Raw genomic sequence first — 40,436 nt, 5'->3', positions numbered from 1 at the left:
ACTGCTGAAGTTTGGGCTGATACTGCTGAAGTTAGTGTTGATACTGCTGAAGTTCGAGCCGTGACTGCTGAAGTTTGCACTGGGACTGCTGAAGTTCGCACTGAGACTGCTGAAGTTTGCACTGAGACTGCTGAAGATAGCACAGTGACTACTGGATTTTTGCTTTAACTGTTGAATCCCGCTCCAACCATTCCACCTTTCGAAGCTTCCCCTTGGATAAAAATTGTGACCCACCCAATTAGTATACTGCCAAAGTGGGTGGGTCCATTAAAACAATCTTAAAAATTCGTCAAACAGATTGGTTTCTCTTTCGTATGGAAAAGATCAGTCAGCTTTTCGACATAGGACGGATCATCTAACGAAATTTTTCCATATAAGTGGAGTTTATCAAAATCAACAACGCCCATAACTAGACTGGAGAAATCCGCGATGTCGATTGTCACATTCACATCGGGTTTGGCACCTTGGATAACAGTAGGTTTTCCTGCATTAAATTTCACAGTGACCTCGCTTTCGTTCGTTTCATAAAAAGAATCCCGAATATCAAAGTTCACCGTCAAGTTCGATTGTCCAAATCGGTGCTCGCTTAAATTCATGAAAAATCGTTTTACATTAATGACACGGTACATCAATCCGACGCCTGAAATATTTGTCTGATGGTATACGAAAGGAATTTTGTTATCAGAGCCGTCTCGCGGATCCGTCAGTAAGTGGTGAAATGCTTCATCTTGCGTTTGGAAAAATATCCGGTGTACTTGGTCTTTTTGCGAATGCAAAAAGGTACATAATTGTCGTAAATCATCATCATCCGTGTAAACAAATTCGTGAACCATGATGTTATTAGATAACGTATTATTTGCGTCTTCACGCTTCATGAAAGAGAAGACGACATAGCCAGTCAAATGACCATCTTTTTCAATACCTACATATTTGAAATTAGGCTTTTGAATCATCCATTCGTATTGCTCAGCTACTTTTTTCATGGCACCATGATGTTGTGCAGCGAACCGGTTATAGCAATCAACGAGCAGATCTAAATCTTTTTCCTGTAAATAGACGAGGTCGCCTTTATAGCCAAAATTCGGGAATGCATGCGGCGCAATTTGATATTGATCCATTTTCGTACCATAACCGAAGCCCATTTGATGATAAAAGTCAGGGCGAAATGCGTAAAGCACGCCAAATGTGTATCCAGCATCATCATAATGTTTTAAATAATACTCAACCATGGATTTAGCGATTCGTTCTTTTTTATGCAAAAGGTCAACAGCGACAGAGCTTAACCCGCCTGTTTTTAAAAAACGGCCGAAAACATTCATTTCATAATCGTATAATTGCATCGAACCGATCAGTTTGTCGGCTTGCATGACTCCATAATATTTACGGTCGTCGCGAGCTAAATTCTTTTTTGTCTTTTCAATAATCTCATCTAATTTTTCTTTCGATTCCGTGGCATTGGCTGTATATGCTTGCTGACCAAGTGTTACTAAATCTACAGCATGGTCAGCGTTCAATCGTTTTACTTCGTGCATATGTAGCTCCTCCTTCAGCATTGAAGACTTCATTTCTTTTATTATCGTACATTGTTTTCTGAAAAATAAAAAGTGCTTAAAAGCATACCTGCAAAGACTTTGACTGTGAAATAATTACCCGGTACGTTGTCAAGGTGTTTTTTTCCTGTTGAAAAAACGCTATAATATAGAAAATGATTGGACGAATAGAAGAGAAAGGTCGGGAAAAATGCCATATCGTGATGAGCAACTTACGGAAGAAAAAGTATTTAAAGACCCTGTCCATCGCTATATTCATGTGAGGGATCGAGTTATATGGGATTTAGTGGGCACCGCGGAATTTCAACGGTTGCGTCGTGTTAAGCAGCTCGGCACCACCAATTTGACGTTCCATGGCGCTGAACATAGTCGTTTTAACCATTCGTTGGGCGTCTATGAGATTGTCCGCCGTATTCTTGAAAATTTTCGGGACCAACCCGAATGGGATCCAAGCGAGCGGTTAGTTTGCTTATGTGCGGCTTTGCTTCATGATTTGGGTCACGGCCCTTTTTCGCATTCGTTCGAAAAGGTATTTGATTTAGATCATGAGGAGTTCACGCGTGCAATAATCCTCGGCGATACCGAGGTGAATGCCGTTTTGCGTAGGGTGGACGAAGGTTTCCCTCAAGATGTCGCGGATGTCATTAATAAAACGTATGCAAATAAGCTAGTCGTCAGTTTAATTTCAAGCCAAATCGATGCCGACCGAATGGATTACTTACAACGTGATGCGTATTTCACGGGCGTTAGTTACGGTTATTTTGATATGGAACGGATTTTACGTGTGATGCGTCCACTAGAAGATCAGTTAGTGATTAAGGAAAGTGGCATGCATGCAGTGGAAGATTATATTATGAGCCGCTATCAAATGTATTGGCAAGTGTATTTCCACCCTGTAACGCGAAGTGCAGAAGTGATTTTGACAAAAATTTTGCACCGCGCAATGCATCTGTATCATAGTGAGAAATACCAATTTTCATTAAAACCACTCCACTTTGAAAGTTTCTTTAATAAAGAGATATCAGTGGAGGATTATTTGAAGTTAGATGAAAATATCGTTTATTATTACTTCCAGATTTGGCAAGAAGAAGAGGATGAAATTTTAGCGAATCTCTGTCGCCGTTTTGTCAATCGAGATTTGTTTAAATATATTGAGTTCGACCCAGGAAATAGATATCGCGAATTAATTGAATTAAAGGAAGCTTTTGCAGAGGCGGGCATCGACCCGACGTACTACTTAGAAGTCGATTCCTCATCTGATTTACCGTATGATTTTTACCGACCTGGTGAGGAAGAAGAACGCCTTCCGATCCATTTACTATTTCCGAATGGAGAATTGAAAGAGCTATCGAGACTATCTGATATTGTAGAGGCGATTTCGGGTAAGAAAAGAACAGACCATAAGTTGTATTTTCCAAAAGATTTAATCGAACAACTTCCCGAAGAATCACAAGCAAAGAAACGAATCTTAGAAATTTTAAGAGGATAGGAGTCGAGTAGAATGTTAGAGGACCACGCCAAACTGTTAGCATTTTTTGAGCAAGCGAAGGAAGTTGTCGGACGGAAACGCCTGCAAAAAATGATTTATATTTTAAAGAAAAACGGTATTGATTTTTCAGAACGATATTCTTTTCATTTCTATGGTCCATACTCCGAGGAGTTGTCCACACGTATTGAAGAGCTATCGAATCTAGGTTTTATCCAAGAGAATAAGGAGAAAGAAAAGGGGTACCATCAATATAGATATCAATTAACGGATGAAGGGGTTTCTTTTTTGGATCAAACGAAACCGAAGCTACCAAACATTTCCGCGCTCGTCGAGGAAATGAATGCAAACTCGTCTCGTTTTCTCGAACTTGTTTCCACGATGCTTTACTTTGATAACTTTTCAAAGAGTGAAGTAGAAGAAAAAGTACTGACCGTGAAAAGTAAACAAAACTTTACAGAAGATGAGTTCCGCGAGGCTTGGACCTTTATCGAACGAATCAAACAACCGCATTAAGGAGACGAACCGATGTTTTCACTTATGCTGATTACTTTTGTATTTATACTTGTCGCGCTTGTTCTATCGACTTGGTATTCGATTGTGAAAATCAAGAGAAACTCAGGAAGTATAGGTCCGTGGATTGCTTTAATTGTGTTGATTGCAGTTATTTCAGTCGTCATATATTTAGGGATTAAGTATTTAAAATAATTGAGAAGTAGCGAATCGCTTGATGCGGTTCGCTTTTTTTATACAAAGTAAAAAACGGCTATTGAGTGTTAGAATAATGGTTCTTCTTCGTTTGATAAGCCCAAGAGATAAGGTGATATGAAAAAGAAGATTAGAATCATCATTACACTATAGCTAATGATGATCGTCAACGGGATTGATAAACCAAATAGGATAGGCAGTAAAATATAAGGCCCCATGCCTACGAAGTTCGTTTTCCATAGAGAATCTTTCGATTGATATTGTGCTTTACCACAATAAGGACAAGTCAATTGTCGTTTGAATCGTAGAAATTGGATAAAAGTCATCTTCCACGTCCATTGGTTATTGCAATTTTGGCAAGTAGGTAATGACATTAGATCCACTCCTAAAATTTTCTACTTTTAGCATATCAAAAAATAAATTTTGAATCTATAGAAAGTTATTAACAGTTCGGCGTGTTTATCGACAGTCAGCGTGAGCTTATCAACAGTTACGAGCAATTTATCGACAGTCAGCGAGCGCTTATCAACAGTTACGAGCGTTTTATCGACAGTCAGCGCGCGCTTATCAACAGTCCGCCCATGCTTATCAACAATTAGAACCACTTTATCAACAGTCACCCATGCCTACGTATATGCATATGATGCTCAAAAAGGGGGCGTCATCATGGAATTAACCTTAGCTCATGGGATGTATGCTTTCGTAACGCTCGTTGTCATTGTCACAATGGTGATGAGGCGTGGCGTTGTATTGCCTACATTAATTGGAACGTTTATTGTTGCGTGGATGATGACAGGAAATTTGGTTACTGGTTTTACGTCTGTCTTCAATGCCAATCTAACGGCAGCGACTGAACTATTCAATATATTTTTGATTATTACGTTTATGGTGGCATTGTTATATGCATTAAAAGATCTTGGTGCTGACCAGGAAATGATTAAGCCGATTCAAAAAATTATGGTGAATGGACATTTGGCTTTCTTTGTCTTGGTAGTTGTCACCTATGTGATTTCATTGTTCTTTTGGCCGACTCCAGCAGTTCCACTTATTTGTGCTTTATTGTTACCTGCAGCAGTTAAGGCTGGATTGCCGGTTATTGGAGGCGCTATGGCGATTGCGATTGCCGGACAGGGGATGGCCTTGTCATCTGATTACGTTATTCAAATTGCGCCGACCATCAGTGCAACGGCGGGCAATTTAGAAACTGCAGTCATCGCTGATAAAGCTTTAGTTCTCTCGTTAATTGCAGGCGTCATTGCAATTGGCATTGCGTATTTGATGATTTATAAAAAAATCAATAAGCCAGAAAATCCGCTCAATGAAAAGGAGCTGAAGAAGCTTCCTGGTCAATCAGGAGAAGAAATCACCACACGGAAATTACAGACAAAAAACTTATCTTTATGGAGAAAGTTTTTTGCCTTTGCCGTACCGATTTCGATGCTCCTCGTCATGCTCTTTATGGTCTATACGAAAGTGAATAGCGGGGGAGCAAGTGAATTGGTCGGAGGCGATGGAGCTGCCTTTATCGGCGGGGTTGCTGTCTTGCTGTTAGCCGCCGCTTCTGTAGCCTATGGAAAAGGGAAAGCATTCGATCATATCAGTGAGCATATCACAAACGGTTTCGTGTTTGCTTTCAAAGCAATGGGTCCAGTCATCCCGATTGCCGGCTTCTTTTTCCTCGGAAGTAATGAGTTTTCCGGCAGTATTCTTTCATTAGGAGAGGAAGCCACAGCTCCTGCGTTATTATTCGATTTAGTCGAAGCGGGTCAAAACATTATCCCAGAAAGTGCGTTTCTAACAGCATTTGGGATTTTAATTATCGGCATCATTACAGGCCTAGATGGTTCAGGATTTTCAGGTCTGCCTTTGACCGGTGCGTTGTCAGGTGCGCTCAACACAAATGGCATAGATCCAGAAACCCTAGCAGCAATCGGACAGCTCGGTTCAATTTGGACGGGTGGCGGAACGATTGTCGCATGGTCCTCACTTGTCGCAATTGCCGGCTTCAGTGGAATTTCGGTTATGGAGTTGGTGAGGAAAAACTTCCTCCCAGTCATAATTGGTTTAATTGTGATGACGGTTGTCGCCGTACTCATTTGGTAAAGAAATCAAAAAAATCCCGCCAAACGTGTGGCGGGATGTTGCTTATTTTGCACGTAGACGAGCAATACGTTCATCCAAATCTGGGTGAGAAGAAAAGAGTGAAGCAAGTCCACTTTTTCCGTTGATTTTTAATGTTTGGATGGCTGCATCATCGTGACGGTCATCAGCAGCTACTTGATTTTTCAACGATTCAAGTGCATGAATCATCTTATCTTTTCCTGCTAGATCGGCACCACCTCGGTCTGCATGGTATTCTCTATAACGCGAGAAAGCCATGACGACGATACTTCCGAGGATGGAGAAAAGAATTTGGAAAATAATAATCGCAGCAAATCGTACGACATAAGCCATTTCTTCACGGACGAATCTTGAAACGATAATCGCCGCAACACGTGACAAAAACACGACAAATGTGTTTACGACACCTTGTAAAAGTGTCATCGTAACCATGTCGCCATTGCTTACGTGAGCCATCTCGTGCGCTAAAACACCTTCGACAGCATCTTCATCCATCGATTGTAAAAGTCCACTGGATACAGCAATTAATGAACGTTTTTTCGTTGGTCCTGTCGCAAATGCGTTCACTTCGCGTGATTGGTAAATCCCGACTTCTGGCATATGCATTAAGCCAGCAGCACGAGCTAAGCGATGAACTCTTTCGACGAGTTGACGTTCCGCGGTTGATAAATTGTCACTCGGGTCAAGCACTTTTACACCCATCATTTTTTTCGCCATAAATCGTGACATGGCAAGTGAAATGAAGGAGCCGGTAAAACCGACAACTAAACTAAAAATTCCTAATGTGAGATAACTGATTTCACCTTGAGCGTTCGTGATGCCACCGATATCAAAAAAGGACGTAATAATCGACCAGATAATGACGATGGTCGTCAATACGAGTATGTTCGTCAGTAAAAACATTAATATTCTTCTACCCAAAATTGTTCCCCCTATGTCTTTTCATTACATATCTTGCTACTATTATAACATGTAAGCAATGATTTCAACCGTTTTGATGCAAATATTCTATGAAGATACTTATTATTTGAAACGCAATGATTCTTTCCTTCGTATAACTAGTGAAAGGAGTACATAACATGAATAAATATATTTTCTTAGCGCTATTGCTCACTGTATGCGTCGGTTGTTCAAACAATGAATCTTCAAACGAAATGCCAGAAATTACAGGAAATTGGTACGGAGCAATTGAAACACCGAATGCTCCACTACCGATTGAGATTACTTTTGCCAAGGACGAAAAATTAACAGGAACGATCAATATTCCCGCGCAAAATATTCAAGATTTCAATTTGTCCAATTTGGATTATCAAGACGATGAACTCTCTTTTGATATGAACATTCCAGGACAGGTTATTCGATTCAAGTCAAAGGAAGTTAACGAGGAATTGATTGAAGGTGAATTTCATCAGCAAGGTGCGACGTTTCCATTTTATTTAGAACGATCAGACGATAACGATTCATCAGTCGAAGACACTACGAGTGAAACGGTAACCGTTGAAACAAATCAAGGGAAATTATCCGGTGAATTAATGCTTCCCGAGGAAGAGACGGATACTGTAGCATTAATCATTCCAGGCTCAGGTCCAACCGATCGAAATGGCAATTCAGTTGCAGGAACGAACAACAGTTTAAAAATGCTTGCGGAATTGCTTCGGGAAGAGAATATTGCGAGCTTACGTTACGATAAACGGGGTGCTGGACTCAATCAAGAGGCAATTATTAATGAAGAGGATCTTTTTTTCGACGATTTCATTGATGACGCGGTCTTTTGGTTGGAAAAATTACGAGCAGATGACCGCTTTGAGCGTCTCATTGTCATCGGTCACAGCCAAGGTTCATTGGTCGGAATGACAGCTGCTCAACAAGTGGAAGTCGATGCTTTGGTTTCATTAGCTGGTGCTGGAAGACCACTCAATCAAGTGCTACAAGAACAACTCTCTGCTCAGCTTGATGGCGAACTGCTAGCAGAAGCTAAACAAATCATTGAACAGCTTGAGAACGGTCATCAAGTCGATGATGTCAGCCAGCCACTTCAAAGCACTTTTCGTAAAAGTGTCCAACCATTTTTAATCTCTTGGATGGACTACAACCCGACGACTGAAATCAGCCAGTTGAATATTCCAGTATTGATTATCAACGGAACGACTGACCTTCAAGTGTCTGTAGAGGATGCCAAGATGCTTCATTCAAAAGCGCACAATTCGGAACTAAAGATTATTGAAGGTATGAATCATGTATTGAAATCAGCTCCTGAGGAACGAAGCGAAAATCTGAAGACGTATAATCAACCGAATTTACCTCTTGCAGATGAATTGAAAGAATCCATTAAAGTATTTTTAGGAAAATTAGATGGCAATTAAGTGCCGAAACACAATTGGAAACGTTCATAGCTGTAAAAAAATATTAAATAGGAGAAATAAATTATGGTATTAAAATCACTTCTAGCCTCAATAATCGCAGGGGCAATATACACATTTATTATGGGAATATTTTTTAAGAAAAAAGGATTAGACGCTTCGAGAAAATATATCAGTGGCACAGTATTTACAGTTTGTATTTTTGTTGTTTTTTTACTATTGGAAGTCTTTTAGTATTTATATCTCATTAAAACAAATAATAGACGAAGAGGTTACGATAATCTCTTCGTTTTTTTATTTAAGAATCGAATTTAACTGGAAATTTAATTTTGTATTACTTTTATCTTTTTCCAAGATTAAACAAGACATTAAGCGGGAAAATAAGAACAGAAAGAAAGGGGCTGAACATCAATGAAAAAAATATATTTTGCTCTAATGACGATTTTAATTACAAGCTTATTAGTCGCGTGTGGATCTAACGATGGACAGAAGTCAGACGATTCCTCAGGAGAATCTGCTGATGCTCAAACGGAAAATACCGAAAATGGGAATGAAAGTACTGAAGACGCCGAAACAGAAGAATCAACGACAGGACAAAATAATGATGATGGGGCAAATGGTAGTGTTTCAGCGCAACAATCAGAGAGTGATATTGTCGAATATGAGTTGCAAATTGATTTAATTAACGAAGAAGAGTTCGACTACTCTTATGATTCACAAGATGATGAGTATAAGATTGAAATAGGAAATGGAAATTCACAAGATATTACTGGTGAACAGGCAAAAACAGATTTGGAAGAATTACGTCCATTCGCACATATTGACCCGGACAAACCATTAAACGAAATGATGGAAGCGACGTTAAGTCGTCTCAATATCGACCTAGCCAACTTATCGGATTATGATTTGGAAACAACGTATAAACAAGGTCCTCAGTACAGTATTGAACACCAAAAATCGAAGGGACCAGGAAATGGTGAAATCCTTGATTTTAATCTCTCGGTCACTCAAAACAACAATGATGAATGGGAATATGATTATGAACGAAGCGGTAAAGCTGTGATCGAACAGCCAAACGGTGATGTAACGGAAGGTGCCCACGAAGAAATTGAAAAAATGCTTGAAAAAGTCAATATTTCTTCTGAACAAAGCTTTGATGAAATAAAGACAAGTGTACTTGAACAATTAGAAATTAGCGAAAATGACATTCAAGAATTCGAATTGGAGGTCAAGTACGATAATAAAGAAGAAATTAAATTAGGTTATGAATTAGACGACTAATGTTAAAGTTAATCCCAGTGTCCGTGACATTGGGATTTTTATCGTTGTTTAAACGTTGTAAAAAACGCACGAGGTGGTTTAAGTTTAATTATGATTGCCGATATGAGATAATAAATAATAGAATTTTGTCAATATTTCATGTTCATTGGTTCAATATTTCTATGAGGGGAAAGTGATATCAATGGGAAAACTTTCAAAAGCGCTTGGCGTGGCGGGGGTTGCTGTTGGAGCGACATACTTATCGAAAAAAGAAAACCGTCAGAAGTTAAAGAAACAGATTAATAAAGGATTAAACAAGTTCAGCAAAACCGATGTGAAAAGTTGGGGCAAACCGTCAGATGTAGAAGATGCCGAAATGGTAAGTGAAGGTGCAATGACAAGTGTGCAATATTATAATCAATTACAAGGAAAGTCACAGAGTGAATAGGCGGTACTTACAAAAACATAAATACGTATAATCAATCACAGGGTCAGTCTCTAACAATGCTAGTAATAAAGCATGAGTTGAGACTGACTTTTTTTCTCGTCACTAATTACTAAAAGCAAAAAAAGGTTTCACCCATCAATAAGTGATGATTGAAACCTTTTCGGTAGCGATTTATTCAATCGCGTCACTAACAGCACTAATCATTTCGGATACTGAAATGATACCGCCGCCAGATAAATACCAGTAGTTCGGATCTAAGTAAACAATCTGGTCTTCTTGATAAGCTGTCGTATTTTCCATTAACTTGTTTTCAATCGTTTCTTGAGCCATTGGTTGATCATTGACAACAGCATCACGGTCGATGACAAATAAGTAGTCAGGGTCAAGATCGACAATGTATTCAAATGAAACGTTCTGTCCGTGTTGAGCCACTTCGATGTTTTCATCGGCTGGCTTCACACCGAATACTTCATGAACCATACCGAAACGGGAACCAGGTCCAAAAGCGCTCACTTTACCGCCATTTGATAAAAGAACAAGTCCGTTTTTCACGGTGTTTTCAGCTTTTTCTTGTAGTTCTGTAAGCTGTTCATTCACTTGATCAATTTCCTCTTGTACCTCGTCCTCTTTGTTGAAGATTTTACCAAGCAAACCAACATTATGTTCAAATGATTCCATATAGTTATCTGTATCTAATTCTACATAGATTGTTGGAGCAATTTCACTGAAATCTTCATATGCATCCATTTGGCGACCAGAGATAATAATCAAATCAGGGTCCATTGCATGAATCGCTTCAAAGTCAGGCTCCTTTAAGCCACCAACATGTTCGTAGTCATCAGATTTATATTCCTCTAAATAAGTTGGGAGAGAATCTTTTGGTACCCCTGCAACAGGAAGATCTAACGCTTTCATTGAGTCAAGCATACCGAAATCAAATACAACGACCTTTTCTGGATTCTTTTCAACTTCAACGCCTTCTTCTAGTTTGTGGTCAATTGTAATGGTTTCTTTCTCATCATTCGAATCACCTTGTGCATCTTCCGAACCGCAAGCAGCTAGCGCGAAAGTCATTAATCCAATCAATAAAATAAATAGAAACTTTTTCATCTGTAACCATCCTTTGATTTAAATTAGTTTAAGCAAAATAAACACATACTCTACATTTATCGATTTGTTTAATCGGAATGTCCATATCATAAATTTCTTTCAATGTTCCTTGTTCAATGATTTCATTTGTTGGCCCTTGGCGTATAATTTCTCCGTTTTTCAAAGCAACGACATAGTCTGAATAAAAGGAAGCAAAGTTGATGTCATGAATAACGAGAATAACCGTTTTTCCTAATTCATCAACGAGTCGCCGTAACACTTTCATAATTTGGACAGAATGCTTCATATCCAAGTTGTTTAACGGTTCATCGAGCAAAATGTATTCCGTATCTTGAGCAATGACCATAGCAATAAATGCACGTTGCCGCTGTCCACCACTAAGCTCATCCAAAAATTGATTTTCGATATCGTGAAGCTCCATAAATGACAATGCTTCATCAACTTTTGCCCAGTCCTCTTGTGTGAGATTACCTTGAGAGTAGGGGAAGCGGCCAAAAGATACGAGCTCTCGGATTGTCAGACGAACATTCAAGTTGTTCGATTGTTTCAAGATCGCAACTTTTTTGGAAAGCTCGTTACTTTTCCAGCTGTTGATCTCTTTCTTGTCGATCATGACTTCGCCGACATCATGTTTGATTAGTCGACTGACGGCTGAGAGTAACGTACTTTTTCCTGCGCCGTTTGGACCAATGAAGGATGTGATTTTTCCTTTTTTAATATTGACGGAAACATTGTTCACAACGGCTTTGTCGTTATATTTTTTTGATAAGTTCTTTACTTTAATCATGCTCGACTCTCCTTTAACAGAAGGTAGATGAAGTACACTCCACCAATGAAGTTGATAATGACACTAATCGTCGTTGAGAAGGTGAAAACACGTTCAACGATCAGTTGGCCAGCCACTAAAGCAATAATGCTGATTAAAATAGCGCCAAATATGAGTACGCGATGTCGATACGTTTTCAAAAACTCATATGCTACGTTTGCGACCAATAATCCTAAGAAAGTAATTGGACCAACGAGCACAGTAGCAACAGAAATCAAGATTGCAATGATGATGAACAGTCGTTGAACAACCTTGTCATAATCAACACCTAAATTAATGGCTGTATCTTTTCCAAGTGAAAGAACGTCTAAGTACTTTTCAAATTTCAAAAAGTATAATGTCGCTAGCCCCATAAGGAAAAAAGCAACATAAAACAGTTCAGTATTGACGTTGTTAAAGCTCGCAAACATTGCATCTTGAATAATTTGAAACTCATTCGGATCAATTAACACTTGCATGAAATCAGATAAACTTGAGAAAAATGTCCCGAAGATTAATCCGATCAATAACAAGAAGTAAATGTTACCTTCACGTTTAAACAAGAAATGATAGAGTCCCAAAGAGAATAAAATCATTAATACAATAGAGATAAAGAAATTTACATGTTGGTTCATCAGAGTTAAATTCGTCGATCCGAATAAAAAGATAATAAATGTTTGAATCAATAGATATAGTGAATCCAACCCGATAATACTTGGTGTTAGAATCCGGTTATTCGTGATTGTTTGAAAGATCACCGTTGAAAAGGCAATGGCACTTCCTGTTAAAACAATCGAAATGATTTTCATCGTACGTTTTGGCAAAATATAATCCCAGTTACTTCCTAGGTCGGTGAATAGGAAAACTAAAATTAGTGTGACTGCCAAGACGGATAAGATGATTAATTTGGTTGGATTACGCATAATTTTTTCTCCGTAATAAAAGGTAAATGAATACGCCGCTACCAATCACACCGACCGTCAATCCGATTGGAATTTCATAAGGGTAGATCAACACTCTGCCTAAGATGTCACAAAACAAGACAAACACAGCGCCAAGTAAAGCGGTATGTGGTAGATTGCTGCGTAAGTTATCTCCTTGATAAATGGAGACGATATTCGGAATAATCAATCCAAGAAAAGGAATGACACCGACTGTCAAAACAACGACAGAGGTAGCTATGGCAACAATAATCAACCCGACATTAACGACGCGTTTGTGATTCATCCCAAGGTTAGTTGAGAAATCCTCACCCATCCCGGCAATGGTGAACTTATTCGCATAAAGGTAAGCGATGAACAATGCTGGAATACTTATGTACAACAATTCATAGCTTCCTGATAAAACCATCGAAAAGTCACCTTGTAGCCAAGCGGTGATTGTTTGGATCATATCGTTTTTATAAGCAAAAAACATCGTGATGGAACCGATAATATTTCCGAACATAATTCCGACTAATGGAATGAAAATTGCATCCTTAAATTTAATCTTATCGAGTATCTTCATAAACAGAAACGTGCCGAGTAAAGCAAATAGAAAGGCGCTTCCTGCTCTGAAAAGCGGATTCGCCGCTGAGAAAACTAGCATGGATACGAGAATACCTAATCTAGCAGAATCCATCGTTCCAGCTGTTGTTGGAGAGACAAATTTGTTTCGGCTTAACTGCTGCATAATTAACCCACATATCGCCATGCTTGCCCCCGCAATGATGATACTGATCAAACGAGGGAGGCGGCTGTGCAACAATATTTGTTGTTGAAATTCATTTAAATGAAAAATATCGGTTAAACCAATACTTGAAACTCCGATGAAAATAGAGCTTATTGAGAATACAACTAAAGCGATTACTAAATATCTAATTTTCATTGCTAATCAAACTTTCACTTCGTAATTACCCTAGGGTTTTAATATAAAAAGAATTGCGTCTCTCCACTTTAAAGCAATATAAATGATAATGATTATCATTGTCGATGAATTAAATATACAACTAACTTTTTTAGAAATCAAGGGGTAATTGAAAATTGTTCTCAATTATAACAACATTTTTTTGTGAAAAGAAAGAGAAGATTCTTGTCTCGACGCCTTTACCGACGGGCACGGATCCAGTTTAGTTGTTGAGAATACGTCTCAAAACGATTATGAACGATTCCAGGTTTGACTTTGTCATCGAGAGCTTGTCTCGAAACAATTATGAGTGGTTTCGAATCTGATTTTGTCATTGAGAACGGGTCTCGATACGTTTATGAAGAGTTTGGAATCTGGTTATGTCATCGAGAACGCGCCTCGACACGTTTATGAGCGGTTTCGAATCTGGTTATGTCATTGAGAACGTGCCTCGATACGTTTAAGAGCAGTTTGGAATCTGGTTATGTCATCGAGAAAGCGCTTCGATACGTTTATGAGGAGTTTCGAATTTGATTATGTCATCGAGCACACGTCCAACACCATTATAGACGGTCCAGTAGCCGGACTTAATTTTTCAATCAAAAAATCCCTAGTCAATTTTTTGTGACTAGGGATTTGAATTGATGATTACGCCATTAAGCAACTTGCTTACAAGCTTCCGCACATTTACGGCAAGCCTCTGCACATTCTTTACAGTGATCATGTTCGTGTTTTTCACATTCAGCAGCACAATCTTCACAAACTTGAGCGCAAAGCTGAGCTATTTCTTTTTTATACTTTGTATTTTTCATAAGAGCTTGTTCGAAAAATGCACACATATCTGCACATTCACGGTCCAATTTAATACAATCAGCCATCATCTTCACGTTATCCTCTTGCAGACAAGCATCAAAACAATGATTACATGCGGCGATACATTCATGTAACGTTTGAATTAATTGTTGATTTTCTTGATGAGACACGTTTATTCCTCCTTAAAAAAATTTGCTTTACATAGTGAAGTTATTCCCAGCCTTTTTAGATTTAAACAATTTCAGAAAATTAAATTTATATAAAAACGTATATCACTCATTCATGATATACTTCCGGTAGGTGATAAATAATGATTACGATTCAAAGCGATATAAAACAATTTCGAGGAACTCATTATGAACTAGGTTACCGACAAGGTGAAGAGTTAAAAAATTCACCGATATTGAAAACACGTCATAAATATTGGAAATTAAAACGACCAAGATTTCACATAGATATCCCGGAAGCAAAGTCGGCTATTATGCATTTTGCTCCAAAGATTTGGGATGAATTTGAAGGGATTGCTGACGGATCTAAACAGCCACTTGAGAATGTCTTGCGCGACTTCGGCGGGTACCGTATGGAGCCGGAAAGAAGCGGCTGCTCGGTATTTGTTCAAGATGAATTTTTAGTCAGAAACTATGATTTTCAACCGGCAACCTATGATGGACGTTATATGGTGTATCAACCGACGGATAGTGGTCATGCGGTAATCGGACCGAGTTCCCGGGTGACAGGTCGAATGGATGGCATGAATGAGCACGGTTTGGCGATTGGTTACAACTTTACCCATCGCAAGAAAACAAAAGATGGGTTCGTTTGCTATATGATTTCACGAATGATTTTAGAGCTATGTGAAAATGTCGATCAAGCGGTTCAGCTTCTAAAAGAAATACCACACCGAAATGCCTTTAGTTATATTTTACTCGATCAAACGGGCACGCATTATATTATTGAAGCGAGTCCAAGAGACGTGACCGTACGGCAAGCAAGTGAGTGTACCAACCATTTCGTCACACAAGAAAAAGAGAATCGACACCATATAAAAGAATCACAAGCACGCCTTGAAAAAATTAATAAACTGAAGCCGTCCATGCTTACACCTGAAAAAGCATTTGAAACGTTTGATGCGAAGGATAAAGGAATTTTTTCGGATAATTATAAAAGCTGGTCTGGAACGATTCATACGTCACTCTACCAACCTCGAGAGTTAAAAGCATGGATATCGCTAGGTGGCAACCAACAACCTGAAATTTTTGATTTTCAAAAATGGTTAACAGGAATTGATTTTCAAGATTCAACACTGACTGGAAAACTTGAAACGGATATTCCGACAGCAAATATGGAACGATAACCAAAATGAGAACGACTGATCGAAGCTGACTTTACTTAGCAGATAAAAAATCGGTTAAACGAACTGTATATCGGGAAAATAACTAACAAGATAATGCAATCGTACGGTCGTGAGTTCGCTGAATTAAAAGGAGGAAATGATATGGTCTCGTTAGAGGATATTTTAAGAGCTAGGGAGCAAATTGCTGAAACGATTCACAAAACGCGTATTCTTCGTTCCTCACAGTTATCAGAAATGACAGGAGCCAATATGCTTTTTAAATCAGAGCATTTGCAAAAAACAGGGTCTTTTAAAATTCGCGGAGCAACCAATCGGGTGATCAATGCTGAAAAAGAGGGTGCTAAATACATTACCGCTGCCTCATCAGGTAACCATGGTCAAGCCGTTGCCTATATTGCAAATCAGTTAGGCATTCCTGCCACAATCGTCGTTCCAACAGATGCTACAGAAAGTAAAGTAAATGCAATTCGAAATTATAATGGGAAAGTAGAGTTTGCAGGAACAACATCTGCCGACCGCATTCCAAAAGCAAAAGAAATCGCAAAAGATAATGATGGTGTCTTCGTTCCACCTTATGACCACCCGGATATCGTCGCAGGCCAAGGAACAGTCGGCTTAGAGATTACCGAGCAGGTGCAAGATGTAGATGTCGTTTTTGTTCCAGTCGGTGGAGGGGGATTGGTCGCAGGAATTTTGACGGCCATTAAAGAAATTAATCCGGACATTAAAGTTTACGGTGTTGAGCCGAAGCTTGCGAATGACACCGCGGTATCTTTACAAGAAGGGAAAATTATGACCGCCGGAAACCCCGCGAACACGATTGCTGATGGTCTTCGAACCGATCAACCTGGCGATTTAACATTTCCGATTTTACAAAAGTATATTGATGACCTCATCGTCGTCAAAGAAGATGATGTACGATTTGCAATGAGCTTCGTTTATGAACGTATGAAACAAGTGATTGAACCGTCAGCAGCCGTTTCACTGACAGCCGCATTAAATAGTGATGTAGACATTAAAGGAAAAACGGTCGTGAATGTCCTCTCTGGAGGTAACGTGGATTTATTTAAACTAAATGATCTGTTAGTGAAAACAACAAAATAAAAATTATAAAAACGTCTATAGAAAACCAATCTATGGACGTTTTGATTCATTTCGTTATACTAGTATCATCGAATGAGAGAAAAGGGGAAACTAGATACATATGAAAAATACTCGTTTTAGAGAAAAATTAAAATGGGTGCCGCGGTTAGTCTATTTTGACGAGAATGATTATTTACGAGAAAAAGCGAGAGACAAGAAAAAGATACAGGCATTGATTGATGAAGCGGAACACTTATTCATTAACGCAGATGACTCTAATGAACGATTTTTCTTGGCCGGAACAATGGGGAACCTATATCGTGTAATCGGTAAACTGAACCGCTCCATTGGTTACTTAAACGTGAGCTTAGAGATCGCTAAGGAAGATAAAGATCTTTCGAAGGAAATTATCGCAACGATACGACTCGGAGAATCCCTAAAATACGCTAACAAGCACAAAAAAGCACTGGCGTTATTTGAGCAAGCTCTTCACGCTGCTTATGAAAACGAAAGTGCGTATATCGACTTTGCCTTTCAACATAAAGGAAAATGCTTGATGGAAATGGGCCGATATGAAGAGGCTATGGAAGCCTTTCAAGATGCACTGACCATCCGAAGTAGCAAAGGAAATCAAGAACTCGTTGAATCAACTGAGCAAGCTATCCTCTTTTTAGAAAGTAGAAAAATATAAGTTAGGTGGATCGCTTTCGACGCGATCCACTTTTTAAATTTGCGGTCGCTTCAATTCTCATCTTCATGCTCTCTAACGTGTTTAAACATCTCTGTACCGGGAAAATAAACAGTAAGCCGAACCCAAGAACAAAATCAAAGTGATTTGCAACATGGGAGGTATTATAAATGAGCTATCGAAGAGAAATCGACGATTATGTAGATGAACTGTATGCCGATGCAAATGAAACGGAACGAGTAAAGGAGAAAAAAGAAGAAATAAGCATGAAGCTTTCAGAAAGTATGCGTGAGCTTGAGCAATCTGGCGTGAGCGACCAGGATGCCTTTGAAGAAGCTATTGTCAATACGAAAAATCTCCAAGGATTTTCAGATCGCTGCGAAAATAAAAATATATTGGATGGAACATCAACAGAACAACACGTATATCCTTCCATGACTAATAAGCTATCAATTGCAGGTATGGTAGCTGGAATTGGCTTTTTACTTCTCGGCATCGTAATGTCAATGAACATTTCATTATTCGGCATTTATACAACGGCTGCTCCAGCAATGTTTTTCTATGCTGTACTTGGAGGAATGCTATTCACCTATTCCTTACTCGCTAGAAAAATAAGAGTCGATAAAAACATGACACATCAAAGAGTCGCACTATATGCGTGTGCCGTGGGAGCCATGCTATTTGCCGTTTTCGTTACCATCACAGTTGGGTACTATACGTCCAACTGGTTGGCAGGAATGGTAAGCTTCGCCTTGTTCTTCATCGTAGGCTTAGCTCTGTTCATCCATCTATTATTTTCGAATGAAGTTGAGAAAAATCAATAACGAAATGATTTTAACGGATCCGTTTGGCCAAAACACAGGTCAAGCGGATTTTTTTATTTTTTACATATAAATAATACTATTTCTCAAATATTACTTTGACACACAAAGTAATTTGTCATACACTATACATGAGTACAGAAAGGAGCGATTCATGTGGCAGGCATATCTACTGACTTAATTCGTGGGCATACAAACACGATTATTTTAAATATCCTCAGCCAAGGTGACAGCTATGGATATGATATTTATAAAAAAATCATTGTGCTAAGCGATGGGAAATATGAATTAAAGGAAGCAACTCTCTATACCGCATTCAGACGATTGTTGAAAGATGGAGAAATCGAATCGTATTGGGGCGATGAATCCCAGGGAGGACGAAGAAAGTATTACAGAATAACTGAACAAGGAAAACAAACATACGAACAAAATAAAGAAGAATGGGAAAATGCGAAAGTGATTTTGGAACAGCTTATCAAAGGAGGAATCGGTCATGAATCTGAATAGAAAAATTGATCATTATTTAGATCAAGTGTTTAAAGATGTAGGAAAGAGTCAGCAGCTGTTTGACTTAAAACAAGAGCTTCGGGTGAATATGCAAGAACGTATTAAAGATTATAAGGAACAGGGAATGGATGAAACAGTAGCCTTCCGAGAAGCAAAAGTTTCGATTGGAGATCTGAACGGGCTCGTTGAAGATATGCGGGTATATGGGCAGCAAGAAACAAGGAATCGAATCTACTCTTCAATGACGAATAGAATTTCAACAGGATTTATAGTGTTGGGAATTATGTTGATCTTATTTGGTGTTATGATGACAATCAGTATGATTTTTATGGATTTAGAACCTGTAGCAAAGTCGGGAACTTCCATCTTTGTAGTTCTCGGAAGTGGACTACTTGTTTATGGAATTTTGGCTAGAGAAACCAGAAAGCGTTATGCAATGTCAAAAGTGAGGGCAGGATTATATGGAATATCCATATCGGTTATCTTATTTGCGGTTTTCGTTGGTGTTACAAGTGGGCTGGCGACGGGACAATTATTTATTGCATTCTCATCCGCTACGATTTTTATGGTGATTGGGATTGGGTTAATCGTTATGTTGTTGTTGAGTAGGGGTGAGACGTTGAGGAAGTGAAAAAAACAATTTTAAGCGACTTGTTAGGCAAGTCGCTTATTTAAATTAACGACGAATGATTCTTTCACCTCTGTTCGTCGATCTCACTGACCCGAGTGTGAGAAGCTGGTCTTATTTTTACTAGACCTTCCAATTCTAATTGCTTAAGTGCCTCCCGTATTGGGGTTCGGCTAACTTCAAAGCTATTCGCCAGTTCAACAGCCCGAATTTTTGTCCGGGTTCTAGTTCCAAGGTGATAATGGCATCTTTAATCGCCTGATAGACGTGTTGAGATAAACTAATTTTATTGATGGATATTTTCACTAATAAAAAATAAAACAACACAAAAATACTGAATATTCCAAAAAGATTAAATTAAATTAAAAGCGAATTCTTCTTGTGTATAATAGAAATAGATTATTCATAGGGAGTTGGAACAATGAAAACGAAATTCGAAGAGATTGTTGATATCAAACGTTTTGGCGAGAATGAGCCAGTTGATCTTAATGAATTAGCGAAGCTTGCGGCAACGGAACAGGTATCAAAATCGGATGAGAAAATACTTTTCTTGGGCGTTGATCTTCAAAATGACTTTTTGGAGGGTGGTGCGCTTGGAGTACCAGGTTCATTTAAAGATCTAGAAAGAACACTCCAATTTTTATATGACCACTTTGATAAAATTTCACACATAGCAGTTTCATTGGATACGCATTTCATCCAACAAATTTTCCATGCGGCTTGGTGGGTTGATCAAGAAGGTAACCATCCAGACCCGATGACAATTATTTCAGTGGAAGATGTGGAATCCGGTAAATGGCAGCCTGTTAAACATAAAGAAGATAGTTTAGCTTATGTAAAAGCATTAGAGGAAAATGGACAAAAGCAGCTATGTATATGGCCGTACCATTGTATCGAAGGAACAACGGGTGTAATGCTGGAGAGCCAGTTTGCAAAGCTGATTCACTTCCATTCATTCGTTCACGATAACCCGATTAAAAAAGTCGTTAAAGGAAAAGGGTTCAGTGAAATGTACGGGATTGTTCAGCCTGAAGTAGGTAGTGAGAAGGATGAATCATTATTAAGTTATTTAAGGGAATTCGACAAGATTATTGTTGCGGGACAAGCTGAATCGCACTGTGTTTATGAATCAGTAAAACAAATCGTTGATCATTACCATGAAGATCATGCGTTTTTAAAACAAATATATGTTTTGACTGATGGAATGAGCTGTATTCCAGGGTTTGAAGAGATGTCTGAGCGAGGTTGGACAGAGTTACGCAAATCAGGAATTCAGTTGGTTAATTCGACAGATCTCAAGCTTTAGGCGACAATATTTCCCGGGAAATGAATGAATACGACACGAAATTCCATATAGAAGGGTGGCATTTCATGAAAAAAATCGGCATTCTTGGCGGAATGAGTTGGGAGTCGACCGTTACTTATTACCAATTGATGAATCAAATGGTGAATCAACATTTTGGCGGATTACATTCAGCCGACTGTTTAATATCGAGTGTGAACTTTCAAGAAATTGAACAATTACAAGCACAGGGTGAGTGGGGAAAAGCAGGCGAGATTCTGAGCAAAGAGGCGCTGAGTTTAGAGAAGGCTGGGGCAGAGGGTATATTGCTGGCGACCAATACGATGCACAAAGTAGCCGAGCAGATTGAAGATAAAATTTCCGTTCCATTTCTCCATATCGTTGATGCAGTTGCGGAGGAAGCAGATAATATGGATGTCTCTCGAGTCGGCTTACTAGGCACAAAGTATACGTTGAAGCTTGATTTTTTCAAAAATCGACTTAAAGAACGGAACATTGATCCGGTTTTACCATCGAACCCCCAGATTGATGAGATTAATCGAATTATTTTTGAGGAATTGGTTCATGGCGAACTGCATAATTCCTCTAAGGATTACTTTATAGAAGTCATGCAAGAGCTAAAACAAAATGGTGCCGAAGCAATTGTGCTCGGTTGTACGGAAATTGGACTGCTTATTAAAAGAGATGATTTTCAGTTACCGTTGATTGATACGACAGCTGTACATGTGAAAAAAGCAGTAGAATGGGCAATTCAATAATAAGCTACCCAGACGAATGTTTACTTGTTCGTCTGGGTTTTATTTTTTCTTCGTAATCGCAATAATTATTTGCACAATGAGGGATAATAAAGCGACGATGAATGAACTAAAAGCAATAATGACTAGAAAGATACCGTATTCCATCGAATCCACCTCCGTGTTATTTTTCAGTATAGTACAAGAACGTATGTTCGTAAATAAATTTCTGAAAAATAGGGATTTTCCACTAGTAGGTTGGAGGTGTTGATTGGTGTCTTGTTTATTGAACTGGCAAAAAGGGTAAATTTACACATAGACATAGTATAGATTAGGCATAATAATCTGTTGAATAGAAAGGAGTATGACATTGGGACTAAATGTTACACAAAAATTGATTCAAGACCATCTGACTTCAGGTGAAATGGTTCCCGGAAAAGAGATTGGGTTAAAGATTGACCAAACGTTAACTCAAGATGCGACGGGAACGATGGTAATGCTTGAATTGGAAGCAATGGGTCTTGATCAAGCAAAAACGGAAGCTTCCGCGCAGTATGTCGATCATAACTTAATTCAAGATGACTACCGAAATCCTGACGACCATTTATTTTTAAGAAGTGCGGCAAACCGATTCGGACTATATTATAGTCGTCCAGGAAATGGGGTAAGTCACCCGGTCCACATGCAGCGGTTAAGTCGTCCGGGTAGAACGATGCTTGGCTCTGACAGTCACACTTGTGCAAATGGTTGTATGGGAATGCTAGCGATGGGCGCTGGCGGAATTGATGTGGCAATGGCGATTGCCGGTGAACCGTATTACATTAACATGCCTCAAGTATGGGGTGTTCGCTTAACAGGGGAATTACCGGATTGGGTCAGTGCTAAAGACGTCATCTTAGAAATGCTACGTCGTCATGATGTAAAAGGTGGTGTCGGCAAGGTGATTGAGTATTATGGTCCTGGCTTAAAAAATCTATCAGCCATGGATCGTCACGTCATCGCCAATATGGGTGCCGAGCTCGGTGCGACGACCACTGTATTTCCATCAGATGAAGAGGTAAAACGTTTTATGAAAACACAAGGCCGAGAAGATGAATGGCAAGAACTAGTGGCCGATGAAGATGCTACTTATGATATTGATGAAGAGATCAATTTATCAGAACTTGAACCTCTTATCGCTTTACCATCAAGTCCTGGCAATGTCGTTCCGGTCACGGAGGTAGAAGGAGAGCCTATTTATCAGGCTTACATCGGGTCTTCTGCAAACCCAGGCTATCGTGATTTTGCGATGGCTGCAGAGATTGTTAAAGGTAAGTCTGTCGCTGAAGGCCTGTCTTTTGACATCAACCCGTCTTCTAGACAAATGCTGACGAACCTCGTTGATAACGGACATATTGCAAGTTTGCTTTCTGCTGGTGGACGTCTGCACCAAGCGGGATGTAACGGCTGTATCGGAATGGGGCAGGCACCAGCAACAGGAAGAAACAGCTTGCGTACGACACCACGTAACTTCCCAGGACGCTCTGGTACAAAAGAGGACAGTGTGTTCCTTGTTAGTCCAGAAACAGCGGCAGCTTCTGCGCTAACGGGTAAAATAACCGATCCAAGAACATTGGATATGGATTATCCGCAAATCGATGAGCCAGAAAATAAAAATTTAAAACAAGAACAAAGCTTACTTGAAGCACCATCTGAGAGTAAACAAGATCCTGTTGAGCTGGAAAAAGGACCAAATATCAGTTCCATTCCAGAGATTGAACCGATCAAAGATGAATTTGAAGTACCAATTTTATTGAAAATGGGAGACAACATTTCAACAGATGAGATTTTAGCAGGTGGTTCAAGAGTGTTGCCATATCGTAGTAACTTACAACAAATTGCTACGTTCTCATTTGAGATTGTTGATGAATCATATTATGATCGTGCGATGGAAATTAAAGATCAAGGCGGCCATGCGATTGTTGGCGGATTTAACTACGGTCAAGGTTCCAGTCGTGAACACGCTGCATTAGCACCAAGATTCTTAGGACTTCAAGCCGCATTGGTGAAAGACTTTGCACGAATTCATTTACAGAACTTAATTAACTTCGGAATCTTACCGGTTACTTTCAAAAATGAAGAGGACTACGATAAGCTTGAAGAAGGAGACATCCTTCAATTTGAGAATGTTCGCGAAACGATTCGTAAACAGAAAGATTTTAATGTAAAAGTGAAAGGAAAAGACTTAACAATTCCTGTGTCTCATGCATTAACTGAACGCCATATGGACATTCTACTAGAAGGAGGAGTCATTAACTGGGTCAAGAAACGTCAAAGCAAAATGGCCTAAATGACTTCCGGTATCTTCAGTAGAAAGAAGGGCAAGAAATGAGCGATCGTGAATTTAGATGTCGAGCATGTGACGGTGATGGCTTGTTAATGGATGATGAAAATTGGCAATACACGTGCACAGTTTGTGACGGTATAGGCTTTGAATCATCCACGAGTCAAAGAAAAATGAATGAAGTAGCGGATGTAGATGAAAACAATCGAATACTTGATTAAAAGCGAGCGTAAATGCTCGCTTTTTTTAGTTTGCCCGGCATGGGTGAATTCTAACGGGTGAAAGTCCCGAGTGTGACCTGGTAGCGGTAAGCACATAGTCAAGGGCAAGGGTGTCCACGGTGACGTGGAATCTGAAGGAAGCCTTAGGCAAACCTCTGGTCTGACGAACAGAAACCATATAAGAGGCAGCGTATGAGGATAAGACTGCTAAAGAAGTCGAAGTCCAATAGCTACTATTTTCATACGATGTAAATATGGCAGATAGATGGAGTAAAAGAATTCACACCTTAACCGGGGAGGTCTCATCATCTGTCTCAAAAGCTTATAGCGATATAAGTCTGGGTGATGAGAAGTCAGCCGAAGCCATAGTAGCAAAGACACCTAACGAAAGTTAGGGATAGTGAAGGGCTGAACAATTTTATCGTTACAGAATTCTGTATTGGAAGAGGAAATAGACCACTGGCACATCGCGTTAAAGTGGATACCGACTTCACGAGAAAGAAAGGAAGTAACAGGCATGTACGATAAGAAACTGTTAGACAGTATATTAAGAAGGGATAACCTCGAACGGGCACAAAAACAAGTCATCAAAAATAAAGGTGCCGCAGGTGTAGATGGTATGACAACAGGAGAACTTCCTTTGTACATGCTAGAAAACACAAAAGATATTATCCGCCAAATTAGACAAAGAGAATATCGACCATCTCCAGTAAAAAGAGTCGAAATCCCTAAAGATAACGGTGGAGTACGTCTCTTAGGAATCCCGACTGTAGTAGACAGGGTTATTCAACAGGCTATAGCTCAGGTTTTAACACCCATATTTAACCGACAATTTCATCCAAATAGCTATGGATTTAGACCTGGGCGTAACGCTGAAATGGCTATACGTCAGGCACTTGAGTTTATGAACGATGGTTACGAGTGGGTTGTAGATATAGACTTAGAGCGATTCTTTGACACGGTCAATCATGACCGTTTAATGAACCTTATATCGCGAACTGTGAAAGATGGAGATGTCATCTCACTCATCCGAAAGTTCCTAGTAAGCGGGGTACAACTGGATGAAGGATATAAAGAGACAATCATAGGTACACCGCAAGGTGGTAACTTATCTCCTTTATTAAGTAACATCATGTTGAACGAGCTAGACCAAGAGCTTGAAAATCGTGGACTTCGCTTCGTGAGATACGCTGATGACTGTATCATCATGGTCAAAAGTGAGATGTCCGCAAATCGTGTTATGCGATCGGTATCAAAGTTCATTGAAGAAAAGCTTGGTCTTATTGTCAATACAACTAAATCAAAAGTGACCAAACCCAATAACCCAGAGATAAAATTTCTTGGCTTTGGCTTCTTTAAAGACTACCAAACTAAAGAATACAAAGCAAAACCACATGAGAAATCGATTCAATCATTCAAATATAAACTTAAACGTCTAACCAAGAGAAAATGGAGTGTTGATACGAAGTATCAAGTCGAACGAATTAACCAGCTCATAAGAGGGTGGGTTAATTATTTTAAGATAGGTTACATGAAGAATGTTCTTAAACGAATCGACTCCCACACAAGAATGCGTCTAAGAATGTGTATTTGGACGAAATGGAAAACACCAAAGAACCGAAGAAAGAATCTGATTAAACTGGGTATGAGCAAATATAATGCCTACATGAATAGCTATACGAGTAAGGGTACAGTCCGCATCGCTTATTCGTGGATTCTAACTACTACTATAACAAATAAAAGATTAGCCCGGTTCGGGCTAATCTCCGGTGTACAACACTATATGAAATTACATGCCTAATATAAAATTGAACCGCCGTATACGGAACCGTACGTACGGTGGTGTGAGAGGTCGGAGGTTAACTACCTCCTCCTACTCGATTTTCCCTATATATCAACGATTATTGAGGTATTAACGCTTGAATTAGCATACAAAATCACACCCCAAACAGCATAATGTCAATAGCTGTTGTCAATGTATTTTTTCCTATGCGAATTTGTATGTTATTTGCGATGCTGTTTTTTTAAGAACAAGAGGATAATTGTTATTTTATGTTAAACTGAATATAGAGTTTGTGAAAGAACGTACTTAAACTAACGGGCAGAATAGTGCAAGAAGGCTATGCTACAATAAAAGTGAGAAAAGGTGTTTTTTTTGGAAAGAACATTCTATCCAGCAGCAGTTAAAGAAGCAGTTATGTGTAACAAGAGTTAGTTAAATAAGGTTACAAAAAGGGAGATATATAAATGACTTTACACCATTTCATTGGGTCCAATATAGAACTTCCTATTGGTAGTTTTGGGAGGAATCCAACTTATAAACCTCTTTCAGAAGTGGAACTAAAAGGAGTAAGTTTAGATAAACATTTGAAGAAGAATAACGGTTCTAACCTTATAAAGGTCTACGAAACAGAAGAAGATGCAAGTGGAATTGATGTTTTTGACTTAGATATCGGATATAAATCAATAAGAAATAAATTCACCACGCCTTTTGTATATGAGGTGCAAGGATACTTGCACGCAAACAATACATCAGGTCAACGTAAATCAATCAAAACACTTTTTAATTATATTGATGAACATTTATTAGAAGAGGATTTCATTGAAATATACTCTTGTTGGGATGGGCATGAGGAAAAAGAGAAAGAAGAAAGCAAAGATGTAGTTATCAACCTTAGTACGTTACAATTTGGAAAACATTTAAAGTTAAAAGACATAAATCATCTTTGCGAAACATTCTTTTTAGAAGATAAGCAATACGTGTTGATAAAGAAATAAAGGATATTACACTATTAAAGTAACGGGTGGCGTATGTGAAACAAGGGAATGAGATTACGATTGGGTATAAATACTTGTTGAAATAAATGTGAAATAAAACTGTTCATTTTGGAGTGAGTTCATTGGACAAAGAGAATAGGGATATAGCTTTGAAAACGTTAAACTATTTATGCAAAGGGGCACAAATTGAAGGGTTAATATTCTATGGGTTAAGAATTCTTCTTTCTGAAAATGAAAACAACGGACAGAGAATAGATGGACAAATATCAATAAATATTGAAAGCGAATTTGATATATTTCAATCAATGCCTAAAAATGCTCCACAGCCCGATGAGATACCTAATCTTAATTGGATTGAATCTGCAAAAAAACTGTGTGAACTACGTTTGAAGAAGATTGTAGATATTAAATTAGGAGAAGAAACGCCCCATCTCTACTTAATTCTTGATTCTGGGGAAGTTCTATTCATTAACGGACGTCATGACAAATTTGAAAGTTGGCAAGTAGAAGTTCACAATAACACAAGTGTAGATGAAAGTTTTTCAGTAGTGGCTTGTCCAGGAGATGATTTAGCTACATGGGTTCCAGAGGATATTTTATAGTAGAAACAATACAATCGAAGTTGAACTAACGGGTGCTTTAGTTGAACAAAGCCATAGAAAAACAAACGCTTGGGCAAAAATGCTCAAGCGTTTTTGGTTGCTATTTGTACTGTTATTAATAGTGCTAAACATAGTGCGCTTTAGTGTGTTATTTGACCTGTTAATTTAGTTTTTCTCCACAATATCGGAACTACTTACTCCAAAAGAGCGGTCTCTTTCCTATCTCATGATTATTTTTACGCCTTAACCGTTCCTGCATCTGGGGCATGAACGCCGTGACGATAATAATCTTTATACTCTGGTTCCAACGGTTCATTACCGAGGATAATATCTGCTGCTTTTTCAGCTAGCATCAATACTGGTGCGTGGATATTTCCGTTCGTTGTTCGTGGCATGGCGGATGCGTCCACGACGCGGATATTTTCTAACCCATGCACTTTCATCGTTTCTGGATCCACGACAGCCATTGGATCAGAGGCAGGCCCCATTTTAGCTGTACATGATGGGTGGAGTGCTGTTTCTCCGTCTTTTTTAACCCACTCGATAATCTCTTCATCTGTTTGGACAGAAGGCCCAGGTGAAATTTCACCAGAGCTATATTTTTGTATCGCTGGCTGAGATAAAATATCTCTCGCCACACGGATAGCTTCTACCCACTCGCGACGATCTTCTTTGGTAGATAAATAGTTACAGACGATACTTGGATATTCAAATGGATCGTTGGAACGAATCTTCAATCTTCCTCTTGAGTTGGAATACATTGGTCCAACGTGTACTTGGAAACCGTGTTTCGTATCTGCTTTTTGACCATCATAGCGGACAGCTAACGGTAAGAAGTGGAACATTAAGTTCGGATAGTCAACTTCATCATTCGAACGGACGAACCCGCCACCTTCGAAATGGTTAGATGCTGCTGGTCCGGTACGACCAAGTAACCATTGCAAGCCAATCCAAGGCATTTTTAGTTTGTTTAAGCTCGGCTGCATGGAAACGGGCTCAGGAGTAGCGTGCTGAATATATACTTCTAAGTGATCTTCTAGATTTTCTCCAACCCCTGGCAAGTGATGAATCGGTTCAACGCCAACAGAGCGCAAATGTTCTGCGTCTCCTACACCAGCCAACTGCAATAACTGCGGCGTATTGAATGCACCACCAGAAAGAATGACTTCTCCTGCGTTGACGTGATGAATTTTTCCATTCTTCTTGTATGTTAATCCTTCTGCTTTTTTACCGTTAAAATTGATGCTTGTTACAAAAGCACGTGTCTCAATTGTAAGGTTTTTGCGATGCATCACTGGGCGTAAATAGGCACGTGACGCAGATACACGTCTACCGTTATGCACTTGGCTGTCAAAAGGACCAAAGCCTTCTTGGCGAAATCCATTGACGTCAGGTGTTCTTGCATAACCCGCTTGAACGCCAGCTTCAAAGAATGCTTGGAATAACGGATTGGTTGCAGGACCACGCTTCAGTTTGATTGGACCATTAAGTCCGCGGTATTCATCGGAAGAATCGGCTCCAAAAGCTTTTTCTAACCGTTTGAAGTACGGAAGGACATGAGCAAAATCCCATTTTTCCATTCCCGGTTCAGAAGCCCACTTCTCATAGTCTAATGGGTTTCCTCGTTGATAGATCATACCGTTGATTGAACTTGATCCACCAAGCACTTTACCTCTAGCATGAGCGACACGGCGCCCGTCCATATATGGCTCAGGGTCTGTTGAATAGATCCAGTCATAAAAGCGATTGCCGGATGGGAACATTAATGCGGCAGGCATTTGAATAAATAAATCCCAAAAGTAATCACTTCGTCCTGCTTCTAAAATAAGAACACTGTTATTTTTATCTGCACTGAGACGGTTACCGAGTACAGAACCTGCACTCCCACCGCCGACAATTACGTAATCATATGTTTGTGTCATGTCATTTACCCCCTTGAAGATTGTTTTATAGAATCTAAAAACTTATCCTCATTGATATTTTATTAAGTTTGTTTTATTTATTAAATAAAAATTTAACAAAGTGTGCAAAAGGAAGCCACCATGAGCAATCATGGTACAGCTACCTTTTTAAGAATCTATCAGTACGCCATCGACTTCTTACTTAAACCATTTAATCGGTTCAGGTTGTTTATTACGGAAAATGTGTTTTAACTCGGTATATTCTTCCATACCTTCACGGCCAAGTTCACGGCCAATCCCAGATTGTTTATAACCGCCCCATGGTGCTTGCGCAAAGTAAGGGTGGAAGTCATTGATCCAGACAGTACCCATGCGTAAACGTGCAGCAACAAATTCTGCTTTACTCAAGTCTTGTGTCCAAACAGCACCAGCCAATCCGTAAATCGTATCATTAGCTAGTTGGACAGCTTCTTCTTTTGTCTGGAATGTTTCGACGGTGAGTACTGGACCGAACACTTCTTCTTGAACAATGCGCATGTCGCTCGTGCAATTCGTGAAAATCGTCGGTAAATAGAAGAATCCGTTTTGCAATTCAGGGTCATCTGGTCGTTTACCACCAACAACGAGTTTGGCACCTTCGTTTTTACCGATTTCTACATAACTTTCAACCTTTGCACGATGTTCAGCTGAAATCATTGGACCACTCTGTGTATCCTCATCAAAACCGTTACCTAATTTAATTCGTTTCGTTCGCTCAACTAGCTCTTCCACGAATTCATCATGGATGCTTTCTTCAATTAACAGGCGAGCTCCTGCAGAACAAACTTGTCCGGCGTGGAAGAATACGGCGTTTAATGCTTGGTCAACAGCCGTTTCAAAGTCAGCATCGGCAAAAACGATGTTCGGGTTTTTACCGCCAAGTTCGAATGCGATTTTTTTCATATTGTCACTCGCTGCTTGCATAATCGTTTTTCCTGTTTCGATGCCACCGGTGAATGAAATTAAGTCGACATCATGGTTGGAAGCTAATTCAGCGCCTACAGATTTTCCGGCTCCGAGTACTAAGTTCGCAACACCTTTTGGTACACCAGCTTCTTCCATGAGTTCAAAAACTTTTACAGTCGTTAATGGTGTAATCTCACTCGGTTTCATGACTAGCGTGTTGCCTGAAGCCAAAGCAGGTGCGAGTTTCCATGCGGCTTGAAGCAGTGGGTAGTTCCATGGTGTAATCTGACCACAGACACCGACAGGTTCACGAACGACTTTACTTTCACTATTCGGGATTGGAGAAGCAATGACTTCGCCACCATCTTTATCAGCGAGACCTGCGAAATAAAAGAATACATTCGCAATGTCGGCCATATCTTCGCGACTTTCTTGAACGGTTTTACCCGTATCTAATGTTTCGAGTTCTGCCAGTTCTTCTAAGTCTCGCTCGATCAATGAACCAATTTTATTGACGATTGCACCACGCTCACTTGCAGGCATTGTACTCCAACTGCCTTCATCAAATGCTACGCGTGCGGCTTGAATCGCTGTTTTTGCATCTTCAGCATTTCCTTCTACTGCTGTAGCGATTACTTCTTGGTTAAAAGGATTAATAATTTCACGAGTCTTTTCGGATTTGGCATGCAGCCATTCTCCATTTATATACATCTTTTGTAACTTCACATCATCACTCCTATACGAATAACGTTAAGTTTGTTAAATAAAAATTTAACGTTTCTAATAAACTAATCCTAACAGTGATTTAATTTCGTTGTCAAATCATAGTTGAGGGAGATTGGTCATTTGCTTGCCATGTACCGCAATGACTACGTTTTTGAATAACCTATTGAAAAACTTAAAATTTGTCTCGTTACTTCTAGAACAACAAGGAAGCAGGAAAAAAACAGAATATTGATTTGACAAAAGAAAATATTTCTTTAACCTATAAGATATGAATAATTTGTTAAGAAAAAATTTAATAAATTTATTTTATTTAACAAAGGGAGGCGATGAAGCGTATCATCTGTTGAAATCAATACACGCTTATAATAAAAGAGTATTCGATCTAGATGTAATTAAAAAACAAAAAGGGAAAGGTGTTTGTAATTAATGAATGTTAAACGTATAAGTCTATTCACTTTAATGGCGACAATATTTTTAGTACTGGCGGCATGTGGTTCAACGAGCTCGGATGCAGAATCAGATAAAGACTCGAATGGGTCAGAGGAAGACAAAGGAACAATTACGATCGGACAAATTAATTGGCCTGAAAATATTGCCGTTACAAATCTATGGAAAGCTCTATTAGAAGATGAAGGGTATACAGTGGATTTGAAGTTGCTTGAAATGGGGCCACAAATGGCTGCGTTAGGAGCAGGAGAATTAGATATCGCACCTGAGATCTGGTTGCCTGTCCAAGACAAGAGTTACTATGAAGAGTTTAAAGATCAAGCCAATTTCTTTGAAGAACCATGGTATGATAATGGTAGAGTTGGGTTGGTTGTTCCAACATATATGGAAGATATCAATAGTATTGAAGATTTGAATGCAAATAAAGACAAGTTCAATGGGGAAATCATTGGCTTTGAATCTGGAGCAGGTACGATGATTGTTGCACAGGAAGTTATTGATGAATATGGTCTTGATTACAATTTATCAGCAAGCAGTACAGCGGCAATGATTTCATCAATTAGACTCGCAGTCGAAGATGAAGAACCGATTGTTGCGCCACTATGGAAGCCACATTACATTTTCTCTGAAGTAGATCTAAAATTCTTAGACGATCCGAAAAAGACCTTTGGTGAAGTAGAGAAAATTTATATGGCAACTCGTGATGGTTTCGACTCAGATCATGAAGATGTCAGCAAATGGTTGATGAACTTTAAGCTGAATGATGAGCAGTTGGGTGATTTAATGATCCAAACGAAAGAAAACGAAGACAATCCACTTAAAGGCGCCGAAAAATGGGTGGAAGAAAATCAAGATGTCGTTGATGAGTGGATGAAATAAATAGAGGTAAAGAGACGGTTCTCAATAAGAGGATCGTCTCTTTTGTAAAGTGCTGATTTTAGCTTGCTTCTTTGCCATACTAATTATAAAATGAAAGAAACATTCAATTTGTACTTAACAAACTAAACAAACATACTACGATTCGCAGCATGTGATATAACGGCTTCTTTACTCGCATGAATGACTCAAGTGCAATATACAAAAAAGAGGTGCCCCCATGGAAGAAAAACGGAATCATTCACAAAATGAAGATGCTCAAGAAAAGATTGAACAAGTTGAACGGATGATGATTAATACCATCTCTGAAACGATGGACTTGTATGGTGTTACACCTTCAGTGGGACGTCTGTACGCAACGATGTATTTTAAACACGAGCCGATTACGCTTGATGAAATGAAAGATGCGCTTGGGATGAGTAAACCGAGCATGAGCACTTCCGTCCGCAAGTTACAAGATATTAATATCGTTAAAAAGGTATGGCAGAAGGGTTCGAGAAAGGATTCATTTATTGCTGAAAAGAATTTTTTCAATTATTTTTCCCATTTCTATGGTATGAAGTGGGAACGTGAAGTGAATATGTACTTGGTTAGCTTGAAAAAAGCTCAGGAACAACTGAAGGAAGTCATTGAGGATCCTGAGACAGATGAAGTATTAAGAGAAAAGGCTGAATTGGATTATCAGCAACTGGAAGATGCTAGAGTTTATTATCGTTGGTTGGAAAAGCTCACAAAGCTGACGAAATCCGGTGAAATATTTGATTATATACCTTTAGATGATGAGGAAAGGGACTCTTAACGGAAGTCTCTTTCTTTTTTACATTATTTTGTTCGCAAGTTTCTAAAGAATCCGTTAAACTACAAATCTCTACGTTTTTTAAAATAAAGAGGAGGGAAGCCAATGAAGATATTACTATTAGGCGCAACAGGACGGGTAGGAACTGTTTTGCTCGAAAAGATGTTGCAAGATGGGCATGAAGTGGTGGCACTTGTTCGATCACCTGAGAAAATAACGTTAGAGCATTCAAATTTATATATTGTACAAGGCGATGTACTTGATGAAGAAGCATTGAAGAGAGCTATGACTACAATCTCTATGGAAGCGGTTGTCAGTGCATTAAACACAGATAAAAACAACGTGCTCTCTCGCTACACGCCAACGATTATTCAGCTCATGAACGACTATCATGTAAAACGATATATTGCGATTGGAACGGCGGGGATTTTAAATAGTAGAGTAAACCCTAGCATTTATCGGTTTCAATCCAGTGAGTCGAAGCGGAAAACAACTACTGCAGCCGAGGATCATGCTGCAGCATATGAGCTTTTGAAAGAATCAGACCTTGATTGGACGGTTGTTTGTCCGACGTATTTGCCTGAAGGAGAAGAAGTAGGAGACTATCGTGTGGAAGCAGAGATGCTGCCTGTAGACGGCAAGAAAATTTCGGTTCAGGATACAGCAGCCTTTGCATATAAACAGCTTACAGAAGATACCTTTATCCGAAAGCGTGTAGGAATTGCTTATTAACCAACAAGTTTGAGCGAATCATATTCTAATTAATTAATAAAAAATAACTCGTCTGCTAGGCGAGTTATTTCTTAATACATAACACAATGATTTTGTAAGGGGTAGTTTGTGCAGGAATGCTAAAGGTTGCAGGTCCATAAACGACAATTAAATCTCGATTTGTCGGTGGTTGTGTAAATGTCTGACCATTTGTTAGCACGATTTGAGTATATGGAGAGATATTCAGTGCTAATTGCCCGTCACTACTCACTAACTGGTGATTAAAATAATCAACTTTTACATGTTGATTTTGGTTCTCTTTAACCATGACAAGTGCCTCATATTGTGGCGGGTATATAAGAGTGGTGGGTGCATCACCGTCATAATATCCGGTTACACGATCTCCCACTTTCACCGCTACGTGATCAACAAAGTAAGTTGAAGGTGTTACAACGAAATTCACTAACTCATCTGAGTTATTTTCGACAGACATCAACTTATAGCAGCCTGCTTCCTCATCATCTTGACCTATTGGAAAATCACTGATCATCGTAATTGTTCCATTAAATGAATGAAAATTTATCATAAAATACCTCCGTAACTCTAATAGAAGAGAGCAATTTACTTTGATTCAAGGATTATTGTTGTAAGGCGGATACAAAATGTGTGCCATTCCATGTTAAAAGGTTTTCGACATATCCCCATGTATCTGCATTAGATGTACCAATAATTCGCTGCATAATCAGTAAATCGTAATTGTTGTCAGAGAGATGCGTAACGATCGGATATAAAGAGCTAACAGCAAGTACTTCACCTTGAACAGGTTGTTTTAATAAGCCGTTTTTATCGTAAAGTTTTGATAGATCTTGATGACCTTTATGAGAAATATCAAGAGTGAATATGTGATCTGACGATTTTCTTTTCACATTTACTTTATAAAAATCTTCATAATTGACTTCAAACGTATAACGATGATTGTATCTTTCGAAGTCAAACAGCAGTCATGGCGTATTCTTTTTGAAGGAGTAAATATAATAAATCCCGTATCCACCGCTCCCCCCTGAATCAATACTTACCAATATATCCAATACATGGTCTTTAGAAAATTTCCCAAGAAAGAGCTGTGGATTATACCCCGCATTTACTTTTAGATGAATCGTAGAAACATGTTTTGAACGGCCATCTTGAATGACAATCACCTTGCTTCATATCGAGCAACACTACATTACTAAAAGGTGTACGTGTACTATATGTTTGTCGGTACAATTTAATCTCACCACCTAGAAATTATGCAATTACTTGAAGTATCTTATGCAAAATAATAGCAAAGTGATAATATAAAAAAAGAAGTGTTTCGCATATTGTCGCGAAACACTTCTTTTATTTCATGTACTATTAATTTACGTAGCAGGCTCGTATGCTTTTTCTTGATAAAAGTAATTCGGCGAAACGATGTCATTCTTATATGGTTTATGGTAAATATGTGTTGTTGCTGACGATAGTGGTGGAAGGAGCCATGCCCGATTCCCTGTAACTGGGCGATTATGCTTCATTTCTTTTTTCTCAAAAGCTTTAAATTGCTTTGCTGCTGTATGATGGTCAACAAGCGTGACTCCAGCTTTTTCAAAAGAATAGATCACAGCGATGTTTAACTCTACTAAAGCTTTATCAATCCAAAGGGAACGATCTGAATTTGTGTTGAGTTCCATTATTTCCGCAATTTTAGGTAGGGCGTTATATCGGTCTTCATCGGCTAAGTTTCTTGCGCCTATCTCAGTACCCATATACCAACCGTTAAATGGTGCCATCGGATAATCAATACCACCTATTTCTAATTTCATATCAGAAATGATTGGCACCGCATACCATTTTAAATTTAACGACTTAAATTCCTCAAATTGAGGATGGATAATTTCAACTTCTTTCACGATCTCCTTAGGTATTTCAAATAGTTTAGGTGTGTGACCTAGCTCTTGAATAACTAATGGGAGAATATCGTAATTTGTTTGTTCTCCTGACCACCCTAACCGTTCACATTCTTTCGTGAAAGCAATCGATGTGGAATCACCAATCACTTCACCATTGGATTCATATCCGGCATAACGTAGCAATTGATGATTCCAAATTCTCATTGGATCTTTTCCACCGAATCTTGGTGGGAAAATGGTAATTGTTGATCGTATATTTCCTTCATTTGTAGCAAAGTTAATGTGTTCGATAAGCTTGTCATATGCATCTTCTGCTGTATAAATATGACGTGCATCAATAATGTGTAATGTATCCCAGAGCAATCGGCCAATGCATCGATTATTATTGCGCCAAGCCATTTTTGCTCCATGTGTCAATTCTGCGCTCGTATGGACATAAGTACCTGTACGGTGTATTTCACTTTCAATGTCAGAAATTCTTTTGTTTTGTTCTTCTTCGGGTATCCCAAGTTCAGTGTAACAGCTATGAATAAAGTTAGTAGCTTCTTGTAATAAATAATCAGATTGATTCATGTTTATCAACTCCATATTTTGATACTAGCATAGTTCTTATAAGCTATGAGCCTTAAAATATGGAGAAATATTCAACATTTTCATCAGGAATTTCCGTGAAGTTATGATTGTTCATTCATATGATAACCGGATACCTTTCTCAAACAAGTTATTTTTACATTCCTCTAAGTAGGCGGTGTCATGTTTTGGATAAATGGGTTTAGTTAATCTTTCGACCTTCATATCGGCTAGATCATATGGAGGACAAGCCTTTCCGCGATAAGTTGGATCTTCCCACAACGGATCATTTTTATAACCGCGACGCTGCATCTCTTCGATGACTAACAAATGATACTGATACAATTTATAAGGGGAATGGGTGAAAACATAGTCGACTGTGGCGTGTTTCTTTTCCCATCCTAACCCGCGTAACGCACAACATTCACGATGTTGGCCTAACAACTGCGGCCTTGGTAAATTTGGAATTAGTTCTTCGTGCCATAAACGCATAAGATCACCTTTTTCTCGTCAATTATAAATTGATAAATAGTCACCATGCCACACTAACTCGTTTGCTTTATAAGTAATGTTATGATGATTCATTGCAATTGGAATAAGGTTAAATGGTTTCGTACGATCATGAGTCCAAAAACGTGAATGTAATAAATAACGAACTTGATATTTTCGAGTATTTTCTTTAAGTATCGTTAGCGCTTGAGAAGCATTTGTTTGAATTAAATAATTTATTTCTTGTCTTTCTTCATTTGATACTAGTTTTTTGAAATAACCCGCTATATGGTAAAGCGCATTCGAAAGTTGAGGTAGCTCTTCTGTTGGTATGTGACCATACGTTGTTTCTATGTTTTCTAATATATTGTAGACAGCAGAGAGATCACGATTCTCTGCCTGTAATAACTTTCTTATTTGTTGATAATCCTTTTGACTACAAGCTAATACCAAGTATTTATTCATAGCCCATATAGCCTGTGCGGCTTTAAGGACCAGTTTTTCGTCGGTTATTATATTTTCTTGCCACATTCGTATCACCTCATATTGAGATGATTAAAGTATATCAATTGAACCCAGCTAGACATAGTAATAAGAAGTTTCATTACATTCTTAAGCTTAATGTTGAAGATGAGCAGTCTACATTAATGGCGTAATAATCACCAACTATGATGACCTTATCCTATTTCATACGAAAAAGACATAACTTCTCTAACTACATGGAAGTTATGTCTATCTGAATTCGTTTTATTATAATTTTGTTGATCCACCGTCTGACATAATTGTCTGACCTGTAATGTAGTCAGAATCTTCGCTTGCTAAGAATACTGCGATGCGACCAATATCTTTTTCTGGATCACCCATACGTTTCATCGGGATTTTATTAATTGTTTCATCGTATAATTCTGGGAAGTTTTCACGCCATTGCTTCACGCCTTCTGTTAACGCAATTGGTGAAATTAGATTTACGTTAATGTCATCTGCGCCCCACTCGTTCGCAGCTACACGAGTAATTCCGCGAATTGCTTCTTTTGCTGCAGCGTAGGAAGCTTGCGTAGGTTGTCCATTAATTCCAGCACCTGAAGCAAAGTTAATGACTTTACCTTTTGTCTTTTTAAGTTCTGGATATGCCACTTGCATAAAGTTAAATGTTGGATAAAATCCCGTGTTAAAGGATAAATCGAACATATCCATTGTTGTCTCAGCAAATGGTGCTTGTTTAGATGCGTGAGCATTATTGACTAAGATATCCAGTCTACCAAACTTTTCTACAACTTTTTCTACGATATCTTCAACATTTTCTCTTTTCGAAATGTCTTTGATAAAAAGCATGCCTTCGGTGTGGCCATTGATTTCTTCAAGTACTTTTTGACCGTTTTCTTCATTGATATCTACGATGGCAATATGTGCGCCTTCTTTAGCCATTGCAAGGGCGATGCCACGACCAATGCCACCCGCACCTCCTGTAACAATTCCTACTTTATCTTTTAGTCTCATCAGAATCACCTTTTCTTTCTAGTCAATTTGTGTATAATTCCGGTTTTCCTACTGTTGCAATTTTCCAGCTGTATAACCACCATCGACTGGGATTGTCACACCACTGATTTGTCTAGCTAAATCAGAACATAAGAACATGACAACATTACCTTGATCTTCGGGTGTAGACATTTCACCTGCTGGTAATGACTCTAATACACCATTGTATTGTTCAGGCTGACTTTCTGCCCATCGTTCAATTGCAGGCGTAATCGTTGCGCCTGGTGCAATCGCGTTGATACGGATATTTTGCTTTCCATATTCTAATGCAACAGATTTCGTCAATCCAACAACACCATGTTTTGATGCGGTGTATGGTGCCATATTCGGCGAACCTTCTAATCCAGCACCTGAAGCAGAGTTAACAATCGATCCTCCACCGGATTGAAGCATTGCGTTCACTTGGTGTTTTACACAATAAAAGACACCATATAAGTTGATTTTAATCGTTTTATCCCAGTCATTTGAGTCCATTTCGCCAATTTTTACTTGGCCAGCATTGATACCTGCGTTATTGTGGGCAAAATCTAGTTTGCCGAATGCAGAAACTGTTTCATCTACTAACGTTTTCACTTGCTCTTCATCACTGACATCACATTTGAAAAATTGTGCTTCTCCGCCATTTTCTTTAATGAGGTTAACCGTTTCTTGACCGCCTTCTTCACTTATATCAGAGACCATTACTTTTGCCCCTGCATTCGCTAAAGCAAGCGCACTTGCCCGGCCAATTCCTGATCCAGCTGCAGTAACTAATCCAGCTTTACCTTTTAATAAGTCTGTCATCAAAAAATTCCTCTCTGAGTCTATTGTTGTAATACATAATTTGTAACTTTTATTAAGATATCATGATGTAGATTTTATATCTAATATTTGGATTGAAGTAGAATGATGTAGGTGGAAAAGGGAAATACAATTGTGAAACCACCATGAAAAGTATGCTAAAATGCGTTCAAGCAAATCACATAGATGATCCGTCAGAAAGGATGATCATATGTCTAAAGATGAAATTATTTTACGCGGTCTGAAAGCAAACAACTTAAAAAATATCGACCTCAACATTCAAAAAGAACAAATTACGGTGTTCACCGGTATTTCCGGTTCAGGAAAGAGTTCAGTCGTCTTTGATACGCTAGCAACAGAAAGTAGAAGGCAAATGACGATGAATTATCCGATGTATGTTCGTTACCAAATGCCACGGTATGAGCGTCCTGAAGCGGATTTACTGAAACATTTAAGTCCCGTCGTTGTTGTTGAACAGCGACCAGTGAGTGGAAACTCCCGCTCGACGGTTGGTACGTATATGGATGTCGACCCGTTGATCCGATTGCTGTTTTCGCGCATTGGCGACCCGCCGATTGAGACGGCAACGGACTTTTCTAGCCAAAGTTCATTTGGACAGTGCCCGTCTTGCAATGGCTTTGGTGAAATTGTCGCACCTGATGTAAACAAGTTAGTTGATGAAGATAAGTCATTAAAGGAGTACGCGGTACAGTTTAAACCGTTGTCACCATCTGGCTGGCAAGGTAGGTGGATGATTACCGGGGGGGTGTTTAATCCTGATATACCGATTAAAGATTTTTCGGAGGAAGACTATCAGTTATTTATCTACGGACCTCCTGAGGGTGAGCGGGTTTTTGCACCGTTTCATACGAAGCATGGACCGCAGCCTCATGAATGGGACGGGCTATTGCCGCGCTTTACTCGTCTTTATATTAATCGGGATGTTTCAAAACTCGCCCAAACAACTCTTGATGACGTCCTGGCAATGACGACACGTACATCTTGTCCGACTTGCCAAGGGTCTGGACTGAATCCACAAGTGCTTGAATCTAAAATTAATGGATTCAATATTGCTGATTATGATGCGCTCGAGCTGACTGATCTATTAGTAGAGCTTGAAAAAATCAATGATCCAATTGGGCAT

43 protein-coding genes (1 of these 43 only partly in view) are annotated in these 40,436 nt (G+C 39.0%); 24 read left to right on the top strand and 19 right to left on the bottom strand.

What is annotated here, in order from left to right; translation table 11 throughout:
• Nucleotides 1-278 precede the first annotated feature (278 nt).
• A complete protein-coding gene (locus FPQ13_RS06110; protein WP_186279567.1) occupies nucleotides 279-1,532 on the bottom strand; it encodes a GNAT family N-acetyltransferase in 1,254 nt (417 codons plus the stop codon).
• 208 nt (nucleotides 1,533-1,740) lie between these two features.
• On the opposite strand from FPQ13_RS06110, the gene FPQ13_RS06105 reads away from it, so the two are divergent.
• Genes FPQ13_RS06105 through FPQ13_RS06095 form a run of 3 tightly spaced genes read left to right on the top strand, consistent with a single transcriptional unit; the run spans nucleotide 1,741 to nucleotide 3,744 of the window.
• Nucleotides 1,741-3,039, top strand: a complete 1,299-nt coding sequence (locus FPQ13_RS06105) for an HD domain-containing protein (RefSeq protein ID WP_144088449.1) — start codon at nucleotides 1,741-1,743, stop codon at nucleotides 3,037-3,039.
• 12 nt (nucleotides 3,040-3,051) lie between these two features.
• The gene (locus FPQ13_RS06100) at nucleotides 3,052-3,552 is read left to right on the top strand and encodes a YwgA family protein (RefSeq protein WP_144088442.1); all 501 of its coding nucleotides are present in this window, start codon (nucleotides 3,052-3,054) and stop codon (nucleotides 3,550-3,552) included.
• 12 nt (nucleotides 3,553-3,564) lie between these two features.
• The gene (locus FPQ13_RS06095; protein WP_144088441.1) at nucleotides 3,565-3,744 is read left to right on the top strand and encodes a hypothetical protein; all 180 of its coding nucleotides are present in this window, start codon (nucleotides 3,565-3,567) and stop codon (nucleotides 3,742-3,744) included.
• 68 nt (nucleotides 3,745-3,812) lie between these two features.
• Here the strand turns inward: FPQ13_RS06095 and FPQ13_RS06090 are convergent, their stop codons facing one another.
• Nucleotides 3,813-4,118 (bottom strand): TIGR04104 family putative zinc finger protein, encoded by a 306-nt coding sequence (locus FPQ13_RS06090; RefSeq protein ID WP_144088440.1) that lies wholly within the window; start codon nucleotides 4,116-4,118, stop codon nucleotides 3,813-3,815.
• 292 nt (nucleotides 4,119-4,410) lie between these two features.
• On the opposite strand from FPQ13_RS06090, the gene FPQ13_RS06085 reads away from it, so the two are divergent.
• Nucleotides 4,411-5,847 carry a hypothetical protein gene (locus tag FPQ13_RS06085; protein WP_144088439.1) on the top strand — a complete coding sequence of 479 codons (1,437 nt, stop codon included), beginning with the start codon at nucleotides 4,411-4,413 and terminating at the stop codon, nucleotides 5,845-5,847.
• Nucleotides 5,848-5,889: 42 nt separating this feature from the next.
• Here FPQ13_RS06085 and htpX read toward each other — a convergent pair whose 3' ends face one another.
• Nucleotides 5,890-6,786, bottom strand: a complete 897-nt coding sequence (htpX, locus tag FPQ13_RS06080; RefSeq protein WP_144088438.1) for a protease HtpX — start codon at nucleotides 6,784-6,786, stop codon at nucleotides 5,890-5,892.
• A gap of 158 nt (nucleotides 6,787-6,944) precedes the next feature.
• On the opposite strand from htpX, the gene FPQ13_RS13720 reads away from it, so the two are divergent.
• From FPQ13_RS13720 to FPQ13_RS06065, 3 genes are all read left to right on the top strand, one after another.
• Entirely contained in the window at nucleotides 6,945-8,228 is a 1,284-nt protein-coding gene (locus tag FPQ13_RS13720) for an alpha/beta hydrolase (RefSeq protein ID WP_246065383.1), read from the top strand.
• 408 nt (nucleotides 8,229-8,636) lie between these two features.
• Nucleotides 8,637-9,506, top strand: coding sequence for a YusW family protein (locus FPQ13_RS06070; RefSeq protein ID WP_144088437.1), 870 nt, complete (start codon nucleotides 8,637-8,639; stop codon nucleotides 9,504-9,506).
• 181 nt (nucleotides 9,507-9,687) lie between these two features.
• Entirely contained in the window at nucleotides 9,688-9,933 is a 246-nt protein-coding gene (locus FPQ13_RS06065) for a hypothetical protein (RefSeq protein WP_144088436.1), read from the top strand.
• Between the two features lie 171 nt (nucleotides 9,934-10,104).
• Here FPQ13_RS06065 and FPQ13_RS06060 read toward each other — a convergent pair whose 3' ends face one another.
• The 5 genes from FPQ13_RS06060 to FPQ13_RS06040 form a co-directional block, all read right to left on the bottom strand.
• The gene (locus tag FPQ13_RS06060; RefSeq protein ID WP_144088435.1) at nucleotides 10,105-11,043 is read right to left on the bottom strand and encodes a siderophore ABC transporter substrate-binding protein; all 939 of its coding nucleotides are present in this window, start codon (nucleotides 11,041-11,043) and stop codon (nucleotides 10,105-10,107) included.
• Between the two features lie 28 nt (nucleotides 11,044-11,071).
• Nucleotides 11,072-11,830 (bottom strand): iron ABC transporter ATP-binding protein, encoded by a 759-nt coding sequence (locus FPQ13_RS06055; protein WP_144088434.1) that lies wholly within the window; start codon nucleotides 11,828-11,830, stop codon nucleotides 11,072-11,074.
• Nucleotides 11,827-12,771 carry an iron chelate uptake ABC transporter family permease subunit gene (locus tag FPQ13_RS06050; protein ID WP_144088433.1) on the bottom strand — a complete coding sequence of 315 codons (945 nt, stop codon included), beginning with the start codon at nucleotides 12,769-12,771 and terminating at the stop codon, nucleotides 11,827-11,829. The genes FPQ13_RS06055 and FPQ13_RS06050 overlap by 4 nt, the downstream gene beginning before the upstream one ends.
• The gene (locus FPQ13_RS06045; protein ID WP_144088432.1) at nucleotides 12,764-13,714 is read right to left on the bottom strand and encodes an ABC transporter permease; all 951 of its coding nucleotides are present in this window, start codon (nucleotides 13,712-13,714) and stop codon (nucleotides 12,764-12,766) included. Before FPQ13_RS06045 ends, FPQ13_RS06050 begins: the two co-directional genes overlap by 8 nt.
• 674 nt (nucleotides 13,715-14,388) lie before the next feature.
• Complete coding sequence (locus tag FPQ13_RS06040) at nucleotides 14,389-14,715, bottom strand: four-helix bundle copper-binding protein (protein WP_144088431.1); 327 nt, start codon at nucleotides 14,713-14,715, stop codon at nucleotides 14,389-14,391.
• Nucleotides 14,716-14,855: 140 nt separating this feature from the next.
• Here FPQ13_RS06040 and FPQ13_RS06035 point away from each other — a divergent pair, with 140 nt between their 5' ends.
• From FPQ13_RS06035 to FPQ13_RS06010, 6 genes are all read left to right on the top strand, one after another.
• A complete protein-coding gene (locus tag FPQ13_RS06035) occupies nucleotides 14,856-15,899 on the top strand; it encodes a C45 family autoproteolytic acyltransferase/hydrolase (RefSeq protein WP_144088430.1) in 1,044 nt (347 codons plus the stop codon).
• A gap of 141 nt (nucleotides 15,900-16,040) precedes the next feature.
• Nucleotides 16,041-17,003: a threonine/serine dehydratase family protein gene (locus tag FPQ13_RS06030; RefSeq protein WP_144088429.1), complete on the top strand. Its 963-nt coding sequence runs from the start codon at nucleotides 16,041-16,043 to the stop codon at nucleotides 17,001-17,003.
• Nucleotides 17,004-17,103: 100 nt separating this feature from the next.
• Nucleotides 17,104-17,673: a tetratricopeptide repeat protein gene (locus tag FPQ13_RS06025; RefSeq protein ID WP_144088428.1), complete on the top strand. Its 570-nt coding sequence runs from the start codon at nucleotides 17,104-17,106 to the stop codon at nucleotides 17,671-17,673.
• A 167-nt stretch (nucleotides 17,674-17,840) separates the two neighbouring features.
• On the top strand, nucleotides 17,841-18,494 hold the full coding sequence (locus FPQ13_RS06020) for a YoaK family protein (protein WP_144088427.1): 654 nt from the start codon (nucleotides 17,841-17,843) through the stop codon (nucleotides 18,492-18,494).
• A 153-nt stretch (nucleotides 18,495-18,647) separates the two neighbouring features.
• Nucleotides 18,648-18,998, top strand: a complete 351-nt coding sequence (locus FPQ13_RS06015) for a PadR family transcriptional regulator (protein ID WP_144088426.1) — start codon at nucleotides 18,648-18,650, stop codon at nucleotides 18,996-18,998.
• Nucleotides 18,985-19,629 (top strand): permease prefix domain 1-containing protein, encoded by a 645-nt coding sequence (locus tag FPQ13_RS06010; RefSeq protein WP_144088425.1) that lies wholly within the window; start codon nucleotides 18,985-18,987, stop codon nucleotides 19,627-19,629. The genes FPQ13_RS06015 and FPQ13_RS06010 overlap by 14 nt, the downstream gene beginning before the upstream one ends.
• Before the next feature lie 64 nt (nucleotides 19,630-19,693).
• On the opposite strand, the gene FPQ13_RS13980 is transcribed toward FPQ13_RS06010, so the two are convergent.
• Nucleotides 19,694-19,837: a GntR family transcriptional regulator gene (locus FPQ13_RS13980; protein ID WP_144088447.1), complete on the bottom strand. Its 144-nt coding sequence runs from the start codon at nucleotides 19,835-19,837 to the stop codon at nucleotides 19,694-19,696.
• A gap of 210 nt (nucleotides 19,838-20,047) precedes the next feature.
• Here FPQ13_RS13980 and FPQ13_RS06000 point away from each other — a divergent pair, with 210 nt between their 5' ends.
• Both FPQ13_RS06000 and FPQ13_RS05995 read left to right on the top strand, forming a co-directional pair.
• Nucleotides 20,048-20,932, top strand: coding sequence for a cysteine hydrolase family protein (locus FPQ13_RS06000; protein WP_144088424.1), 885 nt, complete (start codon nucleotides 20,048-20,050; stop codon nucleotides 20,930-20,932).
• A gap of 65 nt (nucleotides 20,933-20,997) precedes the next feature.
• Nucleotides 20,998-21,687, top strand: coding sequence for an aspartate/glutamate racemase family protein (locus FPQ13_RS05995; protein ID WP_144088423.1), 690 nt, complete (start codon nucleotides 20,998-21,000; stop codon nucleotides 21,685-21,687).
• Between the two features lie 39 nt (nucleotides 21,688-21,726).
• Here FPQ13_RS05995 and FPQ13_RS13625 read toward each other — a convergent pair whose 3' ends face one another.
• Nucleotides 21,727-21,831: a putative holin-like toxin gene (locus FPQ13_RS13625; protein WP_222103059.1), complete on the bottom strand. Its 105-nt coding sequence runs from the start codon at nucleotides 21,829-21,831 to the stop codon at nucleotides 21,727-21,729.
• A gap of 202 nt (nucleotides 21,832-22,033) precedes the next feature.
• On the opposite strand from FPQ13_RS13625, the gene FPQ13_RS05990 reads away from it, so the two are divergent.
• The 5 genes from FPQ13_RS05990 to FPQ13_RS05975 all read left to right on the top strand — a co-directional run bounded on the left by FPQ13_RS05990 (nucleotide 22,034) and on the right by FPQ13_RS05975 (nucleotide 27,587).
• Nucleotides 22,034-23,992, top strand: a complete 1,959-nt coding sequence (locus tag FPQ13_RS05990; protein ID WP_144088422.1) for an aconitate hydratase — start codon at nucleotides 22,034-22,036, stop codon at nucleotides 23,990-23,992.
• 38 nt (nucleotides 23,993-24,030) lie between these two features.
• Nucleotides 24,031-24,207, top strand: a complete 177-nt coding sequence (locus FPQ13_RS13420; protein WP_186279566.1) for a hypothetical protein — start codon at nucleotides 24,031-24,033, stop codon at nucleotides 24,205-24,207.
• A gap of 517 nt (nucleotides 24,208-24,724) precedes the next feature.
• Nucleotides 24,725-26,008 (top strand): group II intron reverse transcriptase/maturase, encoded by a 1,284-nt coding sequence (gene ltrA, locus FPQ13_RS05985; protein WP_144088421.1) that lies wholly within the window; start codon nucleotides 24,725-24,727, stop codon nucleotides 26,006-26,008.
• Between the two features lie 446 nt (nucleotides 26,009-26,454).
• On the top strand, nucleotides 26,455-26,985 hold the full coding sequence (locus FPQ13_RS05980; RefSeq protein WP_144088420.1) for a hypothetical protein: 531 nt from the start codon (nucleotides 26,455-26,457) through the stop codon (nucleotides 26,983-26,985).
• Nucleotides 26,986-27,107: 122 nt separating this feature from the next.
• Complete coding sequence (locus tag FPQ13_RS05975; protein WP_144088419.1) at nucleotides 27,108-27,587, top strand: hypothetical protein; 480 nt, start codon at nucleotides 27,108-27,110, stop codon at nucleotides 27,585-27,587.
• A 236-nt stretch (nucleotides 27,588-27,823) separates the two neighbouring features.
• Here the strand turns inward: FPQ13_RS05975 and betA are convergent, their stop codons facing one another.
• On the bottom strand, nucleotides 27,824-29,509 hold the full coding sequence (gene betA / locus FPQ13_RS05970; protein WP_144088418.1) for a choline dehydrogenase: 1,686 nt from the start codon (nucleotides 29,507-29,509) through the stop codon (nucleotides 27,824-27,826).
• A 177-nt stretch (nucleotides 29,510-29,686) separates the two neighbouring features.
• Nucleotides 29,687-31,144 (bottom strand): betaine-aldehyde dehydrogenase, encoded by a 1,458-nt coding sequence (betB, locus tag FPQ13_RS05965; RefSeq protein ID WP_144088446.1) that lies wholly within the window; start codon nucleotides 31,142-31,144, stop codon nucleotides 29,687-29,689.
• Between the two features lie 441 nt (nucleotides 31,145-31,585).
• Here betB and FPQ13_RS05960 point away from each other — a divergent pair, with 441 nt between their 5' ends.
• The 3 genes from FPQ13_RS05960 (at nucleotide 31,586) to FPQ13_RS05950 (ending at nucleotide 34,010) form a co-directional block, all read left to right on the top strand.
• A complete protein-coding gene (locus tag FPQ13_RS05960) occupies nucleotides 31,586-32,485 on the top strand; it encodes a glycine betaine ABC transporter substrate-binding protein (protein ID WP_144088417.1) in 900 nt (299 codons plus the stop codon).
• Between the two features lie 217 nt (nucleotides 32,486-32,702).
• Nucleotides 32,703-33,281: a choline uptake/conversion transcriptional regulator CudC gene (gene cudC, locus FPQ13_RS05955; RefSeq protein ID WP_144088416.1), complete on the top strand. Its 579-nt coding sequence runs from the start codon at nucleotides 32,703-32,705 to the stop codon at nucleotides 33,279-33,281.
• A 102-nt stretch (nucleotides 33,282-33,383) separates the two neighbouring features.
• Nucleotides 33,384-34,010 carry an NAD(P)-dependent oxidoreductase gene (locus tag FPQ13_RS05950; protein WP_144088415.1) on the top strand — a complete coding sequence of 209 codons (627 nt, stop codon included), beginning with the start codon at nucleotides 33,384-33,386 and terminating at the stop codon, nucleotides 34,008-34,010.
• A gap of 64 nt (nucleotides 34,011-34,074) precedes the next feature.
• Here the strand turns inward: FPQ13_RS05950 and FPQ13_RS05945 are convergent, their stop codons facing one another.
• From FPQ13_RS05945 to FPQ13_RS05915, 7 genes are all read right to left on the bottom strand, one after another.
• A complete protein-coding gene (locus FPQ13_RS05945) occupies nucleotides 34,075-34,575 on the bottom strand; it encodes a hypothetical protein (protein ID WP_144088414.1) in 501 nt (166 codons plus the stop codon).
• Between the two features lie 52 nt (nucleotides 34,576-34,627).
• Nucleotides 34,628-34,915: a hypothetical protein gene (locus tag FPQ13_RS05940; RefSeq protein ID WP_144088413.1), complete on the bottom strand. Its 288-nt coding sequence runs from the start codon at nucleotides 34,913-34,915 to the stop codon at nucleotides 34,628-34,630.
• 474 nt (nucleotides 34,916-35,389) lie between these two features.
• Nucleotides 35,390-36,490 carry a nitric oxide synthase oxygenase gene (locus FPQ13_RS05935; protein WP_212371296.1) on the bottom strand — a complete coding sequence of 367 codons (1,101 nt, stop codon included), beginning with the start codon at nucleotides 36,488-36,490 and terminating at the stop codon, nucleotides 35,390-35,392.
• Nucleotides 36,491-36,601: 111 nt separating this feature from the next.
• On the bottom strand, nucleotides 36,602-36,979 hold the full coding sequence (locus FPQ13_RS05930; RefSeq protein ID WP_144088411.1) for a TIGR02328 family protein: 378 nt from the start codon (nucleotides 36,977-36,979) through the stop codon (nucleotides 36,602-36,604).
• An 18-nt stretch (nucleotides 36,980-36,997) separates the two neighbouring features.
• Nucleotides 36,998-37,507 carry a DUF1722 domain-containing protein gene (locus FPQ13_RS05925; RefSeq protein WP_144088410.1) on the bottom strand — a complete coding sequence of 170 codons (510 nt, stop codon included), beginning with the start codon at nucleotides 37,505-37,507 and terminating at the stop codon, nucleotides 36,998-37,000.
• Between the two features lie 219 nt (nucleotides 37,508-37,726).
• The gene (locus FPQ13_RS05920) at nucleotides 37,727-38,473 is read right to left on the bottom strand and encodes an SDR family NAD(P)-dependent oxidoreductase (RefSeq protein ID WP_144088409.1); all 747 of its coding nucleotides are present in this window, start codon (nucleotides 38,471-38,473) and stop codon (nucleotides 37,727-37,729) included.
• A 48-nt stretch (nucleotides 38,474-38,521) separates the two neighbouring features.
• Entirely contained in the window at nucleotides 38,522-39,295 is a 774-nt protein-coding gene (locus FPQ13_RS05915) for an SDR family NAD(P)-dependent oxidoreductase (protein ID WP_144088408.1), read from the bottom strand.
• A 208-nt stretch (nucleotides 39,296-39,503) separates the two neighbouring features.
• On the opposite strand from FPQ13_RS05915, the gene FPQ13_RS05910 reads away from it, so the two are divergent.
• On the top strand, nucleotides 39,504-40,436 hold the beginning of the coding sequence (locus tag FPQ13_RS05910) for an ATP-binding cassette domain-containing protein (RefSeq protein ID WP_144088407.1). 1,320 nt of this gene lie beyond the right edge of the window; only the first 933 of its 2,253 coding nucleotides appear in the window; it begins with the start codon at nucleotides 39,504-39,506; its stop codon lies beyond the right edge, outside the window.

This window comes from Allobacillus salarius (genome assembly GCF_007559425.1).
Taxonomy (GTDB): Bacteria; Bacillota; Bacilli; order Bacillales; family Alkalibacillaceae; genus Allobacillus; species Allobacillus salarius.
This window is presented reverse-complemented; position numbering and strand designations above follow the sequence as displayed.

Bases quoted from the DNA above. Each gene is read 5' to 3' on its own strand.
- FPQ13_RS06110 (WP_186279567.1), bottom strand. From the start codon at position 1,532: ATGCACGAAGTAAAACGATTGAACGCTGACCATGCTGTAGATTTAGTA.
- FPQ13_RS06105 (WP_144088449.1), top strand. From the start codon at position 1,741: ATGCCATATCGTGATGAGCAACTTACGGAAGAAAAAGTATTTAAAGAC.
- FPQ13_RS06100 (WP_144088442.1), top strand. From the start codon at position 3,052: ATGTTAGAGGACCACGCCAAACTGTTAGCATTTTTTGAGCAAGCGAAG.
- FPQ13_RS06095 (WP_144088441.1), top strand. From the start codon at position 3,565: ATGTTTTCACTTATGCTGATTACTTTTGTATTTATACTTGTCGCGCTT.
- FPQ13_RS06090 (WP_144088440.1), bottom strand. From the start codon at position 4,118: ATGTCATTACCTACTTGCCAAAATTGCAATAACCAATGGACGTGGAAG.
- FPQ13_RS06085 (WP_144088439.1), top strand. From the start codon at position 4,411: ATGGAATTAACCTTAGCTCATGGGATGTATGCTTTCGTAACGCTCGTT.
- FPQ13_RS13720 (WP_246065383.1), top strand. From the start codon at position 6,945: ATGAATAAATATATTTTCTTAGCGCTATTGCTCACTGTATGCGTCGGT.
- FPQ13_RS06070 (WP_144088437.1), top strand. From the start codon at position 8,637: ATGAAAAAAATATATTTTGCTCTAATGACGATTTTAATTACAAGCTTA.
- FPQ13_RS06065 (WP_144088436.1), top strand. From the start codon at position 9,688: ATGGGAAAACTTTCAAAAGCGCTTGGCGTGGCGGGGGTTGCTGTTGGA.
- FPQ13_RS06060 (WP_144088435.1), bottom strand. From the start codon at position 11,043: ATGAAAAAGTTTCTATTTATTTTATTGATTGGATTAATGACTTTCGCG.
- FPQ13_RS06055 (WP_144088434.1), bottom strand. From the start codon at position 11,830: ATGATTAAAGTAAAGAACTTATCAAAAAAATATAACGACAAAGCCGTT.
- FPQ13_RS06050 (WP_144088433.1), bottom strand. From the start codon at position 12,771: ATGCGTAATCCAACCAAATTAATCATCTTATCCGTCTTGGCAGTCACA.
- FPQ13_RS06045 (WP_144088432.1), bottom strand. From the start codon at position 13,714: ATGAAAATTAGATATTTAGTAATCGCTTTAGTTGTATTCTCAATAAGC.
- FPQ13_RS06035 (WP_144088430.1), top strand. From the start codon at position 14,856: ATGATTACGATTCAAAGCGATATAAAACAATTTCGAGGAACTCATTAT.
- FPQ13_RS06030 (WP_144088429.1), top strand. From the start codon at position 16,041: ATGGTCTCGTTAGAGGATATTTTAAGAGCTAGGGAGCAAATTGCTGAA.
- FPQ13_RS06025 (WP_144088428.1), top strand. From the start codon at position 17,104: ATGAAAAATACTCGTTTTAGAGAAAAATTAAAATGGGTGCCGCGGTTA.
- FPQ13_RS06020 (WP_144088427.1), top strand. From the start codon at position 17,841: ATGAGCTATCGAAGAGAAATCGACGATTATGTAGATGAACTGTATGCC.
- FPQ13_RS06010 (WP_144088425.1), top strand. From the start codon at position 18,985: ATGAATCTGAATAGAAAAATTGATCATTATTTAGATCAAGTGTTTAAA.
- FPQ13_RS06000 (WP_144088424.1), top strand. From the start codon at position 20,048: ATGAAAACGAAATTCGAAGAGATTGTTGATATCAAACGTTTTGGCGAG.
- FPQ13_RS05995 (WP_144088423.1), top strand. From the start codon at position 20,998: ATGAAAAAAATCGGCATTCTTGGCGGAATGAGTTGGGAGTCGACCGTT.
- FPQ13_RS13625 (WP_222103059.1), bottom strand. From the start codon at position 21,831: ATGGAATACGGTATCTTTCTAGTCATTATTGCTTTTAGTTCATTCATC.
- FPQ13_RS13420 (WP_186279566.1), top strand. From the start codon at position 24,031: ATGAGCGATCGTGAATTTAGATGTCGAGCATGTGACGGTGATGGCTTG.
- ltrA (WP_144088421.1), top strand. From the start codon at position 24,725: ATGTACGATAAGAAACTGTTAGACAGTATATTAAGAAGGGATAACCTC.
- FPQ13_RS05980 (WP_144088420.1), top strand. From the start codon at position 26,455: ATGACTTTACACCATTTCATTGGGTCCAATATAGAACTTCCTATTGGT.
- betA (WP_144088418.1), bottom strand. From the start codon at position 29,509: ATGACACAAACATATGATTACGTAATTGTCGGCGGTGGGAGTGCAGGT.
- betB (WP_144088446.1), bottom strand. From the start codon at position 31,144: ATGTATATAAATGGAGAATGGCTGCATGCCAAATCCGAAAAGACTCGT.
- FPQ13_RS05960 (WP_144088417.1), top strand. From the start codon at position 31,586: ATGAATGTTAAACGTATAAGTCTATTCACTTTAATGGCGACAATATTT.
- cudC (WP_144088416.1), top strand. From the start codon at position 32,703: ATGGAAGAAAAACGGAATCATTCACAAAATGAAGATGCTCAAGAAAAG.
- FPQ13_RS05950 (WP_144088415.1), top strand. From the start codon at position 33,384: ATGAAGATATTACTATTAGGCGCAACAGGACGGGTAGGAACTGTTTTG.
- FPQ13_RS05945 (WP_144088414.1), bottom strand. From the start codon at position 34,575: ATGATAAATTTTCATTCATTTAATGGAACAATTACGATGATCAGTGAT.
- FPQ13_RS05935 (WP_212371296.1), bottom strand. From the start codon at position 36,490: ATGAATCAATCTGATTATTTATTACAAGAAGCTACTAACTTTATTCAT.
- FPQ13_RS05930 (WP_144088411.1), bottom strand. From the start codon at position 36,979: ATGCGTTTATGGCACGAAGAACTAATTCCAAATTTACCAAGGCCGCAG.
- FPQ13_RS05925 (WP_144088410.1), bottom strand. From the start codon at position 37,507: ATGTGGCAAGAAAATATAATAACCGACGAAAAACTGGTCCTTAAAGCC.
- FPQ13_RS05920 (WP_144088409.1), bottom strand. From the start codon at position 38,473: ATGAGACTAAAAGATAAAGTAGGAATTGTTACAGGAGGTGCGGGTGGC.
- FPQ13_RS05915 (WP_144088408.1), bottom strand. From the start codon at position 39,295: ATGACAGACTTATTAAAAGGTAAAGCTGGATTAGTTACTGCAGCTGGA.